The following is a 55551-nucleotide window of genomic DNA, read 5'->3' as shown; positions in this document are numbered from 1 at the left end:
GTGGCGGTGGCGGTTTATGAGGCTTGGCGGCAGAACGGTTTCCAATAGCCCCCAATAACAAATGTGGGAGCGGGCTTGCTCGCGAATAGGGCGTGCCAGTTGACATTAATGTCACTGACACACCGCTTTCGCGAGCAAGCCCGCTCCCACATGGGACTTGCGTCGACGCTCAGAACGGCTTACTGAACGGTCGCGCCGCCTTCTTGCTGCATGCGCTGCAGCTCTTGGGCGTACAGGGCGTCGAAGTTCACCGGGGCCAGCATCAGGGCCGGGAACGAACCACGGGTCACCAGGCTGTCCAGGGTTTCGCGAGCGTACGGGAACAGAATGTTCGGGCAGAACGCACCCAGGGTGTGGCTCATCGAAGCGGCATCCAGGTTCTTGATCAGGAAGATCCCGGCCTGCTGCACTTCGGCGATGAATGCCACTTCGTCACCGTTCTTCACGGTCACCGACAGGGTCAGCACCACTTCGTGGAAGTCATCTTCCAGGGCTTTCTGGCGGGTGTTCAGGTCCAGGCCTACGCTCGGCTCCCACTGCTGGCGAAAGATCGCCGGGCTTTTCGGGGCCTCGAAGGACAGGTCACGTACATAAATGCGCTGCAAGGAGAATTGCGGTGCGGTTTCTTCTTCGCTGGCAGCTGTGTTCTGTTGGTCAGTCATCGCAGATCCTTCTTACTTTCAGGTTCTTTAGTAGGGAATTCAGGCCTTGAGCATCGCGTCGAGCTTGCCGGCGCGATCCAGGGCGAACAGATCATCACAACCGCCCACGTGGGTGCTGCCGATCCAGATCTGCGGCACGGACGTACGTCCGGCCTTTTGGGTCATTTCGGCGCGCAGTTGCGGCTTGCCGTCGACCTTGATCTCTTCGAAAGCCACGCCTTTGTTCTGGAGCAGGAACTTGGCTCTGGAGCAATAGGGGCAGTAATCGCTGGAATAGACAACGACGTGGGTCATCTCACTTCACCAGCGGCAGATTGTCGGCTTTCCAGCTCGCAACGCCACCGGACAGCTTGGCAGCGGTGAAACCGGACTTCATCAGCTCGCGGGCGTGGGTGCCGGCGTGCTGGCCCTGGGCGTCCACCAGGATCAGCGTCTTGGCCTTGTGTTTTTCCAGTTCGCCGATACGCGCGATCAGTTTGTCCTGGGGAATGTTCACCGCCCCGACAATGTGACCTGCGGCGTAATCCTTGCTCGGGCGGATGTCCACCACCACGCCGGCGTCCTTGTTGACCAGCGCGGTCAGTTCGCCGGTGCTCAGGCTACGGCCGCCGCCCTGCATCGTATGGGCTACCAGCAACGCCAGCAGTACGACGAAGATACCGACGAGAATGTAGTGGTTAGTGGCAAATTCAATCAGGTGAGCAACCATCGAAGGAGGTTCCAGGGCGTTAAAATGTCGGCCAGTATACACAGCACACAAGGCCGGCCAAACCCCGCCCGGCGGTGACGCCGTCGGAACTTACCTTTAAACTGCCCGTCCCTTTTCCATCGTCTTCTTTTAACCAGCCACGAGTGGATTCCATGACTACCACGCCTAAACCTTTGGTCCTGATGATTCTCGACGGCTTCGGTCACAGTGACAGCCACGAATCCAACGCCGTGTATTCGGCCAACAAGCCTGTACTGGACCGCTTGTGGGCCAGTGTGCCGAACGGCCTGATCTCCGGCAGCGGCATGGACGTCGGCCTGCCGGACGGGCAAATGGGCAACTCCGAAGTCGGCCACATGAACCTCGGCGCAGGCCGGGTGGTGTACCAGGACTTCACCCGCGTGACCAAATCGATCCGCGACGGTGAATTCTTCGAAAACCCGACCATTTGCGCCGCCGTGGATAAAGCCGTGGCCGCCGGCAAGGCCGTGCATTTCATGGGGCTGCTGTCCGACGGTGGCGTGCACAGCCATCAGGATCACCTGATCGCCATGGCCGAACTGGCGTTCAAGCGCGGCGCCGAGAAGATCTACCTGCACGCGTTCCTCGATGGCCGCGACACGCCGCCGAAAAGCGCCACCTCGTCGATCGAACTGCTGGACGCCACCTTTCAGGCCCTCGGCAAGGGCCGCATCGCCAGCATCGTCGGCCGCTACTACGCCATGGACCGCGACAATCGTTGGGACCGCGTGTCCCAGGCCTACAACCTGATCGTCGACGGCAGCGCCGAATTCAACGCCGCCACCGCCCAGGAAGGCCTGCAAGCCGCCTATGAGCGCGGCGAAAGCGACGAATTCGTCAAGGCCACCACCATCGGCGAGCCGGTCAAAGTCGAAGACGGCGACGCCATGGTATTCATGAACTTCCGTGCCGACCGCGCCCGCGAGTTGACCCGGGTGTTTGTCGAAGACGACTTCAAGGAATTCGAACGCGCCCGCCAGCCGAAACTGGCCGGTTTCGTGATGCTGACCCAATACGCCGCCAGCATCCCCGCACCATCGGCCTTCGCCGCTGGCAGCCTGGAAAACGTGCTGGGCGACTACCTGGCGAAAAACGGCAAGACCCAGCTGCGCATCGCCGAAACCGAGAAGTACGCCCACGTGACGTTCTTTTTCTCCGGCGGCCGTGAAGAACCCTTCCCGGGCGAAGAACGCATCCTGATCCCATCGCCAAAAGTCGCCACCTACGACCTGCAGCCGGAGATGAGCGCACCGGAAGTGACCGACCGCATCGTCGACGCCATCGAGAACCAGCGTTACGACGTGATCGTGGTCAACTACGCCAACGGCGACATGGTCGGCCACAGCGGTGTGTTCGCGGCGGCGGTCAAGGCTGTGGAATGCCTGGACACCTGCGTTGGCCGCATCGTCGAGGCGCTGGAGAAAGTCGGCGGCGAAGCACTGATCACGGCCGACCACGGCAACGTCGAGCAGATGTCCGACGAATCCACCGGCCAGGCCCACACCGCCCACACCACCGAGCCGGTGCCGTTCATCTATGTCGGCAAGCGTAACTTCAAAGTCCGCGACGGCGGCGTGCTGGCTGACGTGGCACCGACCATGCTGATGTTGCTGGGCATGGAGAAGCCGGCGGAGATGACCGGGACGTCGATCCTGGTCTGATCCAACACAAATCCCCCTGTGGGAGCGGGCTTGCTCGCGAATGCGGTCTGCCAGTCGACATTTATGTGGCTGGTCTACCGCATTCGCGAGCAAGCCCGCTCCCACATTGGTTTTTGGTGTTTTTTGGGCCAGTTATCACACAGTCCCAAATGGGCGTTTTTTTTGCAGCGTGGGGCGGGCATACTAGGCCGTCCCTTTCCCTGGTGTCGCCCGCCTCTATGCTTCGCGTCCTGATAGCCCTTGTTCTGACCTGCTTGCTCCAACCAGCCTTTGCTGACGAGCGCGCGCAAACCCAACAGCAGTTGGACGCCACGCGTCAGGACATTGCCGAGCTGAAAAAACTGCTGGGCAAGTTGCAGGAAGAGAAATCCAGCGTCCAGAAAGACCTGCGCGGCACCGAGACCGAAATGGGGAATCTGGAGAAGCAGGTCGAGGCCCTGCAAAAAGAGCTGAAGAAAAGCGAATCCGAGTTGCAGCGGCTCGATGGAGAGAAAAAAAAACTCCAGAGCGCGCGCGCTGAACAGCAAAAGCTGATCGCCATCCAGGCCCGGGCCGCCTACCAGAACGGTCGACAGGAGTATCTCAAGCTGTTGCTCAACCAGCAGAATCCCGAGAAATTCGCCCGAACCCTCACTTATTACGACTATCTGAGCCAGGCACGCCTGGAACAACTCAAGAACTTCAACGAAACCCTGCGCCAACTGGCCAATGTCGAAAAAGACATCGAGCTGCAGCAAGCCCAGTTACTGGTGCAGAAAAGCACCCTCGACACCCAGCGCGACGAACTGGAAAAAGTTCGCAAGGAGCGCCAGGTGGCCCTGGCCAAGCTCAATGAGGACGTGAAAGCCCGCGACAGCAAGCTCAAAGCCCGCGAGCAGGACCAGGCCGAGCTGGCCAAGGTATTGAAAACCATCGAAGAAACCCTGGCCCGCCAGGCTCGGGAGGCAGAAGAAGCGCGTCAGAAAGCGCTGATCGCCCAGCAGGAAGCCGAAAAAAAGCGTTTGCGTGAAGCCCAGGCCGAAGCAGACGCCGGCGAGGCGCCGCGCAAGCCGGTGAAATCCAGCCCCGGCGCACTGGTTTCCAGCGATGGCGAAACCTTCGGCGGCGCTTTTGCTTCGACGCGAGGCAAACTTCCATGGCCGGTCAATGGTCGATTACTGGCGCGCTTCGGTGAAACCCGTGGCGACGACACCCGCACCAAGTGGGACGGCGTGATGATCAGCGCCTCCGCCGGCAGCCAGGTGCATGCCGTGCATGGCGGGCGTGTGGTGTTCGCCGACTGGCTGCGCGGTGCCGGCCTGCTGGTGATCCTCGATCACGGCAACGGTTATTTGAGTCTGTACGGCCACAACCAGACGCTGCTCAAGGCCGCGGGCGACGTGGTCAAGGCCGGCGAGTCCATCTCCACGGTCGGCAACAGTGGCGGGCAGGATACGCCAGCACTGTATTTCGCTATTCGTCAGCAGGGTCGCCCCAGTGACCCGGCCCAATGGTGTCGTGCGCAAGGATAAGCGTGCCCATCCAATTAAGGAGTTCGTTCGACATGCTGCATTTGTCCCGCCTCACCTCGCTGGCTCTGACGATCGCCCTTGTGATCGGTGCGCCCCTGGCTTTCGCCGCTGAACCGGCCCCGTTGGCACCCGCCGCCACGGCTGCGACCACCAAGGCCCCGCTGCCACTGGATGAACTGCGCACCTTTGCCGAAGTCATGGACCGGATCAAGGCCGCCTATGTCGAACCGGTGGACGACAAAGTGCTGCTGGAGAACGCCATCAAAGGCATGCTCAGCAACCTTGACCCACATTCGGCCTATCTGGGGCCAGAGGATTTTGCCGAGCTGCAGGAAAGCACCAGCGGCGAATTCGGCGGCCTGGGCATCGAGGTCGGCAGCGAAGATGGCTTCGTTAAAGTGGTCTCGCCGATCGACGACACACCTGCTTCCAAGGCCGGCATCCAGGCCGGCGACTTCATCGTCAAGATCAACGGCCAGCCGACTCGCGGCCAGAGCATGACCGAAGCCGTGGACAAGATGCGCGGCAAGATCGGCCAGAAGATCACCCTGACCCTGGTGCGCGATGGCGGCACGCCGTTCGACGTGACCCTGACCCGAGCGGTCATCCAGGTCAAAAGCGTGAAGAGCCAACTGCTGGAATCGGGCTACGGCTACATCCGCATCACCCAGTTCCAGGTCAAGACCGGCGAAGAAGTCGCCAAGGCCCTGGCCAAGATGCGCAAGGACAACGGCAAGAAACTCAACGGCCTGGTCCTGGACCTGCGCAACAACCCCGGCGGCGTGCTGCAATCGGCCGTGGAAGTGGTGGATCACTTCATCACCAAGGGCCTGATTGTCTACACCAAGGGCCGCATCGCCAATTCCGAGCTGCGTTTCTCAGCCACCGGCAACGACCTGAGCGAAGCCGTGCCACTGGTGGTGCTGATCAACGGCGGCAGCGCTTCGGCCTCGGAAATCGTCGCCGGCGCCCTGCAGGATCAAAAACGCGGCGTGGTCATGGGCACCACCAGCTTCGGCAAAGGCTCGGTGCAGACCGTATTGCCATTGAACAACGACCGCGCCCTGAAGATCACCACCGCGCTGTACTTCACGCCGAACGGCCGCTCCATCCAGGCCCAAGGCATCGTCCCGGACATCGAGGTGCGCAAGGCCAAGATCACCAACGAGCAGGACAGCGAATACTTCAAGGAAGCCGACCTGCAAGGTCACCTGGGCAATGGCAACGGCGGTGCCGACAAACCGACCGGTTCCGGCACCAAGGCCAAACCAATGCCGCAGGATGACGATTACCAGTTGGCCCAAGCCCTGAGCCTGCTCAAAGGACTGAACATCACGTCCGGCCGCTGAGATGGGCCTGCGTTTCACCTTCGTCCTGCTGTGCCTGCTGGCGGGAGCCGTTAACGCGGCCCCCGCCACCCCCTCCTTGCCGCACAAGGCCTACCTGAGCCTGATCATCGACGACCTGGGGCAAAACCTGCCTCGGGATCGCCGGGTACTGGCCCTCCCCGGTCCCGTCACCGCCGCGATCATGCCGGACACACCCCACGCCACCGAATTCGCCCGCGAAGCCCATCGCGCCGGCAAACTGGTCATGCTGCACATGCCCATGGACCCGGCCACCGGGCCGTTCGCCTGGCATCCGCAACTGCCCATTGAGGAATTGGCAAAGCGCCTCGACGCCGCATTCGCCGCCGTGCCCTACACCAGCGGCATCAACAACCACATGGGCAGCCGCATGACCGCCCAACCCCAGGCCATGGCGTGGTTGATGGCGAATTTGCAGCAGCGCCACAAGTTCTTCGTCGACAGCCGCACCAGCGCCCAGACCGTCGCCGCCGCCGAGGCCCAGAAGATTGGCCTCGCCAGTGTGTCGCGGGATGTGTTCCTCGACGACGAGCGCACCGAAGCCGCCATCGCCCGTCAGTTGCAGACCGCCATCGACCTGGCCCGCCGGCAGGGCTCGGCAGTGATGATCGGCCATCCCTACCCGCAGACCCTGGCGGTGCTCGAACGCGAATTGCCCAAGCTCAAGGCCCAGGGCATTGAATGGATCGATATCAAATCGATGATCAGCCTGCGCAGCAATCAGGCGATGGCTGGGCATGGGAAAGATGGGGTTTATCGGTAGCGGCTAAACCGAGTCACCGCCATCGCGAGCAAGCTCGCTCCCACAGATTTGCGCATCCGGAACCGAATCGGCGCTCAGAGATACCGCGCCATGATCGCGTCCACCGCACCTTCCTTGCGCAGCTCATCCAAGGCTGCCTGCAGCCGGGCGACCACCTCGTCAGGCACGTCTTTGTTCAACGCCAGGTACAACTCGGCACTGTTGAATCGCAACACGGTCTTGAGATCGTTCACCCCATCCTGACGCGCCAGGTAACGCCCGGCCGGGTCACCGGTGGCCCACAGGTCGATCTGGCCGCTGACCAGTTTTTTAGCGTTGTCCTGATCACGCAATACGACAATCGGGTTCAGCCCTTGCTTGGCCAGCGTCTCGGCAATCGCGTCGCCTTTGTAGGCACCAATCTTGTATTTGCGCGCCTGTTCCAGCGAGTCGAGGGCAATCGTGCTGTCGGCCTTGGCGAGCATGATCCAGTCGTCCGGACCGATGGGGCCGACCCACTTGAAGAGTTTTTCGCGCTCCGGCAACCGCGCCATGACAAACACCCCGTAGCCAGGATTTTCCAAGGCGAGTTTATAGATTCGCTCCCAAGGGAAACGCAGCGTCAGGCTGTAGGGGATATCGGCACGCTTGAATATCTCGCGGACGATGTCCACGGCGATGCCGTTGATGTTCTCGTCCTGGGCGAAGTTCTTGCCGTTCTTGGCCATGTTGTACGGCGGGAAGTTTTCCGTCAGCAACACCAGCGGAGCATCGGCGGCGCGGGTGGTGCCTGCGAGCAGCAACGTGGCGCCCGCAAAGGCAAGAACGAGACGTTTGAGCATGTCGGGCTACCGCAATCCATGGTGTGCCCAAGAGTGCCTTGGGCCCGCCATGGTGTCCAGCGATCAGCGAATGCAGATACCGCGATGCGCCATGTAGGCCTTGGCTTCCGGCACGGTGTATTCGCCGAAGTGGAAAATGCTCGCCGCCAGTACCGCACTGGCGTGGCCTTCAAGAATGCCATCGGCCAGGTGCTGCAGGTTGCCGACGCCGCCAGAGGCGATGACCGGAATGCCCAGGGCATCGCTGATGGCGCGGGTGACGCCCAGGTCGAAACCGTTTTTCATGCCGTCCTGGTCCATGCTGGTCAGCAGGATCTCACCGGCACCCAGGCCTTCCATCTTCTTCGCCCATTCAACGGCGTCGAGGCCCGTAGGCTTGCGGCCGCCGTGGGTGAAGATTTCCCAACGCGGGGTTTCGCCCGGGCCGGACACCTTCTTGGCATCGATGGCCACGACAATGCATTGCGAGCCGAAGTGCTGGGCCGCCTCGCCTACGAATTCCGGGTTGAACACCGCCGCCGTGTTGATGGACACCTTGTCCGCACCGGCGTTGAGCAGGTTACGGATGTCCTGCACGGTGCGCACGCCACCGCCCACGGTCAGCGGAATGAACACCTGGCTGGCCATGCGCTCGACGGTGTGCAAGGTGGTATCGCGGCCATCGACACTGGCCGTGATGTCGAGGAAGGTAATTTCGTCGGCACCCTGCTCGTCGTAGCGACGGGCGATTTCCACCGGGTCGCCGGCGTCACGGATGTTCTCGAACTTCACACCCTTGACCACCCGACCGTTGTCCACGTCCAGGCAAGGGATGATGCGTTTGGCCAGCGCCATGGTGAGTCCTCAGCCTTTGTAGGAGTCGCAGAAGGCCTGGGCCTCAGCGACGTCCAGGGTGCCTTCATAGATCGCGCGACCAGTGATCGCGCCGATGATGCCTGGCGCCTTGGCGTCGAGCAGCGCCTTGATGTCGCCCAGGTTGTGGATACCGCCGGAGGCGATGACCGGGATCTTCGTGGCGGCGGCCAGGGCGGCGGTGAACGGGACGTTGCAGCCCTGCATCATGCCGTCTTTGGCGATGTCGGTGTAGACGATGGCAGACACGCCGTCGGCTTCGAAGCGCTTGGCCAGGTCGATCACCTGCACGGTGCTGACTTCAGCCCAGCCGTCGGTGGCGACAAACCCGTCCTTGGCGTCCAGGCCAACGATGACCTTGCCCGGGAAGGCGCGGCAGGCTTCGGCGACGAACCCCGGTTCTTTGACAGCCTTGGTGCCGATGATCACGTAGCTCACGCCGGCCTTGACGTAGTGCTCGATGGTTTCCAGCGAGCGAATGCCGCCGCCGATCTGGATCGGCAGGTGCGGGTAGCGCTTGGCGATGGCCGTGACCACTTCACCGTTCACCGGCTGCCCTTCGAAGGCGCCGTTCAGGTCAACCAGATGCAGGCGACGGCAACCGCCTTCCACCCACTTGGCGGCCATGCTCACCGGGTCATCGGAGAACACCGTGGAATCTTCCATCCGGCCCTGACGCAGACGTACGCAAGCGCCGTCCTTGAGATCGATAGCGGGGATAATCAGCATCTGGCAAACCTTCAAAGACGAATATTCAGCTTGGCTCGAAAATCAGTTTTTCTCGAGCGCCCACAGGTCGCTTTCAATGCTTTCGAACCTTTCTTTAAGGTGCGTCTGCACATCGAAAATAGCCCTGTTGTAATAGTGCGGCGCAATTTCGCGGGTAAACAGGTCAAGAATTTCCGCCGCTTCGAACGAACCCAGGTCCAGTTCGAAACGCTCCTCCATGAACCGCTGGATCTTGCGGTTCGCTTCACTCTCCTGCTCAGGCGTGAGGGTGAGGATTGGCGGCTTCTTGCGGGCCATTACCAGCGCCCGTCCCACGCGGCGAAGTTCTGCAGCAACTGCAGGCCATGGGTATGGCTCTTCTCCGGGTGGAACTGCACGGCGAATCGGGAACCGTCGGCCAGGGCCGCGGCGAAATCAACGCCATAGTGACCGCCACCCACCACCTGCCGCGCATTGCCGGCCGCGATGTAGTAGCTGTGCACGAAGTAGAAGCGCGCCAGGTCCGGAATGTTGTGCCACAACGGGTGATCCACCGTCTGCTTCACTTCGTTCCAGCCCATGTGCGGGACTTTCAAGTGCTCGCCGTCTTCATGCAGGCCCTTGCCGAAAAACTTCACCTGGCCCGGGAACAGGGAGATGCAATCGACGCCGTCGTTCTCTTCGCTGCGTTCGAGCAAGGCTTGCATGCCCACGCAGATGCCGAGGAACGGACGGTCCTGGCTGACTTCGTGCACCAGCGTGTCGAAACCCAGGCGCCGAATCTCGGCCATGCAATCGCGAATCGCGCCAACGCCGGGGAATACCACCCGGTCGGCTTCGCGAATCACGGCGGCATCACTGGTGATCAGCACCTTGCCGGCACCCACGTGCTCGAGGGCCTTGGCCACCGAGTGCAGGTTGCCCATGCCGTAATCGATAACCGCGACCGTCTGCATTACAGGACGCCCTTGGTGGACGGCATTTGCCCGGCCATGCGGTCATCGAGCTCCACGGCCATGCGCAGCGCGCGGCCGAAAGCCTTGAACACGGTTTCGATCTGGTGGTGGGTGTTGTGCCCGCGCAGGTTGTCGATGTGCAGGGTCACGTTGGCGTGGTTGACGAAGCCCTGGAAGAATTCCTGGAACAGATCAACGTCGAAACCGCCGACAGTGGCACGGGTGTACGGCACATGCATCTGCAGGCCCGGGCGGCCAGAGAAGTCGATGACCACCCGCGACAGCGCCTCATCGAGCGGCACGTAGGCATGGCCGTAGCGACGGATGCCTTTTTTGTCGCCGATGGCTTTGGTAAAGGCTTGTCCCAAAGTGATACCGACGTCCTCCACCGTGTGGTGGTCATCGATATGCAGGTCGCCCTTGCTGACGATGTCCAGGTCGATCAGCCCGTGACGGGCGATCTGGTCCAGCATGTGCTCAAGAAAAGGCACGCCGATATCAAACCGGGCCTTTCCGGTGCCATCCAGGTTGATCGAGGCTTTGATCTGGGTTTCCAGAGTGTCGCGCTCGACAGACGCCTTACGTTCGGCCATCACCAGCTCCGCAAAATCATTGGGCGAAAAAGGCAGCCATTATAGGGGCGCGAGCGACAAACAGAAACACGGGAGGTGATATCCCTGACGGGCTGAATCCTGGGCTGTCGGTGATAGACATGTCCATACAAGCAATTCTTGCCATCACCCAGAATCAAATGTGGGAGCGGGCTTGCTCGCGAAGGCCGCGTATCCGTCGACATCATCGTCAACTGACACACCGCTTTCGCGAGCAAGCCCGCTCCCACACTAGAGTTGCCCTTACCTTGAGGGTTCGGGCAACAGTCTTAGCGGAACAACACCGCCGTCTTCTGCAGGGTCACCCACACACCCCACGCCAACGGAATGCCCACCACCAGCCAGGCGGCGATCGCCAAAGGCTTGGTGCCCGGCGCGGCTTTCCATTCCAGCGAAGTGCTGCTGTCGGCGCCCTTGTCATGGCCCAGCGCCTGTTCGGCGGCCAGTTCGGCGTCGGTCATGAAGTACTTGTCGGCGACCGGGCGGACCAGCAGGTTGCACAGGAAGCCCAGCACCAGCAGGCCGGCGAGGATGTACAAGGTGATGTCATAGGCCGCGGCGCGTTCAACGCCGATGCTCAACTGATATTCACGCAGGTAGTTCACCAGTACCGGACCCAGCACGCCTGCCGCAGCCCAGGCAGTCAGCAGGCGACCGTGGATCGCGCCAACCATTTGCGTACCGAACAGGTCCGCCAGGTAGGCCGGCACAGTGGCGAAACCGCCGCCGTACATCGACAGGATGATGCAGAACGCCGCCACGAACAGCGCGACGCTGCCCAGGTGACCGAGGTTCGGGATCAGCGCGTACAGGGCAAAGCCCAGGGCGAAGAACACGAAATAGGTGTTTTTGCGGCCCAGGTAATCCGAGAAGGATGCCCAGAAGAACCGCCCACCGATGTTGAACAGGCTCAACAGCCCGGTAAAGCCGGCCGCGATGGCAGCGATTTGACCGAGTTGCACAGCGTCCAGTTGACCGAAAGGCAGGTCGGTGCCAAGCAATTTACCGCCGAACACTTCCTGTAACAGTGGCGAAGCCATGCCCAGGATGCCAATACCGGCGGATACGTTCAGGCACAGCACCAGCCATACCAGACGGAACTGCGGGGTTTTCCAGGCAACGTTCACGTGAACGTGGCGATGAGTGATCATCGCGTTCGCGGCTTTCTTCGGTGCCGGGGTCCAGCCTTCAGGCTTCCAGCCAGTCGGCGGAACGCGGTACGACAAGGCGCCACCGATCATGAACACGAAGTAGATCGCGGCCATGACCAAAAAGCTTTGCCATACACCCACGCCAGTCGGCGAAGCGAAGTGGCTCATCAGCGCTGCCGCCAACGGAGCACCTACCATCGCGCCGCCGCCGAAGCCCATGATCGCCATACCGGTGGCCATGCCACGCTTGTCCGGGAACCACTTGATCAGCGTCGAAACCGGGGAGATGTAGCCCAGGCCCAGGCCGATACCGCCAATGACTCCGGAACCGACCCACATCAGCCAGATCTGGTGGGTATAAATACCCAACGCGGAAATCAGCAGGCCACCGCACCAGCACAATGCCGATACAACACCCGCCTTGCGCGGCCCGGCGTGTTCCAGCCAGCCACCCCAGATGGCTGCCGAGCAACCCAGGAAGATAAAGAACAAGGTGTAGATCCAGCCGAGCATCGAGATCGGCCAATCACATTGGGACGAGAAGACTTGCGAGATGAAGCTCATATCCGGCGCACAAGCCACAGGCTTAGTGACACCCAAGGCTTTGGACAGTGGCAACCAGAATACTGAGAAGCCGTAGGCCATGCCGATGCACAGGTGAATGGCCAGTGCGGCCGGTGGAACCAGCCACCGGTTGAAACCGGGCTTGGCGATGATGCGCTCCTTGGAGAGGAACGCAGGCTGGTCGGCAATGCCGTCCGCCGTGATGCTCGTGCTCATGGTGTATCCCCCAGTTGTTAGAATGGTTCGCCAGCCACGCCTCACCCTCAGCCTTCATTGCACGCAGGCATGGCTGTATTTTTTGGTGAAGCTCCATATTGGTGCGACATTACGCCGCAGAAGGACGGACGAACAGGCAAAGGTTACCATTTGATCGTGACAGAAGAGTCAAAGTGATATCACCTTTTTTGTGTCATTTGTCTTATCGCGCCATTACTCACTTTCTGTAGGGTGTGAACCGTTTTATTTTTCAGGAATCTGTATGCCCATCGTTGTCGAGCACCTGAATGAAGCCACCAGCCAGGACCAGCAGGACCTGCATAAAATCTACCGCGACGCCCCGACCTGGCTGTTCGAGCCTTTTGGTGGTGCCGCACAACTCATACAAGGCTGCCTGGAAGACAGCTCGCTGATCGCGGCACGTTTCAATGACCGGCTACTCGGCGCCGCACGCCTGCAACGGCAGCAGAACGTCTGGCACTTGTCCCAAATGTGCGTACGAAACATTACTCGTCGCCGTGGCGTGGCTGAACGACTGGTGAGCGAGGCGCGCAGAATCGCCGGGGAAAACGGCGCCGAGCTACGGTTGTTGGCGCCAGCCGGGCATCTGGAAGCCCAAGCACTGGCGGCCAAATTGAAGATCACGCTGGATGAACGCTAATTAAGGCCGAACACAATTCCCGTGGCGAGGGAGCGAGAAACGATCACCCAACGCGCCAGCAATTGAGGGCGTTATACTCCCAGGCTAAATTTTGAACTCAACCTACAAGGACTCGCCCATGAAAGCGTTCGGCAAAATCCTGGGTCTGGTACTTCTCGGGCTGTTGCTGATCATTGTGGCCCTGGGCTTTGCCCTGACCCACCTCTTCGATCCCAACGACTATAAAGAAGAGATCCGCCAGATAGCCCGCGACAAGGCCCACATTGAGCTGACGCTCAATGGCGACATCGGCTGGAGCCTGTTTCCATGGTTGGGTCTGGAGTTACATGACGCCAGCGTCGCCACACTGGCCAACCCGACACACCCTTTCGCCGACCTGCAGATGCTCGGCCTGTCGGTGCGAGTGATACCGTTGCTGCGTCGGGAAGTGCAGATGAGCGACGTCCGGGTCGAAGGCCTGAACCTGCGACTCAACCGTGACAAGAACGGCCACGGCAATTGGGAAGACATCGGCAAGGTACCCGCCTCTGCGACAACAGCGAGTGCGCCGGCACCGGCCGAGCAGCCAGCCCCGTCCACCAGCACCCCGGCAGAAAAACCGGCCCAGCCGACCCGCCTGGATATCGACAGCCTGACCGTGAACAACGCCCGGATCGAATACACCGACGAGCAGACCGGCAAGTTGTTCACTGCCGAAAGCATCCAGCTGAGCACCGGCGCGGTCCACGACTCCACCAACATCCCGGTCACCCTTACCGCATTCCTGTCCAGCAACCAGCCAGCCGTGCGTGTGCGTACCGAACTCACTGGCGAACTGCGCTTCGAACGCGCCTTGCAGCGCTACAAGTTCGAAGACCTGAAGCTGTCCGGCGAAGCCACAGGCGACCCATTGCAGGGCAAGACCCTGAACTTTGCCGCACAAGGCCAGCTATTCCTGGATAAGGCAGCAAACGTCGCCGAATGGACCGGCATCAAGCTGTCCCTCAACCAATTGCGTGCCTTGGGTGAACTGAAGGTCAACGACCTCGACAAAACGCCGCAATTGAGTGGCGGCATGTCGATCGCCCAGTTCGACCTGGCAAACTTTGTCGATAGCATCGGCCAGAAACTGCCGGCCATGGCCGAAGGCAGCCTGAGCAAGGTCGAGCTGGTCAGCCGCATTGCCGGTACGCCGACCAGCGCCGAATTCAATGACCTCAACCTGAAAGTCGACGACAGCAGCTTCAACGGTCGTATCGTCGTGGAAGACTTCGCCAAGCAATCCTTGCGTGTGCAGCTCAAGGCCGACACGTTCAACGTCGACCGCTACCTGCCCCCCAAATCCGCCGAAGCCGACAGCAGCAAGGCGGCTCGCGAGGCCGAGGTCAACAACACCGAAGCCAGCGCCATGGCCGGTGCCGGCAGCACGCCACTGCCGAGCGCTCCGACCCAGGGCGCCTGGAGCAACGATCGACTGTTTCCGGTGGAGCGCCTGAGCAAACTGGACCTGGAAGCCGACCTGACCTTCGGCCAACTGACCCTCGATAAACTGCCCATCCAGAACGCCGCGCTCAAGGCCACGGGCCTTGGCGGCCTGCTGACCCTGGAGAACCTGCGGGGCGATTTGTACAACGGCAACTTCGAAGCCAAAGGCACGCTGGACGTGCGCCAGCCCACGCCGCAGTTGAACCTGCAAACCCGCATCAACCGCGTGCCGGCCGAAAAAATCATCGAAAGCCAGGGTAAGAATCCACCGGTCAAAGGCCTGGTGACGCTCAACAGCGCCATAACCGCCAGTGGCAACAGCCAGAAAGCCCTGATCGACAGCCTCAATGGCAACGCCGGGTTCGTCATCAACGATGGCATGCTGCTCAATGCCAACCTCGAACAGCAATTGTGCAAAGGCATCGCCACCCTCAATCGCAAGACCCTCAGTGGTGAACCCCGGGGCAAGGACACGCCGTTCCAGCAACTCAACGGCAACCTCACGTTCCACAATGGCGTTGCCAGCAACCCGGACCTGAAAGTGCGCATCCCCGGCATGATCGTCAACGGCAACGGCGATATCGACCTGCGCGTGCTGGGCATGGACTACCGCGTCGGCATCATCGTCGAAGGTGACAAGAGCGACATGCCCGACCCGGCCTGCCAGGTCAACGAACGCTACGTCGACATCGAATGGCCGTTGCGCTGCCGCGGCCCGCTGGAGCTGGGCGCCAAGGCCTGCCGACTGGACAACGAGGGGATGGGCAAGGTCGCGGCGAAACTGGCCGGCGACCGCCTCGGTGACAAGATCGAAGAGAAGCTGGGCGACAAGGTCAGCCCCGAGCTGAAAGACGCGCTCAAGGGACTGTTCAAGCGATGAGAGCCGAGCAGTTTTCCACCGCCGTACTGGATTGGTTCGACCGCCACGGGCGCCACGATTTGCCTTGGCAACAAGGCATCACCCCGTATCGGGTGTGGGTCTCGGAAATCATGCTGCAGCAGACCCAGGTCAGCACCGTGCTCAATTACTTCGATCGGTTCATGGCCTCGCTGCCTACCGTCGAAGCGCTGGCCGCCGCGCCAGAGGACGAAGTGCTGCACCTGTGGACCGGGCTGGGCTACTACACCCGCGCCCGCAACCTGCAGAAAACCGCGAAGATCGTCGTCGACCTCTACGATGGGGAATTCCCTCGTGACGTGGAAAAACTCACCGAGTTGCCGGGGATCGGCCTGTCCACGGCCGGCGCAATCGCCAGCATTAGCATGGGCCTGCGGGCCCCGATTCTCGACGGCAACGTCAAGCGTGTGCTGGCGCGCTTCACGGCCCAGGAAGGCTACCCGGGCGAACCGAAGGTTGCCAAACAGCTGTGGGCCACCGCCGAGCGCTTCACGCCCCAGGACCGGGTCAACGCCTACACCCAGGCAATGATGGACCTGGGCGCCACACTCTGCACCCGCAGTAAACCCAGCTGCCTGCTTTGCCCGCTGAAAAGCGGCTGCGAGGCGCACATGCTTGGCCTGGAGACGCGCTATCCGATTCCCAAGCCCCGCAAGGAAGTGCCGAAAAAACGCACGCTGATGCCGATGCTGGCCAATCGCGAAGGCGCGATTCTGCTTTACCGTCGCCCCTCCACCGGCCTTTGGGGCGGTTTGTGGAGCCTGCCGGAACTCGACGACCTCGACGACCTGCAGCACCTGGCCCTGCAACACTCGCTGGAACTGGGCAAGCAACAGGAAATGCCGAGTCTGGTGCACACCTTCAGCCACTTCCAGTTGGCGATCGAACCCTGGCTGGTCCGGGTCCGGGAAACCGGCCATCACGTGGCCGAGGCCGACTGGCTCTGGTATAACCTCGCCACCCCGCCGCGCCTGGGCCTCGCCGCCCCGGTCAAAACCTTGCTCGAACGCGCGGCCGCCGTATTGAACGCAGGAGAGTCGTCATGACCCGCATCATCATGTGTCGCAAGTACAAAGAAGAACTCGAAGGCCTGGAGCGCGCTCCGTTTCCGGGCGCCAAAGGCCAGGATATCTTTGACCATGTCTCGGCCAAGGCCTGGGCCGACTGGCAGAAACACCAGACCCTGCTGATCAACGAAAAACGCCTGAACATGATGAACGCCGAAGACCGCAAATACCTTCAGGGCGAGATGGACAAGTTCTTTTCCGGCGAAGAATACGCCAAGGCCGAAGGCTACGTGCCGCCGTCCGAATAAGCTGCCCAGAACCGGGGCGGATCGTAAGCGACGGTAATAATTAAATATTTTTTGAAAACTTGCTTGACGACCCCCTGAAAAACCCGTTTAATGCGCCCCGTTGCCCAGATAGCTCAGTCGGTAGAGCAGGGGATTGAAAATCCCCGTGTCGGCGGTTCGATTCCGTCTCTGGGCACCAAATACCGAAAACCCCGATCAAGAAATTGATCGGGGTTTTTTATTGCGTGGGGTTTCTTCCTCTGCCCTACCGACTCAGCTACATTCGACTCGCTGCTTCCCCCCCAAATAGACGAGTCGACATGGACATCACCAACACCCCCTTTGGCATCACCGACTGGTCGGCCATCGAGCCCACCGAACACAAAGGCGTCACCGGAACCGCTTATTGGCGCACCCAGCAGTTCGGGAACATCCGGGTGCGAATGGTGGAGTACACGGCGGGGTATCTGGCCGACCATTGGTGCACCAAAGGCCATATCCTGTTTTGCCTGAAGGGTGAGTTGAACACCGAACTGGAGGACGGGCGGCAGTTTGTGCTCAAGCCCGGCATGAGCTACCAGGTGGCCGACCAGGCCGAGCCTCATCGCTCTTCAACCTCACAGGGTGCAACGTTGTTTGTGGTGGATTGAATTCGAAGCGTTCGCCCTGAAGCTGTAGGATAGATCGCCTTATTTTCATGTCAGGAATCTGACCCATGTCATCGGCAAACAAACAGCAGAAGCGCAACCAGCGCGCCAAAGCAAAAGCCAAGAAGAACCGGATTCAACGCACCGCCGCGCCGAACGACTTCCTGGACCCGAACGATGAGCGCATCGATCTGGAAACCGTGGATTTATCGGAGCTGTTCCAAGTCATGCGGGCGGCCGAAAAAATCAGCCAGCAGGCCATGTGCGCGGTCTTCCTGGGGCATCCACTACTGGCACTCGTGCTGGAACAGGAAGGCGAAGAAGAAGCCACTGACTTCATCATCACCGCCCTGATCGAATATCGGCGCATGACAACGGACGTCGACGAGCAGACCGCACTGGACTGGGTCGAAAGCGAGCAGTTCCAAGCCGATTACGTCGCTGCGTCCAACGCGCTGGCGCAAGACCCGAGCTGACCATCACACTGCCAAGCGCTTTTGTCATGAAGGCGCTCGCGGTAGATGACATCCTCCTGAGATAGCTCCTACAAACAGAGGGCAACCGACATAAGGCGGCGTCAAATCCGTCCTGCACGAATCAGTTGTTTTTCCTCCCGAGCAATCAGCCTCGTCCGGCATCATCGACACGTTGTCTGGAGCATCCTTTTGGTCCGCCCACCCTCACGGCTGACATTTCGATGACTTCCCTCCTTCCTCAAGATGACCCAAAGCTCGCACCGCTGATTAACGAGCTTGGCGAACTGATCCGCCAAGCACGCCAGAAGGTCTTGCGCGCGGTCGACACCCTTCAAGTGCAAACCTGCTGGCAGATCGGGCGGCATATCATCGAGTTCGAACAGGGAGGCGCCGAGCGGGCGGCCTATGGGGCGCGGCTGCTGTCGACGCTGGCCAAGGTACTTACGGCGCGGTTCGGAAAAGGGTTCGATGAACGCAATCTGCGGCACATGCGAGACTTTTATCAGACGTTTCCGATATGGAACGCAGTGCGTTCCGAATTGAGCTGGACCCATTACCGCACGCTTCTGCGAGTAAAGGACGATAACGCCCGCCGTTGGTACATGAACGAAGTGGCCACAGAAAACTGGTCCACCCGCGCCCTGGAGCGCCAGATCGGCACGTTCTACTACGAACGCCTCCTGGCCAGCCGCGACCGGCCTGCGGTGAAACAGGAGGCCACCGTCAATATCAAGGAACTTGACCTTGGCCCAAGGGATATCATCAGGGACCCGGTGGTTTTGGAGTTCCTCGGGCTGCCCAATGCCGGCACCGTTCTGGAGACGGAACTGGAGCAGGCCTTGATCGACCAGCTACAGGGCTTCCTCCTGGAGCTGGGCAAGGGCTTTGCCTTCATCGCTCGCCAACAAAGAATCAGCACCGAAAGCAAGGACTTCTACCTCGACCTGGTCTTTTACAACTACCTGCTCAAATGCTTTGTGATCGTCGACCTCAAACGTGGCGAGCTGAGCCATCAGGACATCGGGCAGATGGACATGTACGTTCGTCTTTACGACGACCTCAAACGCGGTCCCGACGACAAACCCACCGTCGGTATTATCCTCTGCGCCCAAAAGGATGAATCGGTGGTGCGTTATTCCGTGTTGCAAGGTAACGAGCAATTATTCGCCAGCCAATACCAGTTGGTGCTGCCTACGGAAGAAGAGCTGCGCCATGAGCTGGATCGCGAACGGGCGCGACTTGAAGACGTGACCGCCGGCCTCTGAAAACCGCATGTTCAGTAAACCCATGTAGGATTACGCGCTTTTTCAGCAACAGCGACCTCAAGAACGCTATCCTGCATATCACCGGCCGCAGCCGATCCTTCTCTAACCAGACCTTGCGGACCGCCCCTAACGAATTGGAAACCGAAGCCCAATGGCCTCACTGAACAAACAGCAAAAACGCGCCAAGCGCGCCAAAGAAAAAGCCAAGCAAATCCGCATGACCGGGCGCAAATCCATCCCGATGTATGGCGACCCGGCCCACGCCACCGCCCAGCCGCCGGTCTACGTACTGGAGCTGTTCGTCAAGCTGCGCGACGCCGAGGCCATCAGTCGCAGCGAAATGCTCGACACGTTGCTCGCGTCCCTGAGCGTGATGATCAGCGAACGCCCAAGCCTGCTGGACCTGAAAAACGCCGAAAACGAAAGCATGGCCGCCACCAACCTGGCCGCCGACATGCTGGTGGATTACCGCATGTGGGTCGACGAGATGGACCGCGAGACGGCGCAACGCTGGCTCAGCACCCCGGAGTTCATCAAGGACTTCAGCGAGGCGCTGGATCGGTATCGCCAATCGATGGAAGCGCCTGCCAGCGAATAAGCCCTTCGGTTATTCGTCACCGCTCCAATGGAACACCAGATTGCGTGCGGCGCCGCTGCCTACCTCGGCAGTGTCGCGGCGTGCCTCACCGTTGCGGGTCGCCACCACGGTGTACTTGCCCGGCGGCAATTGCACGTAAACCAGCGGCCCCGCGTCTTCCAGCGTCAGCAGAGTTTGCCCCGACGCGTTCTGCACGGTGACATCCACATCCGGGATGTATTTGTTTTCCACGCCAATCGCAAATGTCATGTGCAGGTTATAGCCCTGGGCCTGCCCGATGGCCCGGGCTTCATCCTCGCCGATACCGCCGGACAAGTAGGCGATACCGTTCTGTTGTGACGGCTGGACTTGCACGCCTGCGCTGTCTATTGGGGCGAGGTTGGTGGCGTTGAGCGTGACGGGGAAAAGCAGTGCGCCGATGGCGATAAGACAGTAGAGGGACTTCATGGCGGCAACTCCTGATTCTGGGAAAGCCATCTCTTTTGATGAATTCAGGAGCGTTCCGGTTTAGATCGATTGGAAGTTGGGCCGACTGCGGATTGGAATAGGCACGCTCATCCGATTAACCCTTCCAACCCCCGCCCAAAGCTGGCACCATCGCGCCTTTTTTCACGCGACTCCCCCGGGATCTTCACCGGCAGACAGGGTTTGCACGGCCGTTAGGTTGTTGATGGCGCGACAGTCTGCTGCGCCTATGCGACAACCTGCCGCGCATCACCGGTTTACCACCCGTAGCGCTGTTGGCGGCCATTCGGACGCATGCTAGCTTGGCCGCCTCGCCCTGGAAGGCCGCCAACAACAAGGGAGCACACACCATGAGGACCGCACATGGCCCAGGCCACGCCCGCGCTTGAAATCCGCAACCTGCACAAACGCTATGGAAAGCTGGAGGTGCTCAAAGGCGTCTCGCTGACCGCCCGCGACGGCGATGTGATCTCGATCCTGGGTTCCTCTGGGTCCGGCAAGTCCACGTTCCTGCGCTGCATCAACCTGCTGGAAAACCCCAACCAGGGGCAGATTCTGGTGGCCGGCGAAGAACTCAAGTTAAAGGCGGCAAAAAACGGTGAGCTGGTGGCCGCCGACGGCAAACAGATCAACCGCCTGCGCAGCGAGATCGGTTTTGTGTTTCAAAACTTTAACCTCTGGCCGCACATGAGCGTGCTCGACAACATCATCGAAGCACCGCGCCGCGTGCTTGGCCAGAGCAAGGCCGAAGCCGTCGAAGTGGCCGAAGCCCTGCTGGCCAAGGTCGGCATCGCCGACAAGCGTCACGCCTACCCCGCCGAGCTGTCCGGCGGCCAGCAACAGCGCGCCGCCATTGCCCGCACCTTGGCGATGAAGCCCAAGGTGATTCTGTTCGACGAGCCCACCTCCGCTCTTGACCCGGAAATGGTCCAGGAAGTACTTAGTGTGATCCGCGCCTTGGCCGAAGAAGGTCGCACCATGCTGCTGGTGACCCACGAAATGGGTTTCGCCCGCCAGGTTTCCAGCGAAGTGGTGTTCCTCCACCAGGGGCTGGTCGAGGAGCAAGGATCGCCACAGCAGGTCTTTGAGAACCCGCTTTCGGCGCGCTGCAAACAATTCATGTCTAGCAACCGCTAACGGAGCAGTACCCATGCAGATCTACAAGAAACTCCTCCTGGCGGCAGCCGCCAGCCTGGTGTTCTCGGCCAACGCCATGGCGGCCGACAAACTGAAGATGGGCATCGAAGCGGCCTACCCGCCGTTCAACAATAAAGACGCCAGCGGCCAGGTCGTGGGTTTTGACAAAGACATTGGCGATGCCCTGTGCGCCAAGATGAAAGTCGAATGCGAAGTGGTCACCTCCAACTGGGACGGCATCATCCCGGCCCTGCTCGCCAAGAAGTTCGACTTCCTGATTTCGTCGCTGTCGATCATCGAAGAGCGCAAGCAGGCTGTGGATTTCACCGACCCGTACTACTCCAACAAACTGCAATTCATCGCGCCGAAAAACGTCGAATTCAAAACCGACAAAGACTCGCTCCAAGGCAAGATCATCGGTGCACAACGCTCCACCTTGGCCGGCACTTACCTTGAAGACAATTATGAGGGCGTCACCACCAAGCTCTACGACACCCAGGAAAACGCCTACCTGGACCTGACCTCCGGCCGCGTCGACGCGATCCTGGCGGACAAGTACGCGAACTACGACTGGCTGAAAACCGATGCCGGCCGAGCTTACGAATTCAAGGGCGACCCACTGGTGGAAAGCGACAAGATCGGCATTGCTGTACGCAAGGGTGACCCGCTGCGCGAAAAACTGAACGCCGCACTGAAAGAAATCGTCGCCGACGGCACCTATAAAAAGATCAACGACAAGTACTTCCCGTTCAGCATCTACTGATGCTGACGTGCCTGGCCGGTGCTGCTTCCCCGCAGCACCGGTCCTTAGCAAAGCCTGCCGCGATATGAACACACACCCATGATGATCGATCTCTACGGATTCGGCCCGGCACTCGCCGCCGGCGCGCTGATGACCGTCAAACTGGCGCTCTCGGCCCTGTGCCTGGGGCTGCTGCTCGGCCTGCTCGGCGCCTTGGCCAAGACCTCCCCGTACAAGCCGCTGCAATGGCTTGGCGGGACTTATTCGACGCTGGTGCGCGGCGTCCCGGAATTGCTCTGGGTACTGCTGATCTACTTCGGCACCGTCAACCTGATGAGTGCCTTGGGCGAGTACTTCGGCAACCCCGACCTCACCCTGAACGCTTTCGCTGCCGGCGTCATCGCCCTGGGCCTGTGCTTTGGCGCCTACGCCACCGAAGTGTTTCGCGGCGCGATCCTGGCGATCCCCAAGGGCCATCGTGAAGCCGGCGTGGCCTTGGGCCTATCGAAGTCGCGGATCTTCACCCGGCTGATCCTGCCGCAAATGTGGCGCATCGCCCTGCCCGGCCTGGGCAACCTGTTCATGATCCTGATGAAGGACACCGCGCTGGTCTCGGTGATCGGCCTGGAAGAAATCATGCGCCATGCGGAAATCGGCGTGACCGTGTCCAAGCAACCGTTCACCTTCTATATGGTGGCAGCGCTCATGTACCTGGGCCTGACAGTGCTCGCCATGATCGGCATGCACCTGCTGGAACGACGCGCCGCCCGTGGATTTACCAGGAGCACCCAATGAACTGGGAAGTCATCATCAAGTGGCTGCCGAAGCTGGCCCAGGGCGCCACACTGACCCTGGAGCTGGTGACCATCGCCGTGATCGCCGGGCTGCTGCTGGCGATTCCACTGGGCATCGCCCGTTCTTCACGCCTGTGGTACGTGCGGGCTTTGCCCTACGCCTACATCTTCTTTTTCCGCGGTACGCCGTTATTGGTTCAGCTGTTCCTGGTCTACTACGGCCTGGCGCAATTCGATGCCGTACGCAGCAGCGCATTGTGGCCCTACCTGCGGGACCCGTTCTGGTGCGCCACGGTCACCATGACCCTGCACACCGCCGCCTACATCGCCGAAATCCTGCGCGGCGCGATCCAGGCCATCCCAAAGGGCGAGATCGAAGCCGCACGGGCCCTGGGCATGTCGCGGCCCAAGGCGCTGTTCTACATCATGCTGCCCCGCGCCGCGCGCATCGGCCTGCCGGCCTACAGCAACGAAGTGATCCTGATGCTCAAGGCCAGCGCCCTGGCGAGCACCGTGACCCTGCTGGAACTCACCGGCATGGCCCGCACCATCATTGCCCGGACTTACCTGCCGGTGGAGATCTTCTTCGCGGCCGGCATGTTCTACCTGTTGATGTCGGTCCTGCTGGTGCAAGGCTTCAAGCAACTGGAGCGCTGGTTGCGCGTCGATGCCTGCCAAGGGCGCTGACAGCGGCGTGCTGACGGGCGAGGCGCTGCTCGCTCGTTTCACCGCGTTGGACGCTTTTCTCACGGAGCACCAGGCCCTGTGGAAACCGCGTCCGTTCACCCATCTGCAGCTGCCCTGGGAAAAGTCCCACCCGGAACTGGCCCAATGGCTACGCCAGCGTTCATTGGATGAGGCGGAAAACGACCATCATCAGCCGTGGTTGATCGAGAATGCGCCAGCACCATTTCCAGAGCTGGCAGCGCTTTCCCGCGCATTGAGTGCTGTCGCGGAATTACCGACCCGAATGCTCGAACCGCCGGCCCACCGCCTCAACGTCGACGTGCCCGGCCGCAAGTGGCAGCAGATCGAAGCCTTCGCCAGCCGCCTGAACTTCGCCACAGAACCGACTCATTGGCTCGACTGGTGCGCCGGTAAAGGCCACCTCGGCCGACGCCTGGTGCACGGCGAACAACAACTGACCTGCCTGGAATACAACCCGGCCCTGGTCGCCAGCGGCCAGCAACTGAGCCAACGCCATTACTTGCCCGCCACACACCTGCGCCAAGACGTGTTGGCGGCAGACGCAGCCCAGGCGATCCGCCCCGCACACACGCCAGTGGCGCTGCATGCCTGCGGCGACTTGCATGTGCGATTGATACACCTGGCAAGCGCCACCGGCTGTGGACAACTGGCTATCGCACCGTGCTGCTACAACCGCATCAGCACTGAGCATTATCAACCGCTGTCCGACGCAGCCTTTGGCTCGGCCCTACACCTGTCGCTCGAGGATCTGGGCCTGCCGATGAGCGAAACCGTCACCGCTGGCGCACGCGTCCGACGGCAACGGGACCAGTCCATGGCCTGGCGCCTGGGCTTCGACCTGCTGCAACGGCAAATCCGCGGGTGCGAGGATTACCTGCCAACCCCTTCGTTACCCAGTGCCTGGCTGGAAAAGTCCTTCGCCCAGTACTGCATCGATCTGGCAGCCCTGAAAGATTTATCCACAGTCGGCTCCCCGGATTGGGCCGAATTGGAAACGGCGGGTTATCAACGCCTGGCCGAGGTGCGCAATCTGGAATTGGTGCGAGGGCTTTTCCGACGGCCGTTGGAGCTTTGGCTGGTACTGGATCGGGCACTTTTGCTCACCCAAAAAGGCTACGACGTTCGCCTGGGCACCTTCTGCGAAATGCCTCTGACGCCACGAAATCTGATGTTGCTGGCAGAGCGTTACTGAGGCGAAACAGCCTGTGGATAACTCTGTTGATGGAATCTGCCTGGATCCAAGAAACCCGCGATTTCCTGACCGATTCAAGACTGGTCATTTTTTGTTCACATGGATAAAAAACCATGAAAACAGGCATTTGCGAGCAAACGAGAAAGCTGTCACAAAATCGCAAGGTGCCGGTCGCTTCATCCTTCCCATTGTGCATAAGCGTCTGAGCGAAACGACATAACCGACGAATTTCGTACGGCCCGAGGCCAGTAGTTACGCCCAAAACAGCCGTGTCGTACAAACACCCCCGGTACTGCGCGGCAGAAGCTTCACCCGCCGACGCCCCTTGAATATCACCGCCCCCCTGCAACGCGTCGAACCCCATGCAAAAATAGTCAGAATTCAGGGGTTTACAGAACGCACCCAATCGCTATAATCGTCGCCCACACGCCGGTATAGCTCAGTTGGTAGAGCAACTGACTTGTAATCAGTAGGTCCCGGGTTCGACTCCTGGTGCCGGCACCATACAAGGTTCCAGAGAAGGCTTTCAAAATCTCTGGAACCCCCGAAAAACCCGCCTTCTGGCGGGTTTTTTCGTTTTGGCGTTCCATCGGTTTCCGTCAGAAACTGGTGGATTCCAACCGTTTTAAGGGTAGAGTTTGGGATACAGGTCACTTCGATAAAAGGGAGTACCCTTATGTCGCGCACCACAGCTCCGCTCTCCGACGCAGCTTGCCGCTTGGCAAAACCTACAGACCGCGCCTACAAGCTTTTCGACGGCGATGGCCTCTACCTCCTAGTCCAACCCAATGGCCGCAAAGGCTGGCGGCTCCGTTACGTCAAACCTGACGGACGGGAAGGACTGACCTCGTTCGGCAACTACCCCGTCATTGGCCTCGCCGATGCGCGCCGCAAGCGCTTGGAGGTCAAGCGAATGCTGGCGGATGGCATTGATCCCATAGAGACCAAGCACCAAGCCAAGGTGGAAGCCGTGATCAAAGGCAGAACCTTTGAAAGCGTTGCGCTGGACTGGCACACGGAAATGTCGGCCAAGTGGGCACCAGGCCACTCCAAGACTGTGATGAGCCGCCTCAAAACCCACGTATTCCCGCTGATTGGCGCCCGCGCCATTGTTGATCTCGACACCCATGACCTTATGCAGCCCTTGGAAGCGATCAAGAAGCGCGGAACGATCGACGTTGCTTTAAGGGTACAAAACTACCTGCAGAGCATCATGCGCGAGGCAAAGCGCCTCCGGCTTATCACCATAAACCCTGCTTACGATCTCGAAGGCTCGATCAAAGCCCCGCGGGTGGTACATCGCCCCGCTCTACCCTTATCGCGACTGCCGGAACTGCAGGAACGGATCGACACCTATAAAGGCCGGACACTTACCCGTCTGACGGTGATGCTGTCGCTGCATGTGTTTGTACGATCCAGCGAGCTGCGTTTCGCACGCTGGAGCGAGTTCGACCTCAAGCGCGGCACCTGGGAGATACCGGACACTCGACCTGCGCTGGAGGGAGTACCTTTTTCCACAAGGGGTACGAAGATGGCCGGGGATATCCATTTAGTACCCTTATCGCCGCAAGCAGTGGCCCTGCTTGAACAGATCCACGCACTCACCGGTAAATTCGACCTGGTGTTTGCAGGCGATGCCAAGCCCTGGAAACCCATGTCCGAAAATACCGTGAACAACGCGCTTCGGACGATGGGATACGACACCAAAACCGATATCTGCGGACATGGGTTTCGTTCGATGGCCTGCAGCGCACTGATCGAGTCAGGGCTGTGGTCGGAGACAGCTATTGAAAGGCAGATGAGCCACAAGGAACGCAACAACGTCCGCGCCGCTTACATCCACAAGGCCGAGTTCATCGAGGAGCGCAGGCTGATCATGAACTGGTGGAGCCGGTACTTGGAGGCCAACCGGCAGGAGCATGTCACTCCACACGAATTCGCCAACCAGATTGGAGATAACGTTACTCGGATAAAGGCGAAGCCTGGCATTGGCGCAGAGAGGAGGAGTTGATATGGATATCTCAACCGCACAAAGCATCAAGCTCGCCATTGTGTCGGCAACCGGACTGTCAAAAGACGCGCTGCATATCTATTTGGGCATGGCGGTCTATTTGACGTTGATCGTTGGCACTCGACGATTCAGGCCATACCTTGGCTGGCTGGTTGTTTTCATCATTGCGTGTGCAGGCGAGTGGGTAGATCGGCGAGACGATATTGGAAGCTTCGGATACTGGCGCTGGCAGGCAAGCGCTCACGACGTTCTCAACACGTTGTTTTGGCCGACGGTGCTAACACTGCTTTGGCTTTTAAAGTGCCGCAGTAAAGTAAGCGTACATCCGTAAGACTCTCGCAATCTGCTCTGCCACGCGGGTCCATCCAAACAGGGCTGCAAAGCCGCCCTGCTTGGATGGACCTCACTTAAAAAATCTAAAGCCCACGCAACTGTCTGTGGAAAACCACAGATTTCCACCGGTGGATAATTTCATCCACAGCCGCAGAATTCCCGAGAACTCGAGCCTTGACCCGAATTATCCACAGGCGTAGAAAAGATCGGGCAAAGCGCTGTCGTTGACAGCAACCCCAGGTAGCCAGAACCTTTAAGGCTACGCCACACCGTGGTGGTTCTCCCAAAGTGCGATTAGCGTCCGGCGGCTCGCACGGTCACAGCGATGTGATGGATGCCTACTTTTACCAGCGTGCCCACTGCGGCAACTCATTCCCTTTCATAGCTGCCCTGCAGCAACCTATCCGCTTGGCCATTTCATTGCGCCAACCTGCGCCCGTCTCTTTCTCCCGGAAAGAGACGGGCGCTCCTACCGCTGCTGCAGCCCAACTCGTACAAGGCTTTGCGGCATTTCCCCTCGCGACAATCGGCGTGACAAACACCGAAGTCACCAGCAACAGCGATGCAGATGATGGTGCCGCAGCCCAAGGAATGGACTGCACCTGACTGACAGTCAGGCATACCCCGGTCATCGCTTCACTGCCTTCACCTGACTCAGGATCTCGCGGCGCTGGTCTCGTCAGCCAGTGCAGCCTCCACCCGCCCACTTCCTCGGAAGTGTTCAGGAGGCCAGATCATGAGATGCCCAAGCTCCCGGTCGTAAGGAGCCGCCACTCCCGCGTTAGTGGACAACCCTCACAGGTCGCAGGGGCCTTGATCCCTGATAACACTCAACATTCTTGGCGGGATGACGTGGGGGAAGTTTCAACGGTTTGGCTTCAAGAGGAGTTTGATCATGGCACTGGTGGGCAAGCGAGATGGCCGCAATTTTGGTTATGGCCGGCAACTGAGCTATGCCGGACCGCAGGCATTGCGGGACATGTTTGGCGGCGGGCATTACGGCACGGTCAAAGCGCACAGTGATCGCTGGCAGGCATTTGTACACTGGTGTCGGTCGGAGGCTGGACCAGGGTTTAACGATGCGCGGCAGATTGATCGGCAGACCTTGCTGAACTACGCCGGGTATCTCCGGCAGCAAGTTGAACATGGTGAGATTGCCATCGCGACTGCGCAAAACCGGTTGTCCAGCGTGAACCGGACAATGACTGCACTTCGCGGTGATCAGTATGTGAAGGTCGTGAGTCCGAGCAAGGCGCTGGGAATGCAGCGCACCAGTGTTCGTCGCTCGGTGCCGCAAGGCCAAGACCGCGAACATGTGAAACGGATCGTCGACGTGCTCTGCGAACACCAAATGCCGCGCGCGGCGGCCATCGCTCGGATGGCGCGAGCCACTGGCATGCGCTTACGCGAGGCCATTTTGGCGGACCTACCGCGTTTAAAACGTGAGGCTGAATACTACGACAAGATCAACATCCAGGATGGCACCAAAGGTGGCCGCTCAGGTGCGTCGGCACCTCGCTGGATCATGATGAACGATCACATACGCGATGCCCTGACATTCGCCCATCAGGTCTCGCCCGACGGCAGCCGCAACCTGCTTGCACCGGATGAAAGCTACCTAGATTTCCAACAGAGGATCGTCCGCCTCGCACGGGACAACCTCCATAAGCACAACCTCAAAGGCTTCCACGAATTGCGAGCAGCCTATGCTTGCGAACGCTATGAGCAAATCACCCATCATCCCGCGCCCATCAACGGCGGTAATTGCTACCAACTCGATCGACACCTCGATCAAGTGGCCCGAGTGCAAATCAGCTATGAACTCGGACACGGTCGTATCGACGTGGTATCGGCTTACATCGGTGGTCGAACATGAGCAAATCATTTGACATGGAGTTGTTTCTAGCAAGCGTTCTAACCGGTTCGCAAAGCACACGCCAACGCCATCTGCGCCAAGCCAAATTTATTCAGAATGCGATTGCAAGACGGTGGCGGCGGGAAAATCCATGGACATGGCAGCGAAAGCACCTCGTCTGGTTTCTAGCGCAGCTCCAGAATCAGCAAGCCAAATCCACAAGGTATTACTACGAGCTAACCGTAAAATTGGTAGCTCAGCGTCTGGGAAAAGCTTGGGCGCTTGGTCATGATGCCTAGGAGAAAAATAGACCACACTCCTACTCAGGGACGATCTGGAAATAGTACACCTCGTGGCGTAAGATCAGATATCGCGGATCCCAGACATGAGGCCCATCACTGCTACCTACTCTGGTCAATGCCCCACCTTGCACATGAAGAGTCGTATCCATGCAACTCCATTCGACCTCCATCGACCGCGTAGCGATTTCAAATCCGAAGCTTTACAAGGATCCTAAAGCGTCAAAAGAATCAAGGATTTTCCCGTACTACGCGGGTTACTCCAGCGAGTTTTCACATAATCTGCTATCCACACTCGGCTTGAGCTCGAATTCCATAATTTTCGATCCTTGGAACGGAAGCGGTACGACTACACGCTCGGCACTCAACAATGGCTATGATGCTATTGGTTTTGATTTGAATCCCTCTATGGTTTTAGTGGCTAAAGCACGACTGCTTTCACCGCTTGAACACCCCAGCCTAATCGCCATAGCACAATCGTTAGTTGAACAAGCACGCAGTTCCAATAGTTACCACGACGGAAGCAAAGGTGATCCACTGTTAACATGGTTCCCCTCTTGCAGCGCAATACCGATTCGTATTTTAGAGTCAAAAATAAATCGCTTGCTTGTCTCAAACAACTCGTATGCAAAGCTCGACACCAATAAGGCAATGGATCTAGTCTCCCCATTAGCCGCCTTTTTTTATGTCTCACTATTCCGAACAGTTCGGAGACTCCTTTCTGACTTTATACCATCGAATCCAACATGGGTAAAAAATCCGAAAACAAAGTTCAACCGAAAACGACCATCACAAGAGACCATTTTCAATATTTTTGTAGAAGAAGTTAAGCTTTTAATATGCAGAGAAGGGTCTTCAGGAGCTAATTTCAGAGAAGCAGAATCGAACGTTAAACTTCAGATTGGTAATGCTGAAGAAATTACGCTACATGACAATTCTGTTGACGCCATCATATCGTCACCTCCATATTGCACGAGGATTGACTACGCCGTCTCTACTACTATTGAACTGGCGATTATCAGATATGAACAAAGAGAATTTGAGACCTTACGACGAAGCCTTACAGGCACCTCAACTGTCGAAAGAGTAGCCAACCAAGTCGAAAGCAAGTGGGGGAATACATGTTTGAACTTCCTAGATGCATTGTATAATCATCCATCCAAGGCATCAAAAGGTTATTATTTTAAAAATCACTTGCAGTATTTTTCTTCATTATCACGCTCACTCCACGAGATTTCTCGAGTTCTTAAACCAGGAAAATTTTGCTTCTTGGTTTCTCAGGACTCTTATTACAAAGAAATCCACAATGATGTTCCAACAATAACGTCTGAGATGGCTAGGGAATTCGGATTAAAAACTGTCCGTCGCGAAGACTTTAAAACGTCTAGATCCATGGTTGGAGTCAATCTTAAATCTAAAAAATACCTTAGCAATAGAAGCACCACTGAAAGTGTGCTCTGCTTTCAAAACGATTGATGATATTTTTGCTACTCTTGACTCAGTCATCCTATGTTTGCCGTGAGAGAAAAATTAGATGAACGATTCAGATATTCAAGATAAAGACGTTATTGAAATGGAGCCAGAAGGAGAAGGTCTTTCAGGCTTTGAAAAAAAATATAAAGCTCAGATGCGACAGATTGTTACCCAAAAGCTAGATATACCTATTTCTACTTTACCGGCAATGCTTGCAGACAATATAAAAATCAATCCTGAATTCCAGCGCCGCGATCGTTGGGATGAGGAACGTCAATCTCGTTTAATCGAATCACTTCTAATGAATGTGCCAATTCCACCTGTATTTTTGGGTGAGGATGACTATGGATTCTATGTTGTTTTAGATGGCAGGCAAAGGCTTACAGCAATACAAAATTTTCTAGACAACACACTAGCTCTGAAGGGGCTACTTGTTTGGGACGATTTAAATGGCCTTCGATTTAATGACTTAGTCAAAAGAGGATTGGACAAACATCTTACACGACGCTTTCTTTCAGCCATTGCTTTACTTAAAGAGTCCTCTCCCGCCATTAAATATGATGTATTTGATCGTCTAAATACAGGCGGAGTTAGGGCCAACGAAATGGAAGTCAGAAACGCCGTGTTTAGGGGCCCATTCACTGACGCCCTGCATAAACTTTCAAGGCATCCCGATTTTTGCAAAGCTTGGGAGATTCCAACAGACCCAATTGAGGCTCAGTCAAACCCTATCTACCAAAAGATGATTGATCTTTCTATTGTTTTGCGGTTTTTCGCGTTATCTGAACCAGAAAAGATGGATACAACGTTTAAAGACTACCTTGGCGAGTTTATGGAGGAACGAAATAAGCTATATATTGCAGACCCGAGCCTCGCATCATCAGACGCGAAACGATTTGAGCGCGCGGTATTAAACAGCATCAAAATCTTCGGAACAAACTCTTTCAGAAACCCATCAAAAATGATGAAAGGCCCTCCGTCTCTTCCTATTGCAGAAGCAATAATGATCGGCCTCTCGGATTATGAGCCTAACGCTATCACAGAAGAAATAGCCATAAAGGTAAAAGCCGACTTTGCCAACCTATGTAATGACGCAGAGTTTCTTAAGGCTATCTCTAGCGGCACAAATGGTAAAGGAGCCATTAAGACCAGAATCAACAAAGCCAAGTCCATGTTCAACTCACACATAAACAAAAAGAAAATATAATCCATGACAAACTGCTTTGTTGCTACAGATGAATATTTATCGTCTCTAGACATCATTGAGACAGTTGCCCAATCACTCTCCTCTCCCGAAGCACTTAAACCAAGCCAACTTCCAAGTACGAATGCGGTTAGTTGCTCAATTATAGTTTTGCTCTCAGGATATTTTGAAAGTTACTTGAAGGATGTGATTAGAGAGTATGTGGAATCCATTAACAGCCTTAACAAGCCTCTAGCCAACATACCATTAAGCATGCGACTAAAACATTATTCGGGAGGGGCCGAAGCTTTAGTTTTCGCGAGCAAAAGGGATAAAAAGCTCAAATCGACATCAATATCTCAGGATCTCACTAGAAGGCTAGGCTCCCTTGATCAACCGAAATATTATCTCGCTTGGGAATCTTTTGCCAACACAAAGTCCAATCCTGGCACCGAAACAATTTCAACACTACTATCAGGCTTAGAGATAGATAAAGGATGGAGCTCGATAAATGACTTAAACAAATCCCATGGGCAACTTGATATGTTTCTTACATCCTTTATAGAGATGCGAAACGTATGTGCGCATACAGGACGGCATCAAACTCCTCCGTCTGGCGCAGACCTGATCGACTATATAGATAAATTCAGAACACTTGGAGAATGTATAGACATGACGATAGGCATTCGCCTTGCAAACTTTTCCTAACCACAAAGACGCATCTTAGCTTTCAAATAAACACTTATAACCAAGCAACACATGCAATCCAATCATGAAAAGCCTTACATTTATTTACAACACCAACAATAAGGCAGTAGCGTAAATCTCATTCGGTATTTTTTAATTTCGACCATTTCAAAACCCTTTACGTACATATGACAAAAAGGGTATTTTTAGAGATATACTTTTAATACAACTATAAAACCTATTAATTAACAATAGGTTATTGGCTTTTTCGACTCCTGGTGCCGCACCATACAAAACGAAGCCCTCGCAGAAATGCGAGGGCTTTGTTGTTTCTGGAGCATCCACTTTTCATCCACACGCTAAAACCTGCTCGCAATGAGGCCGTAAAACCCACCGACAATCTACCAGCCAAGACAAAGGGCTGCTTGGAACACAACGAACGAAGCAATCTCAACCAAACAGCATCTTTTGCCAATGGTCCTCACCCACAATGGCAATCGAAGCGCCCGCCTCCCGCAGCTCTACCGCCTTCATGATCTTCGTTCCATAGGTGCTGTGGCGCCACTGCTCATTGCCCACGCTGCCGACCACCAAGTAATGCACCTTCTTACTCACACCGCCCCCAATCAAACCACCCCGCTCCTCGACCAACGCCTGACAGTCTTTGCGCGGCCCAAAGGCCATGACACCTGTAAACACAAACATCCGGCCATCCCACACCAAATCAGGGGCCGGCAAGTTGAATGGAAGATCCGTAGGCGCAACGGCAACAGCACCGCCGACCTTTGGTCTCTCGATGTCCATTCCAGAAAAGCCATGCAGGATATTAAGCAGCTCAAGAGACTCATCCTGGTCCAAGACATCGTCCTGAAGCATGCACGCCAAACGCGAATACAGCAGGTTGATCACCGGATCGTTCAGGTGCGCCAGATTGCTTTCCAACCATTGCTTCAGGAAAACCGCTTCGGTGGTATTCACCAAGCCATCTGCCGCAATCCCTGCCGCCAGCCCGACCAATGCGTCAGCAGCGCGTCGATCAATGCGGGCACGGTGGAAGAATTTACTGTTTTCGAATTCGTTGTGTAGATCCATTACGAGCTTTCCTTGGATGGTGTTGGCTCGGATGCGGCAATGTCATAAAGCTAGCACTCCGCCACACAGCTGCAAGCTCGCGCTATCCGACCTGACCTCGTACCGGTGATGCGTTAATCCCGGACACACAATTTCTAACCCCGCCAGCATCGCGCCACGATTGTCCCCTATCCGATCGACCGCTACCCTCCAACTGTCGCTGCCAATTCAGCGACCGGGCGTAGGAAACCCGAAGTAAATCAAGGCGCATCAGCTGCGCCTCGCTTACTATTGCAGGCGCTTTTTTTGTGTCTGCGATATGCGTTATGGCGGCTGTGCGCGGGACACCTTCGGGTGTGCCGGGTGCCTTGATTCCCGGTTTTCCTACCCCGTGCATGGCCGCCACCCAATCCCGTAGGAAAGGACGGTTGCGGCTCTCACAGTCAAGGAGCCAGACAATGCCAAATCCGCAAGACCTCAAAACCCCAGGCCTAACCCCCTTCTCCTACCACTCCGACCGCCCGCTATTCCGCGTCAACAGCGGCATCCCCATTAGCGAAGCCCTGTCCCACGCTTCCGACCTGCTCCACGTCGCCAAGGTCTTGGCCGAGGACGCGGCGATGATTCGCAGCACGGATCGGTACGCCTGGGCGTCGTGTTATTTGCAGGATATGAGTAAGGCCGTCATCGATGACGTGGTAAAGGTGCTGGAGGCGCCGGGGAGTAATCCTGCCTAAGAGCTGCTGGTGCAATGCTGCTCACTGAGCGGGGCAGCATTGGGCTTTAATCTGTAGTAGCGCCGCGAGAAAGGGTGCAAGTTAGAGAAGGGCTGCTTCGCAGCCCAGCGGGCGCAAGCTCCCCCGCAACGGGGAGCGGCGGAACCCTCATCTAATCATTTTCCCCGCCGATAGCTTCAGATATGCGCACGACCTGTCCCAAGGCTCCGCTCGCGCTCAACTACACTTTCCCAGAATTCCCCGCTCCAGGAGCAGCATGCGATGAAGATCCGCACCAAAGTCATAGGCTCGGGGTTGGTCAGCCTTTCTTTTGCGCTGTTGCTCGGCGGCATCGGGTTGTGGGGGTATCACTCCATGACCGAGGCCCTGGTGCAGAACGAGACCAGTATTTCGGCCATGCGCAAGCACATGGAGGCGGACATGATGCACGACGCCATTCGTGCCGATGTGCTGGCCGCTCTGCTGGTGAAGCCGGGGGATGCGCAGGGGGCCAAGGAGGTGCTGGAGGCTTTTGACGAGCATTCGCAACGCATGCGCAAGGTGATTGCCGAGAACGCCGAGGCGAGGTTGCCGGAGGCTGTCGCCAAGGCCATTGTCGAGTTGAAACCACAAATCGATACCTACATCGATAAGGCCAAGCAGGTGATCGGCAAGGCGTTGAGTGGTGCGCAGGATGGCCAGGCGTTGCGGACAGAGTTCGACGGGGCGTTTTCGGCGCTGGAGGAACGCAACGAGGTGGTGAGCGAGCTGATCGAAAACCAGGCCCAGTCGTCTCGCCAGCATCAGGACCAGAGTATTCACATGTCGGAGCGCTGGCTGATCGTGACGTTGCTGGCCACGTGCGTGGCGTTGGCGCTGTTGTCATGGAGCCTGCTCAAGGCGGTGCTCACGCCGCTGAATAAAATCATCCTCAATACCCAAGCGATTTCCCAAGGGGATTTGCAGCGGTCGATGGGGGCTCAAAGCAAAGATGAGCTGGGCCAGTTGCAAGGCGTGATCGAGCAGATGCAGACCAATTTGCGGCAGATGATCGCCACGATCCGCAGCCAGAGCGATGAGTTGCACGGCACGTCCCGGACCTTGGGCGATACGGCACGGCACATTGTGTCCAGCGCCGATCAGCAGGCCCATAGCGCGACCAGCATGGCAGCGAGCATGGAGCAGATGATAGCGAACATCAGCCAGATCCATCAGCACGCCGACAGTGCTCGGACGATTTCGGCGCAGTCCGAACAACTGGCGAGTAGTGGTGGCCAGGTGATTCTCGGGGTGGTGGAAGGCATGAACCGGATTGCCGAGGTGGTCAACCAGTCGTCCGGCAAGATCACGGCCCTGGACGCTTCTTCCGAAGACATTCATTCCATCATTCAGGTGATCAAGAGCATCGCCGAGCAAACCAATCTGCTGGCCCTCAACGCCGCCATTGAAGCGGCCCGCGCTGGCGAGGCAGGACGCGGTTTTGCGGTGGTGGCCGATGAAGTGCGTAACCTGGCGGCACGCACTACCCAGTCCACCCAGGAAATCACCGCGATGATCGAGCGCATCCAGACCAGCGCCCGGGATGCGGTGGCGAATATGCAGGCTTGCGTCAGCCGCGTGGACGAAGGCGTGAACCTGGCCCAGCAGGCTGGGGTGTCCATCAGCGAAATCCGCACCGGCGCCCGGCATGCCGCCGAAGTGGTGGAGGAAATTTCCCAGACCATTGCCGAACAATCGAAGGCCAGCGATGAGATGGCCAAGCGAGTGGAGTCGATCGCCGAACAGTCTCGGGAGAACACCCGTTCGATTCACAATTTGACGCAAACGGCGGATCAATTGAACGATGCGGCGGGGTCGATGCAGGCTTCGGTGCAGCAGTTCAAGATCTGATCAAGCAGGGCTGTATCGCACGTTTATGGCGAGGGGATTTAGCGAAACGTCGCACCGCCCCGCAGGGCTGCGCAGCAGCTCCTTTTTATGAGTGCTGCGCACTCAAGCGGGAGCAAGCTCCCTCGCCACGGATTGATTCACGCCTCTAGATAGGTCGCGTTGCCGATTCCGTCAGGTTTTTATATTCCGGCTCACACCTGGCTCACCTCAAACACAAACGAAATCTCCCGTTTCTGCGCACTCCAGACGTACCGAATATGCTTGCCCTGCACCGGAATCGACACCGCTGGCGGGCGGAACGCGGCGACGCATTCGTGGCCGGGCAGGCGGACGCTGTTGTAGAGCAGCCCCCAGGACAGGGTTTCGCGCAGTTGTCGGGCGAACACCTGGGACGGGCCATAGGCGGCGGGGTCCGGGTCGTGGAGATGGGGGTAGTCGTGGCGGATGTCGTGCAGGGGCTTGATGACCTTGTTGACGTAGGTGCGCATGGTCAATTCCAGGTCCGGCTCGTTGGTTGCCCCGAGAAATCGGGCCTGGTGGTAGCAGGTTTCGGCGATGGCCGCTTCCTGGCTGCTCGCGGCGTAGTAGACGCCGAAGGTGCCATCGCTGAAGCGGCTGCTTTTGCCGATGTGGGTAAACGCCGCCATCACGGGTGAGGAGCCGGGTCCGGAAACACGGTCTTCGGGACGCACCCGGGTCAATACGCCGGCCTCGGCCATCAGCCGGTCATTGGTCAACGCCTCCAGGGCATAAGCGATGGGCAGGTCTTCGGGGTCGAGCACGTCTTCAAACAGCGCAATGGGTGGGAAGCTGCTGTTGACGATCCGATAGGCCCGTTTCCATTGCGGGTCCGCCAGTGGTGGCGTCATCAACCGCGCACTCCATCGAGGTAGCGCCGCACGTCGGCAATGTCCACCACCCGTCCGGCCAACATGTAGGCCAACGCCGACTGGCCGTTGAACGGCGCTGCGGTGTTGGGGCTGCTGACCCATTGATGAACGCGGTCCCGGCTGTTGCTGAAGATGATACTCAGCGCCTTGTGAATGCCCATGAGGTAGGAAATACGCTCGAGGGTGTCACGGGGCAGCTTTACGTTTTCCGGTAGTTGTTTGTATTTGTAGAAAGTCGTGTTGCCTATCTTGCCCAGCAACGTGCGCTGCTGCTCGACGCTGCAGCCCCACAACGCCATGAGGTTGAAGAAAAACTTTAGCGCGACTCGACCCGCGTCCGGGGAATCCAACTGTTGCTGGGCGTTGAGGGTGATGGAGGAAGTAGCCATGGGTTTAGGCTCCTTTGCTACGGGTGATACTGAGAGAGTAGTACATATATGGATATAAATTAAGTTTTAATTCGCAAACGAACAAAGAAGATCAGATTGAAATTTCTGAGCCCTCTCCTGTTACATTTCAGGCCTGAAGGAAATCCAAGCACCGGTTGACATAAACCTCACCCATGCCAGAAATCGACCTCAAGAGCCGGCGCGACTGCTGACGCGACAGTGATATATCAAATATCCGGCAAACCAAGTTCTTTCCAACGGGTTTGACCAGTCGCCTCCTTCGTCCCAGGAAAACTCATGCAAGTGACCTTTAGCACCCACTTGCAGGTTGCGTAGACGCCGGCAATTGCCTTCATCTAACCGATCCAGACGTGGCGATGCCTATCTAATGGAAGCGCCACATTTCGGCTGTTCGAACAACTCGGGTATATCAGGCGGGGCCTTTTTCTCCCTGGGAAATACCTGACAAGGTTGCAGGCAAAGCCCATCACGACGCGAATTACACAGTCCCATACACGCCAAACCGGCAAAAACCCAAAATCCCAAATAAGCTCCAACCATCGCCTCCCGGAGCTTTTCGGCACAAAATCGCGACAAGCGGCGCAAGGTGCATGATGATAGCCCGCATGCACTGCCTGACCCGGGCCAGGTGCAAAACTATAGCGAGCCCACTTAAGCAGAGGGCATTACCTCATGGATAGCAGAACCCTACGCAACCTCATGCGTATCGTGCAGACCGGCTCGTTGTCGGCGGCAGCCGAACATTCGTGTCTCACGGTGCAAGCATTGGCAGCGCAGTTGAACAAGGTCGAAGAGCAGTTCGGTTTCCGGTTGTTCCGGCGCTCCAACAAAGGTCTGACGTTGACGAGCCAAGGCTCGGAACTGACCCCTTTCATGGATCAGGTGCTGGTTGCCACCCGGCAACTGGAGGAAAAGGTCGCGACGCTCAAAGCGCCCCGGCAGAGCACGCTTAAAGTGGCGCTCAATACCACCCTGCCAGCGGAGTTCAACCGACGAATGATCGATCGGTTGATCGCGGTGTTCCCCCAGTATCAGTTGGAGTTCAGTTACGCCGAGTCGATGGAGAACCTGAGCAAGCTCAAGAATGAAGCCTTTGATTTGGCGATCCTGATCGGGCACCAGCAGAGCGGTTTTTCCAGCATCACCATGCCAGATGTGCAGGTGCGGGTGGTGGGCGCCCATTGTGGCGACGAGGACGACTCCCTGGGTTTGCTCGGTGACAAGTTTCAGGTGCGTCCGGCAGAAGAATGTCCGTATTCCCACAGTTTTCTTCGATTTCTCGATGCAGGCCTGGGCGAATACGGGTCGAGCCAGCGGATGGTGTATTCCTGCAGTGAAACGCTGACGTTGTCGCTGATCACCCAGCTCGATGGCCTGGGGCTGGTATCTCGGGAGGCGGCACTGCGCAACGGCTTGGCCATTTTCCCGGACTTCGAGGACTTCCTTGAGGTCCGCCTGGCGGTAAACAATCCGGAGTTGTCCGGCCAGGCGCTGCACGATGTGGTGGACCTGACGCTACAGGAACGAACCGAGCGCGATGTACGACGCCGTGCCCAGCGCCACACTGAGAAACAGGTTGCGGCTGAAATACGCACATAACAGTGTCGGAATCGCGGCATAGAATTCCGGGCGATCCAACTGTATCTGCTGATCCTTGATCAACAACGGGGTCAGGCTGATGGCAGCGACGATCGCCACCGGCAGGTATTCCAGGGCGCGGGCGACGAAAGGCGGCCAGTGTTCAGTGTTGATCTGCAACGGCAAGGCACGCGGCAGGAAAGTCACGGCCATCATCAGCACGACGACCAGGATCAGGAACGTTTGGTCAGGCATACGCCCACCCCGCAGCCAACGAATGTGGCGATGAAGACATTGAACGGCGAACTGCCCAGCAGGCTCAGCCCGCCCATGCAGACGACAGCTGCCAGGGCTGCGATCAGCTTGTTACGGGTATCGCACAGCGAAACCAGCACGTAGAGCATCATTGCGGTCAGGGCGTAATCGAGCTGGTATTTGATCAGGTGCGCGGCGTATTGCGCGCATACGGCGCCCAACAGGCCGCCGAGTACCCAGGAGGTGTGGCAAAACAGGTTGAAGCCGATCAGGTAGCGCACGCTCACTGGCGCCCCGCTGCCCAGCTTGACGCTGTGGAAGGCGAACGACTCATCCGTGAGCCCCGCCGCGTAGCACCAGCGCTCGAAACGACTGAGCCCCAGCGCTCGCAAAGCCTTGGCCATATAGACCGACATCAGCATGTGCCGCGCATTGATCAAGAACGTGGTGAGCACGATGGTGGTCAGCGAGGCGCCGCTGGAAATCAACGCCAACGCCGCGAATTGCGAAGCGCCCGCGTAGACGAACAGGCACATCGCCACGGGCAACCACAGGGGCAGCCCCGCGTTGACCGCCATCAGACCGAACACAAACGAAACCGTGAAATAACCCGCCACCACCGGACTGGCTTCAGCAAAGGTACGCGAGGCTTGTGGTTCGACCGCCAGCGGCTGGCTGGAAGTCTTGTTCATAAATCCCTCTCGAAAGTGATCTCACCCCGGGGCTCACAGAACCCCTGGGCAGCCCAAAAGCGCTTGCCGGCCAGATTAGCATCGTCGACGAACAGGAACATGCGCAGCACGCCCACCCGTTTCATATCGGCCGAGGCCGCTTCCACCAGGCGCTGGCCCAGGCCTCGGGTGCGATGCTCCGGACTGACGGCCAGGTGATTGATCGTACCGCGGGTGCCCAGCATGCCCCCGATCACCGCACCGACCACCTCGCCACTGGCATCGACAGCCAGATAGGCGGTGGTGGTGTCCTGCAACAATACGCCCCGCAAAAATCGGGCATCCTGCCACTCGCAGAATGACACTTCGTCGAATCCGCGAAAAAAATGCTCCAACCGCTCCGCATCCCTGACCTGGGCCCGACGCAACAGAACCTGCTGCGCAGAGTCGTCCATGGGTTCGAGCCGTTCAGCGAACAATGTCGAAAGCGGTCCCGGGCCGCGAGAAGGAAATGGCCAGGATCTGCCGGTACGCCATTTCACGGCTGTGGGTGTTGCGGGCCGGGGTGACGTAATGGCGCATGTCGCGATCAAGGAAGAACGTGGTGTCGAGGATGTCTTCGTAGGTAACAGCCGCCAGTTGCTCTTCCTGGGCAGTGTACAAACGGCTTTCTGCACCCGTCACATTATGACGACCCCAGAAGTGCACGCCGCTGAACGGATACCCGTCGCAATGGATTCCTTCAGGGGTGATTTCCAGCTGCTTGCCCGGCTTGATCTCGATGCGGATCTGATGGATCTGGCACTGCCAGATTTCATCGTGCAGTTCCTGTGGCAGGACGTTCTTGTACACCTCGAAGTCCGTATCGATCAGGCTGCGCATCACCGGCGAGTTGATCACTTCGTTGGAAAAATCCTGGAAGTGCCGCTCCAATCCGCCAACATAGCTGTTGTTGGCCTTGGATTGCACATAGGCGCGGTGCTCAAGCTGCTTGAGCTCACGGGTCGTGGGGTTGTATTCGAAGTCGCTGTAGCGGCGAAAACGCATGCCTGACTCGGCCTGGCCGTAGTAGCTGTCGGGCTCCATGTTTTCCCAGCTTTTGGTCAGCCGGACAAAATCGCCGAAATGACCGTAGAGGTTGAAGTCTCCACCGCGAACGTTGACGTATTTGTCACGTCTTAGCGCTTCGCCCACTTCCCTGTTCAGAACGATCATTTTTCATAGGTCTCCGCTACGTTGAGCGGCCTAATCTAGTAGGTGCAGGATTTACGTCCATGAGAAAGATTTTGAAGCATTTCAAGCCCAGCTTGAAACGATGGGTGAAATGCAATTAGTACGACTTTTACTCGGGAAAACAGGCATTTTTTGCGATATTTATGGCGTCAAAAGGCAAAAAACCCCCGAGTTGGCGTCGGGGGTTTTCATCAGGCGCTTGTCACACCATCAGGCATCAGAAGACGTTGATCGGGTAATCCACGAACACCCGAAGCTCATTGCCACTGACGTTGTACTCGCTGGACTTTTGCGACACACGCAACACGGAGCTGCGCAACCGTACGCTCAGGTCCTTGGCCGGGCCGTTCTGGACCACGTACTTGAACTGGTTGAAGATCTCGCGCTCGGTGCCACCTTCGCTGGTGGACGTGGTGATGTTATCGCCACGCACGTAAGCGACGTTATAGGTCAGGCCCGGGACGCCGAAGGTAGTGAAATCCAGGCCATAACCCAACTGCCAGCTGCGTTCGTCTTCAGCGTTGAAGTCGGACCAGTAGGAGTTGGCCAGGTAGATCGTGTTACCGCCGTCGCCCACACGATTCTGCTCGCGTTGATAACCGCCGTAGGCGTAGCCCAGGTTGCTGTCGCCGGTGCTGCGCTGGTGGGCGAGGGTGAAGCTGTGCGGTCCTGTGGCGAAGGTCGCAGCCAGGCTCCAGATCTTGTTGTCGTCACCGGTGACGTTGTTTTCGCGAACGTAGCTGTTGTCCAGCTTGGTGCGATAACCGTTGAAGTCCAGGGTCAGGGACTGATCCTTGGCCAGCGGGAACACATAGTTGGCGTTCACGTATTGCTTCTTCAACACGTCTTCGACGTCCGAGGCGTAGAGCGAAGCCTTGAACTGCTCGGTGAACTGATAGCTGCCGCCCAATACGTTGATCGACTTCAGGCCACCGCTGTCACGGCCTTCGGCGCTCTTGCGCGATTCGGCGGTGAAACGGCCGGCATTCAGTTCCAGGCCCTTGATCTCTTTAGAGGTGATCAGCGTGCCGGTGTAGCTTTCCGGCAGCAGGCGCGAGTTGTCATAGCTCAGCACCGGCAGGGCCGGCATCTGGTCGCCGTAGGCCAGCACGGTATTGGAGACACGGAACTTGACCGCTGCGCCAAACCTGGACAGGTCATCGGCCGCACTGCCGCTGTCGCCTTGCTTGAAGAAGTCGATGCCGCCCGCACCGCTGCGCCCCTTGCCGCCATCCAGACGCAAGGCGTACAGGCCGAACGCATCCACACCCACACCCACGGTGCCTTGGGTGAAACCGGACGAGAACGTACCGATAGCCGCCTGGCCCCATTCGGCCTTGTCCTGGTTGCCGTCTTTGTAGTCGCGATTCATGTAAGCGTTGCGTAACAGCACTTTCAGGCTGCTGTCTTCAACGAACCCCTTGGACTCAGCCTGGTCGTTGGCCATGGCGTGTGTCGTGCTCAAAATCCCCAGTGCGATCAAACCAATGCGCTTGTTCAACATGTTTATTTTCCTTATACGGGTTGATACGCACTGCGACTGGCAGCCGAAATGGCGCTTTTGCGCTCTTTTTCGGACTCTTGCTCCTGAAATAATGAAAAGGCCCGCCCACGAGTGATCGTGTCGGGCCTTTTTATTATTTAAGAGTCATGGCTGTTAGCCACAGGCGTGGGACGAATCCTAGTCGCGCCCTCAACAGCGTGTCAATTTCGTGAATCGTCTGTAATTAGGCGAAAAACATCTAAGAATCACAGCCGTCCAGACCGCAGGCCATCGCCGGGGTAGAGGCCTGCACCGGCACGGCTTGCTTTAACCAATCGGCAAATGCCTCGGGCTTACCGAGCCAGGGACCGATGTCGATCAACGTGAACCGACCGTCCTGCGCCAAGGCAAACGTCGGGAAGCCCTGGCCACCAACCTGGGTCAGCAAGGCCCGACTGGCCTTGATATGCCCTTGCACATCAGCTGCATTGAACGCCGCCAGAAACGCCTGGGCTTGCAGACCGATGGATTGAGCCAGCTCCAGGAGCACGATTTCGTCAGCAATGCGTCGGCCTTCGACGTAGTGTGCGGTTTGCAGGCGCCCCAACAGTTCCAGGCCGCGGCCAGCGAGCTGCTCGGCAGCGAGGATGGCTGCGGTCGGCGGCGCCGAATCGAACACCGCGCTGTCGTCGCGCAACAAGCCTTCGAAATAGGCCTCGCCAAACGGCTGTCCGGTGTATTCGGCGATGCGTCGGTCGTGGGGCATCACGTAATTGCGCAACTGCGGCGAGACCTGCTGGCGATTGGCACCGGTCATCATGCCGCCGCCATGGGCGATCACCGGCAGCACCGCCCGGGCGGCCTGCACCAACGGTTTGGCGCCGTAGCACCAGCCGCATAGCGGGTCATAGATGTAATGAAGGGTGGTCATGGCAACTCTCCGCTGGCCGTGAGGATTCGATGGCAGGGTAGCCTCGGGAGCCCTGCGGAAAAACGCCGGAATGGCGTTCAGTTTGTTTCGTGGATCGGTCGAATGCCTCTCTTGGGTGGACACTGCCCGCTCTCACAGGGAATCGCATCAATCCACAGATCCTTCAGGCACAAAAAAAAAGCGCTGCCATCCCGGCCAGCGCTTTTTATCAATCCGTCGAATTCTATCCTTGCATCACATCCCACAACGCTTCCAGCTCCGCCTCGCTGAACAGGCCAGCGGGGTAGCGCTCCACGATCACCCGACGCGGATCAGGTTCTCTGATCTGACGCGTTCCGTTGGACTTCAACCACTGCGCCAAGGCTTGCAGCGACTCACCATTAACGGCCAAGGGATGGCATGTGCGCTCGCTTATCATATTCATTCCAGCGCCCTCTCCTGGTTGATGAGCGGCCAATTTATCCAAGGTTTATGACAAAACAACTCAGTTCCGCTCCCAAGAACTGTTCGGATGCAGATACAAGAGCTATGCCAATGTATCGGCACCGCCAAGAAACAGGCACAAAAAACCCGCGCGCCCAATCGGGCCGCGGGCTTACCAGGATGGATCCAAAAACGCCGACCTAGAGCCGGCGCAGTCGATATCAGCAAGCTGTTACATCGCCACTCATTTTGTCCGCGGCGCGGGTTGCTGTTGGGTAAGGCAATGGATATTCCCACCACCGAGTAACAGTTCGCGGCCCGGCACCATGACCACTTCGTGCTGCGGGAATAGCTGTTGCAGGATCTCCCTGGCCGGGACGTCCAGCGGGTCGTCAAAACTCGGTGCGATGATGCCGCCGTTGACGATCAGGAAGTTCACGTAAGAACCGGCCAGCCGCACGCTCGGATTGCGCTCCTGGGAACCTTCCACGGCATCCACCCCTGCACATTCCTCTTCGGTGGCATACAGCGGCCCCGGAATCGGCATCTTGTGCACTGTGAACGGGCGTCCCTTGGCGTCGGTGCTGTTTTTCAGCACGTTCATCGCGGCGTGGCAGCGGGCGTAGTTCGGATCCTGCGGGTCGTCGGTCCAGGCAAGCAATACTTCGCCAGGCCGCACGTAGCAGCAGAAGTTATCCACATGACCGTCGGTTTCGTCATTGAACAGGCCGTCCGGCAACCAGATGATCTTGTCCACCGCCAACTGCGCGCTGAGTACCGCCTCGATTTCTTCACGACTCAAATGCGGGTTGCGATTGCGGTTGAGCAGGCATTCTTCGGTGGTGATCAGGGTGCCTTCGCCATCGACATGGATCGAACCGCCCTCGAGCACAAAACCCTCGGTGCGATAACGCGGGCTGCGCTCGATTTCAAGGATCTTGCTGGCCACTTGCGAATCACGGTTCCACGGCGCATACAGGCCACCGTCGAAACCGCCCCAGGCGTTGAAGTCCCAGTCGACACCGCGTACCTCACCGTCGTCATTGATGACAAAGGTCGGGCCAGTATCGCGGACCCAGGCGTCGTCGCTGGACATCTCCACCAGGCGGATATTCGGCACGTCGAGGCGTGCCCGGGCGTTTTCGTACTGGGCCGCGGACACCGCCACGGTCACTGGCTCAAAACGGGCAATGGCCTTGGTCACCGCGACGTGGGCGGCCTGCGCGGGCTTGCCGCCCAGGCGCCAGTTATCCGGGCGCTCGGGCCAGATCATCCAGACTTGGGTCTGGGTCGCCCACTCGGCAGGCATGTGGAAACCGTCCGCACGGGGAGTGCTGCGCAACGTTGTCATGAATCAGGACTCCAGTGAGCGATACAAAAGGGTAACGGCACGCGAGGGAGGAGCGCGTCGTGCAATGTCGACTTTATAAGCGATAAAAATCGGCTTTTAAAGTATAAAAAACTCATCGCCATGAAAAAATAGCGAAAAATACCGACAAAAATCGAATTGTGTTTATTGAATCTGTGGGAGCGAGCTTGCTCGCTCCCACAGGGGCAAGACCCGCCTTAAAGCCCCTCGTCCAACACCTTCGCCAACATGTCCACAAAGAAATCCACACTCTGACGCGTGGTGACCATCGGCGGCTTGATCTTGAGGATGTTCAGGTAATCGCCAGTCGGTTGCATGAAGATACCCAGCTCCCGTAGGCGATTGCACAGCGCCGTGGTTTCTTCGGTGGCCGGCTCCAGGGTTTCGCGGTTACGGATCAATTCCACGCCCAGGTAGAACCCGGAACCATGCACCGCACCGACCAATGGATATTGGTCAATCAAGGCTTGCAGTCGTGCCTTGAAATGCGCACCCACCACTTGGGCGTTTTCCCAGAGCCGTTCTTCTTCCATGACATCCAGCACGGCCATGCCGATCCGGCAACTGACCGGGCTGCCACCGGCCGACGAGAAGAAATAACCCTCGGCTTCCAGCGCCTCGGCGATTTCCCGGCGGGTAATGACCACGCCCAGCGGCTGGCCGTTGCCCATGCCCTTGGCCATGGTGATGATGTCCGGCACCACGCCCTGTTCCTCAAAGCCCCAGAAGAACTCGCCCATGCGCCCATAACCGACCTGCACTTCGTCGGCGATGCAGACCCCACCGCGCTCGCGTACCAGCGCGTAGACCTGCTTCAAATACCCTGGCGGCAGCGCAATCCCGCCGGCATTGCCATACACCGGCTCGCAGATGAAGCCAGCGAGTTGGCGCTTGTTTTGCGCGATCTTCGCCAGGTTGTGTTCGACGCTGCGCACATAATCCGGCGCGCTATCGGGCCCGCGGAATTCACCACGATAGGTGTTTGGCGCGGTCACCGGATGCACCCAATCCGGGCGGCTGCTCAGGGCCTGGGGATTGTCGGCGATAGACGTCGATACCGCATCGGCCGCCACCGACCAGCCGTGATAGGCCTCCAGCACACTGAGCATGTCCCGGCCACCGCTGTAGGCCCAGGCCAGGCGGATCGCCAGGTCGTTGGCCTCGGTGCCGCTGTTGACCAGAAACACCCGATCCATGTTGGAGGGCGCCAGCGACAGCAGGCGTTCGGAGAACTCGGCGATCGCGGCATAGTGAAAACGTGAGTTGGTGTTGAGCAGTGACCACTGCCGGGCCGCCACTGCCGCCATGCGCGGATGGCCGTGCCCCAACACCGCGACATTGTTGAGCATGTCCAGATACGAACGGCCCTGCATGTCGATCAAGTGGTTGCGCCAGCCGCGCTCAATACGTGGTGGGTCGACGTAATAGTGCTTCTGCGAGCGGGCAAAGCTCGCATCGCGGCGGGCCAGCAACGCCTCGGGATCGATTTCCGGCTCGGCATCGCACGCCAGCCCCAGCAGCACCGCCGGCGAAGGGCAAAGTGCCTGCCAGGCCGTGGCCCGGGATGGCGTACAGAACAGCGGTGGATTCACCTGGGCGCCCCGGCACAACTGCACCCGCAACGGCCCCGTCACTTCACCCAGCACCTGTCCCTTGACCAGCGCTGCCCCTGAATGCAACGGCGACGTCACGCCCCACAACCGCACGCTCAACTGGGCGCTGTCCAGTTGCAGCATGCCGTCGGCGCTCTTATGCACGAGCCCGGCGAACGGCGACTCTAGCGGCGTGCCCTGAGGGACATGCAGCTCCACGTGCAATGGATAGGTATCGGGCTCAACGGCGCTGTCCGGTCGGGTGCGAGACAACCGGTACTGCCCGTAACGGCTGGCAGCCAGCCCATGAACGGCGGCGGCTTCGCTCAGCAAACGCTGGTCGATCCCCGGCTGCTCCCAGTTACCGGCCTCGAAATGCACGCTCAACACACCCAGGTCAATCAAGGCGAACTCACGCCCCACCAAGGTCGGCAACAATGGCACGAAGCCTTCGCTGGCAATGGTCGGCAGGCTATGGTCGACAGCGCAGAGAATCGCCGCTTCCATCAATTCCAGAGGCACCGAGTGAGCGACCCGGAAAATTTCCCACTCATGCTCCAGATTGTCGCGACTGTACTGGTTGTCCGGGTCGATAGAGACCTGCTGTTCGCCGCTGAGCACCAGGACGGCGGCACGCGCCACGATCAGCGGCCACAGCGCCAACAGTTCTTCGCGCTGCAACGGGTTGACCGCGTGATAGGCCTTGATCGCCGGCAAAATAAAGAACGGATCGCCGTCGGCGTGGTGCAGCAGGGCCGCGCAGGTCACCGACAGATCGGTGACGCGCCACGTACGGACCAGGTCGCCGAAATCGATGACGCCCTGCAACTGCCACTGGCGCAGGGCATCGCGCTGCCAGACCACGTTGTCATCGGTGATATCCATGTGAATCGCCTGCACCGGCAGGCTGGCCTTGAGCGGCTGCAAACGCCGCTCGGCCTGTTGCGCGACCTCAGCGATCAGATTGCGCCGTTGATCATCCTGGATCACCGGCAGCAGATGGCCGATCAGCGTATTGGCGTGGCGAGCGTCCCACTGCAGCGTGCGTTCCAGGCCTGGATGTTCGAACGTCGCCAGGGCCAGGTCGATTTCCGCGCACAAACGCCCCAGCCCAGTCACCAACTCAGGCCCCAGGTGTTTGAGTTGGGTGAGGGATTGGCCGTCGATGTACTCCAGCAACCGGACATGGACCGCTTGCCCATCGACCTCCAGGGTCAACAGGTCCTGGCCGTTATTGGCAGCCATCACCCGCGGCGCTCTCACTGTGCTGTGCTCGGCCAATTGCTTGAGGGCAGCGTGTTGGGCCTGGAGCTCATGGACGGCGTAGTCGCCATGGCAGATTTTCAGCACAAACCGTCCACGCTCGCTGTCGACGCGGTAGTTGAGGTCCTGCTGGCTGCCAAGGGGTCGCAGGTCACCGCTGAGTCCATAATTGGAGCGCAACAGCACCAACGCCTGCTCGGCGCTGACCTGTGGGCTTGGCAAACTGGCACGGTGAACCAACGTGGCGAACGGCATACAACGACCCCTAGGGTGGTTTTATCGGATGTCTATCTCGCCACTGACTTGAGGGATAAGCAACCCCTCTCTATTGAGACGTGGGCGGGGGCGCACTCTTTACAGGCTGACAGCGCGCTGTTGTGGCGAAGGCGTTTGCTCTCGCTCGGTTGTGCAGCAACCGCCAAGACCAGTCTGCTTTGCGGCCCAGCGGGAGCAGGCTCCCTCGCCACAGGGGGATGTCCATACTCATGGACGCCGCCCGAAATATCCTGCTTGCACCACCCCCGACATGCCGACAAGCTATGCTCCTATGCTTTGGCTCTCACGGAAAAAGGCTTAACCGGATGCGCATTCTTATCAGTGGTGGTGCTGGCTTCATTGGCTCAGCTCTCATACGCCACTTGATCCTGGACACCGAGCACCAGGTCCTGAACCTCGACAAGCTGACATACGCCGGCAATCTCGAATCGCTGAGCAGCATCGATCACGACAGCCGCTACGAGTTCGTGCAGGCCGATATCGTCGATCAACCGACCGTCAGCGCGGTGCTCGCACGATTCAAGCCCGACGCCATCATGCACTTGGCGGCAGAGTCCCACGTAGACCGTTCCATTGACGGACCGGCAGACTTTATCCAGACCAACATCGTCGGCACCTACAGCCTGCTGGAGGCCACCCGCGCCTATTGGCAGACCCTGCCCGAGGCGCAGAAACGCGCGTTTCGCTTCCACCACGTTTCCACCGACGAAGTGTATGGCGACCTGCACGGGGTGGACGACCTGTTCACCGAAACCACCGCTTATGCGCCAAGCTCTCCCTATTCGGCCAGCAAAGCGGCGTCCGACCACCTGGTCCGCGCCTGGCAGCGAACCTACGGCTTGCCCGTGCTGTTGACCAATTGCTCGAACAACTACGGGCCGTTCCACTTTCCCGAGAAACTGATTCCCCTGGTGATCCTCAACGCACTGGCTGGTAAACCGCTGCCGGTGTATGGCGATGGCCAGCAAGTGCGCGACTGGCTGTACGTCGAAGACCATGCCCGGGCGCTGCTCAAGGTCGTCACCGAAGGCGTGGTCGGCGAGACCTACAACATCGGCGGCCACAATGAGCAAAAAAACATCGAGGTGGTGCGCAGCATCTGCGCGTTGCTCGAAGAACTCGCCCCCCACAAACCCGAAGGGGTCGCGGGCTATGCGGACCTGATCACCTTCGTCAAGGATCGCCCCGGCCACGACCTGCGCTATGCCATCGACGCCGGCAAGATTGAACGCGAACTCGGCTGGACGCCGCAGGAAACCTTCGAGACCGGCCTGCGCAAAACCGTGCTGTGGTACCTCGAAAACCTGCTGTGGTGCCGACGTGTCCAGGACGGCAGCTATCAAGGCGAGCGCCTGGGCTCGCTCGACAACCAGGACGTGATTGCATGATGAAAGGAATTGTTCTGGCAGGCGGTTCCGGCACACGCCTGCATCCGATCACCCTAGGGGTGTCCAAGCAGTTATTACCGGTTTACGACAAACCGATGATCTATTACCCGATATCGGTACTGATGCTCGCCGGCATCAAGGACATCCTGGTGATTTCCACCCCGCAGGACCTGCCGCAGTACCGCAACCTGTTGGGTGACGGCAGCCAGTTCGGCGTGCAGTTCTGCTACGCCGAACAGCCATCACCCGATGGCCTGGCCCAGGCGTTCCTGATCGGCGAGCAATTTATTGGCAACGACTCGGTCTGCCTGATCCTGGGCGACAACATTTTCCACGGCCAACATTTCGGCGAGCAGTTACAGACCGCCGTCAACCGGCAGAGCGGTGCGACGGTGTTTGGTTACTGGGTCAAGGACCCCGAGCGCTTTGGCGTGATCGACTTCGACCCTGAGGGGCGGGCCATTTCAATCGAAGAGAAACCCAGCGCACCCAAATCCAGCTACGCGGTGACCGGCCTGTATTTCTACGATAACGACGTGATCCAGATCGCCCAGGCCATCAAGCCCTCCAAGCGCGGCGAGCTGGAAATCACCGACGTCAACAATGCCTACCTGCAACGCGGCGACCTGCACGTCGAGCGGTTCGGCCGTGGTTTCGCCTGGCTCGATACCGGCACCCACGACAGCCTGCTGGAAGCCTCGCAATACGTGCAGACCATCGAGCACCGCCAAGGCTTGAAAGTGGCATGCCTGGAAGAAATTGCCTATCAACAGGGCTGGGTCAGCCGCGAGCATGTCCTTGAGCGCGCCAAGTACTTCGGCAAGACCGGTTATGGTCAGTACCTGTTCAATATCGCTGGAGAAACCCATTGAATGTCGTTGCCACCCGTTTGCCAGAAGTCCTGATCATCGAGCCGAAGATCTTCGGTGACGATCGCGGTTTTTTCCAAGAAAGCTTCAATGCCCGGGCCTTTGCCGAGGCCACGGGATGCGCGCTGCAGTTCGTCCAGGACAACCATTCGCGCTCGACCAAAGGCGTCCTGCGCGGCCTGCACTATCAGATCGAGCAGGCCCAGGGGAAACTGGTACGCGTCACGGCAGGGGAAGTCCTGGACGTGGCGGTGGATATTCGCCGCAGTTCGGCCACATTCGGCCAATGGGTGAGCGTGCACCTGTCGGCGCAGAATCATCGGCAACTGTGGGTCCCGCCGGGGTTTGCCCACGGTTTCGTGGTGCTGAGCGAGTCAGCGGATTTTCTCTACAAAACCACGGATTACTACGCACCCTCGGCCGAGCGCTGCATTCGCTGGGACGACCCGCAGTTGGCCATCGATTGGGAACTGCAAGGCGCACCCATCCTGTCGCCCAAGGATCAAGCCGGCAAGGCCCTGGGCGAGGCCGACCTGTTTCCATGAATACTACCTTGCGCATCCTGATCATCGGCCAGAACGGCCAGGTATCCCGGGCACTCCAGTCGCGCCTGGCCGGCATGGGCGAGTTGATCGTGCGCGGCAGCAGCGAGCTCGACCTGGCGCACCCGGACCTCATTCACTCGCCCATCGACGCCCTGAAACCCGACCTGATCATCAACGCCGCCGCCCACACGGCCGTCGACCAGGCCGAAAGCGAACCGGCGCTGGCGTTCGCCATCAACGCCATCGCACCGGGCGTCCTGGCCCAGGTGGCGGTTGAGCTGGGCGTCCCGCTGATCCACTACTCCACCGACTACGTCTTCGATGGCCGCAAGCCCACGCCATACACCGAAGACGACATGCCCAACCCGCTGAGTGTCTATGGACGCAGCAAACTGGCAGGCGAGGACGCCATTCGCCAGGCCGCCGGCCAGCACCTGATTCTGCGCACCAGTTGGGTCTATTCCACCGAAGGCCGCAATTTCCTGCTGACCATGCAGCGTCTGCTCCAGGAAAAACCACAACTGCGCGTGGTGGCCGACCAGATCGGTGCACCAACCTGGGCCGGCACCATCGCCGACAGCACCGCCAAACTCATCGAGCGTTGGCGGGCCGGTCAAAGCGGCGCCTGGGGCACCTATCACCTGACTGCCCGGGGTGAGACGTCCTGGTTCGGTTTCGCCCAGGCCATCGGCGAACACCTGATCGAGCAACACAAGCCTTGTGCCGAGCTCGAGCCCATCCCGTCCAGCGCTTACCCGACCCCGGCCTCACGCCCACTGAACTCGCGCCTCGATTGCACGCGCCTGTTCCAGGAGTGGGGGGTGAGCCAGCCAGACTGGCGAAGCGCGTTGCACCAGTGTCTTGCCGAGCAAGCCTAGGCATAATGCGCCTGTTCCCACAGGCGCCTGATGCTTATGAACCCCACCCTTCCCCGCAGACCCCGCTGGCGCAGCCTGGCCTTGCTTGCACTGTGCCTGGCGCCGTTGCTGTGGCCGCTGGAACACCTCGCCGAGCGTTACTACCGTAGCGAACTGGCCGGGCAGAACCGCCAAACCCTTGATCTCTACGTCGCCAACCTGTTGGGTACCTTGCATCGCTATGAGGTATTACCGCAGATTCTCGGTGAACTGCCGGCCCTGCGCGCGGCGTTGTCGACCCCCGATGATGGCATCATCCAAGGCAACGCCAACCGGCTGCTGAAAAATATCAGCGCCCAGACCGGCGCCGAAGTCATGTACCTGATGGACGCCACAGGCAAGACGCTGGCCGCGTCGAACTGGGACAAGCACGACAGTTTCGTCGGGCGTAATTTCGCCTTCCGGCCGTACTACATCGAAGCCATGGCCGGGCGCCTGGGGCGCTTCTTCGGCTTGGGCACCACATCGGCCAAGCGCGGTTATTTCTTCGCCGCCGCCGTGCGCGACCGCGAGAAGGTCATCGGCGTGCTGGTGGTCAAGGTCGACCTGGACCACACCGAAAGCCTGTGGGGCAAAACCCCGGAGCAGTTGCTGGTGACCGATCACAACGGCGTGGTCATCCTCACGTCGCGACAGGAATGGCGATTCCGTTCGACTCGACCCTTGAGTGACGACGAACGCAAGGCCATCAGTGCTGTGCAACCCTATCCGACCCGCGACCCCAAGCCGCTGAACCTGGATGCCAACGCCTGGCTGACCCAGACCCAGTCCATTGAAGAGACCGGCTGGAGCGTAAGCATTCTCGCCCCGCGCACGCTGATCGACCGCCCAGTGCGCACTGTGGTCGCCATAGGCGGTGCGGCGTTGCTGGTCTTGATGCTGTTGCTCGGCTTGATGATGCAGCGCAGGCGCCATTACCTGGATCGGATCGCCTTCGAAGCCAAGGCCCGTCACGAGCTGGAAGGCCGCGTGGCCGAGCGCACCAGCGACCTGGAAGGCCTTAACCGGCGACTGCGCCAGGAAGTGCTGGAGCGCGAACAGGCCCAGCAGGAACTGGTCCGCGCCCAGGATGACCTGGTGCAGGCCGGAAAATTGTCGGCCCTGGGCACGATGTCGGCCAGCATCAGCCACGAACTCAACCAGCCGCTGGCGGCGATTCGAAGTTATGCGGAAAACGCCGAGATTTTGCTCGACCATCAACGTACCGAGGACGCCCGGGGCAACCTCAAGCTGATCAGCGAACTGACCGCACGCATGGCCTCGATCATCGCCCACTTGCGCGCCTTTGCCCGGCGCGACCGGCATGCCCCGGAAAGTGTTGCCCTGCAACCGGCCTTGGACGATGCCCTCGCGCTGCTTGCCAAGCGCCGGCGCGGCATGGAAGTGGAACTGATCCGCGACCTGCCGGCCGCCACGCTGTGGGTCGAGGCCGGGGAAACCCGTTTGCGCCAAGTGCTCGGCAACCTGCTGGCCAACGCCCTCGACGCCCTGACTGAGAAAGGCCCGCCGCGCAAACTCTGGCTCAGTGCCCAGGCCACCGAAACCGGCGTCAACCTGTGTATCCGCGATAACGGCCCGGGGTTTTGCATGGAAGCCCTTGGCCGCGCCGGCGAACCCTTCTATACCACCAAGACCCGCACCCAGGGCCTTGGCCTGGGGCTGGCGATCTGCGACACCCTGATGCGCGCCTTCGGCGGCGAACTGTCGTTCGCCAACCATAAGGAAGGCGGCGCCCTGATCACCCTGAAGCTGCGCGCCGGCGCCCCCGGAGTGAGCCTGCAACCGTCCGAGGACCGTAGCGTATGACCATCGATAACCGGATTGAGGTGGTGCTGATCGACGACGATCCGCATTTGCGTCAGGCCTTGAGCCAGACCCTCGACCTGGCCGGCTTGAAAATCCTGCCACTGGCCGAGGCCAAGGGCGTGGCCGAGCAACTGTCGCGTGACTGGCCGGGGGTGGTGGTCAGTGACATTCGCATGCCAGGCATCGACGGTCTCCAACTGCTGGGCGAACTCCACGCCCAGGACCCTGAGCTGCCGGTGCTACTGATCACCGGTCACGGCGACGTGCCACTGGCGGTGCAGGCGATGCGCGCCGGGGCCTATGACTTTCTGGAAAAACCATTTCCCAGCGATCACCTGCTCGACAGCGTACGCCGGGCCCTGGCCCTGCGCCGCCTGGTGCTGGACAACCGGAGCCTGCGCCTGGCCCTCAGCGATCGCCATGAACTCAGCGCGCGGCTGATCGGCCAGTCAGCCCAGATGCTGCGCCTGCGCGAACAGATCGGTGCACTGGCGGCGACCCGCGCCGACGTGCTGATCCTCGGTGAAACCGGTGCCGGCAAGGAAGTGGTCGCCCGAGCGCTGCACGATCTCTCGGGTCGGCGTAACGGGCCATTCGTGGCGATCAACGCCGGGGCCCTGGCCGAGTCGGTGGTGGAGAGCGAACTGTTCGGCCACGAGCCGGGGGCGTTCACCGGCGCGCAAAAACGCCGCATCGGCAAATTCGAATTCGCCAACGGCGGCACGCTGTTTCTCGACGAAATCGAAAGCATGAGCCTGGATGTCCAGGTCAAGTTGCTGCGTCTGCTGCAAGAGCGCATGGTGGAGCGACTGGGGGGCAATCAACAGATCCCGCTGGACATCCGCATCATCGCCGCCACCAAGGAAGACCTGCGCCAGGCCGCCGACCAAGGGCGCTTTCGCGCCGACCTGTATTACCGCCTGAACGTTGCGCCGCTGCGCATACCGCCACTACGTGAACGGGGGGAAGATGCGCTGATGTTGTTCCAGCACTTCGCCGACGAAGCCAGTGCTCGTCACGGCCTGCCGCCTCACCACCTGCAACCGGCGCAACGGGCGCTGCTTCTGCGCCATACCTGGCCGGGCAACGTGCGAGAGTTGCAAAATGCCGCCGAACGCTTCGCCTTGGGTCTGGAACTGGCACTGGACAACAGCGCACCGGACGGCAGCCCCGGGGCACTGGTCGAAGTGGTCACTGGCGGCTTGAGCGAGCAGGTGGAA

Annotated in this window: 56 protein-coding genes and 2 tRNA genes (2 of these 58 cut by a window edge); 35 read left to right on the top strand and 23 right to left on the bottom strand. The window is 58.9% G+C overall.

Annotation, left to right across the window (positions count from 1 at the left end):
• Positions 1 to 48, top strand: the 3' portion of a protein-coding gene (gene trmL, locus ACWNZ1_RS17905; RefSeq protein WP_135843241.1) for a tRNA (uridine(34)/cytosine(34)/5-carboxymethylaminomethyluridine(34)-2'-O)-methyltransferase TrmL. It extends 408 nt beyond the left edge of the window; only the last 48 of its 456 coding nucleotides appear in the window; its start codon lies beyond the left edge, outside the window; it ends in the stop codon at positions 46 to 48.
• Positions 49 to 179: 131 nt separating this feature from the next.
• Here the strand turns inward: trmL and secB are convergent, their stop codons facing one another.
• From secB to ACWNZ1_RS17890, 3 genes are read right to left on the bottom strand one after another with little or no spacing between them, the layout of a single operon-like run.
• Entirely contained in the window at positions 180 to 662 is a 483-nt protein-coding gene (gene secB / locus ACWNZ1_RS17900; protein ID WP_135843240.1) for a protein-export chaperone SecB, read from the bottom strand.
• A 39-nt stretch (positions 663 to 701) separates the two neighbouring features.
• Entirely contained in the window at positions 702 to 956 is a 255-nt protein-coding gene (gene grxC / locus ACWNZ1_RS17895; protein WP_135843239.1) for a glutaredoxin 3, read from the bottom strand.
• Position 957: 1 nt separating this feature from the next.
• Positions 958 to 1371, bottom strand: coding sequence for a rhodanese-like domain-containing protein (locus ACWNZ1_RS17890; RefSeq protein WP_135843238.1), 414 nt, complete (start codon positions 1369 to 1371; stop codon positions 958 to 960).
• 152 nt (positions 1372 to 1523) lie between these two features.
• Between ACWNZ1_RS17890 and gpmI the strand changes: the two genes are divergently transcribed.
• The 4 genes from gpmI to ACWNZ1_RS17870 all read left to right on the top strand — a co-directional run bounded on the left by gpmI (position 1524) and on the right by ACWNZ1_RS17870 (position 6694).
• Positions 1524 to 3053 (top strand): 2,3-bisphosphoglycerate-independent phosphoglycerate mutase, encoded by a 1530-nt coding sequence (gene gpmI / locus ACWNZ1_RS17885; protein ID WP_456027784.1) that lies wholly within the window; start codon positions 1524 to 1526, stop codon positions 3051 to 3053.
• Positions 3054 to 3271: 218 nt separating this feature from the next.
• Positions 3272 to 4564 (top strand): murein hydrolase activator EnvC family protein, encoded by a 1293-nt coding sequence (locus ACWNZ1_RS17880; RefSeq protein WP_256454083.1) that lies wholly within the window; start codon positions 3272 to 3274, stop codon positions 4562 to 4564.
• Between the two features lie 32 nt (positions 4565 to 4596).
• Positions 4597 to 5913, top strand: a complete 1317-nt coding sequence (locus ACWNZ1_RS17875) for a S41 family peptidase (RefSeq protein ID WP_135843235.1) — start codon at positions 4597 to 4599, stop codon at positions 5911 to 5913.
• A gap of 1 nt (position 5914) precedes the next feature.
• Positions 5915 to 6694, top strand: a complete 780-nt coding sequence (locus ACWNZ1_RS17870; protein ID WP_265072603.1) for a divergent polysaccharide deacetylase family protein — start codon at positions 5915 to 5917, stop codon at positions 6692 to 6694.
• Between the two features lie 74 nt (positions 6695 to 6768).
• Here ACWNZ1_RS17870 and ACWNZ1_RS17865 read toward each other — a convergent pair whose 3' ends face one another.
• From ACWNZ1_RS17865 to ACWNZ1_RS17835, 7 genes are all read right to left on the bottom strand, one after another.
• Complete coding sequence (locus tag ACWNZ1_RS17865) at positions 6769 to 7515, bottom strand: substrate-binding periplasmic protein (protein ID WP_135843233.1); 747 nt, start codon at positions 7513 to 7515, stop codon at positions 6769 to 6771.
• A gap of 63 nt (positions 7516 to 7578) precedes the next feature.
• Positions 7579 to 8349: an imidazole glycerol phosphate synthase subunit HisF gene (gene hisF / locus ACWNZ1_RS17860; RefSeq protein ID WP_003196830.1), complete on the bottom strand. Its 771-nt coding sequence runs from the start codon at positions 8347 to 8349 to the stop codon at positions 7579 to 7581.
• A gap of 9 nt (positions 8350 to 8358) precedes the next feature.
• Positions 8359 to 9096: a 1-(5-phosphoribosyl)-5-[(5-phosphoribosylamino)methylideneamino]imidazole-4-carboxamide isomerase gene (hisA, locus tag ACWNZ1_RS17855; protein ID WP_456027783.1), complete on the bottom strand. Its 738-nt coding sequence runs from the start codon at positions 9094 to 9096 to the stop codon at positions 8359 to 8361.
• A gap of 42 nt (positions 9097 to 9138) precedes the next feature.
• Positions 9139 to 9393 carry a DUF2164 domain-containing protein gene (locus tag ACWNZ1_RS17850; RefSeq protein WP_003186749.1) on the bottom strand — a complete coding sequence of 85 codons (255 nt, stop codon included), beginning with the start codon at positions 9391 to 9393 and terminating at the stop codon, positions 9139 to 9141.
• Positions 9393 to 10031: an imidazole glycerol phosphate synthase subunit HisH gene (hisH, locus tag ACWNZ1_RS17845; RefSeq protein WP_280944617.1), complete on the bottom strand. Its 639-nt coding sequence runs from the start codon at positions 10029 to 10031 to the stop codon at positions 9393 to 9395. The genes ACWNZ1_RS17850 and hisH overlap by 1 nt, the downstream gene beginning before the upstream one ends.
• Complete coding sequence (gene hisB, locus ACWNZ1_RS17840; protein WP_003186751.1) at positions 10031 to 10624, bottom strand: imidazoleglycerol-phosphate dehydratase HisB; 594 nt, start codon at positions 10622 to 10624, stop codon at positions 10031 to 10033. The genes hisH and hisB overlap by 1 nt, the downstream gene beginning before the upstream one ends.
• Positions 10625 to 10911: 287 nt before the next feature.
• A complete protein-coding gene (locus ACWNZ1_RS17835) occupies positions 10912 to 12573 on the bottom strand; it encodes an OFA family MFS transporter (RefSeq protein ID WP_135843230.1) in 1662 nt (553 codons plus the stop codon).
• A 262-nt stretch (positions 12574 to 12835) separates the two neighbouring features.
• On the opposite strand from ACWNZ1_RS17835, the gene panM reads away from it, so the two are divergent.
• The 9 genes from panM (at position 12836) to ACWNZ1_RS17790 (ending at position 19876) form a co-directional block, all read left to right on the top strand.
• On the top strand, positions 12836 to 13234 hold the full coding sequence (gene panM, locus ACWNZ1_RS17830) for an aspartate 1-decarboxylase autocleavage activator PanM (RefSeq protein WP_135843229.1): 399 nt from the start codon (positions 12836 to 12838) through the stop codon (positions 13232 to 13234).
• A gap of 118 nt (positions 13235 to 13352) precedes the next feature.
• On the top strand, positions 13353 to 15578 hold the full coding sequence (locus ACWNZ1_RS17825) for an AsmA family protein (RefSeq protein ID WP_135843228.1): 2226 nt from the start codon (positions 13353 to 13355) through the stop codon (positions 15576 to 15578).
• Positions 15575 to 16642 (top strand): A/G-specific adenine glycosylase, encoded by a 1068-nt coding sequence (gene mutY, locus ACWNZ1_RS17820; RefSeq protein ID WP_135843227.1) that lies wholly within the window; start codon positions 15575 to 15577, stop codon positions 16640 to 16642. Before ACWNZ1_RS17825 ends, mutY begins: the two co-directional genes overlap by 4 nt.
• The gene (locus ACWNZ1_RS17815) at positions 16639 to 16911 is read left to right on the top strand and encodes an oxidative damage protection protein (RefSeq protein WP_135843226.1); all 273 of its coding nucleotides are present in this window, start codon (positions 16639 to 16641) and stop codon (positions 16909 to 16911) included. Before mutY ends, ACWNZ1_RS17815 begins: the two co-directional genes overlap by 4 nt.
• A gap of 102 nt (positions 16912 to 17013) precedes the next feature.
• Positions 17014 to 17089 (top strand) — tRNA-Phe (locus tag ACWNZ1_RS17810).
• Between the two features lie 121 nt (positions 17090 to 17210).
• Entirely contained in the window at positions 17211 to 17540 is a 330-nt protein-coding gene (locus tag ACWNZ1_RS17805; RefSeq protein ID WP_456027782.1) for a DHCW motif cupin fold protein, read from the top strand.
• Positions 17541 to 17605: 65 nt separating this feature from the next.
• Complete coding sequence (locus tag ACWNZ1_RS17800; RefSeq protein ID WP_256454080.1) at positions 17606 to 18013, top strand: hypothetical protein; 408 nt, start codon at positions 17606 to 17608, stop codon at positions 18011 to 18013.
• Between the two features lie 221 nt (positions 18014 to 18234).
• Positions 18235 to 19278: a PDDEXK nuclease domain-containing protein gene (locus ACWNZ1_RS17795; RefSeq protein ID WP_456027802.1), complete on the top strand. Its 1044-nt coding sequence runs from the start codon at positions 18235 to 18237 to the stop codon at positions 19276 to 19278.
• A gap of 151 nt (positions 19279 to 19429) precedes the next feature.
• On the top strand, positions 19430 to 19876 hold the full coding sequence (locus ACWNZ1_RS17790; RefSeq protein ID WP_265072601.1) for a hypothetical protein: 447 nt from the start codon (positions 19430 to 19432) through the stop codon (positions 19874 to 19876).
• A gap of 9 nt (positions 19877 to 19885) precedes the next feature.
• Here the strand turns inward: ACWNZ1_RS17790 and ACWNZ1_RS17785 are convergent, their stop codons facing one another.
• Positions 19886 to 20323: a carboxypeptidase regulatory-like domain-containing protein gene (locus ACWNZ1_RS17785; protein ID WP_135843221.1), complete on the bottom strand. Its 438-nt coding sequence runs from the start codon at positions 20321 to 20323 to the stop codon at positions 19886 to 19888.
• Between the two features lie 381 nt (positions 20324 to 20704).
• On the opposite strand from ACWNZ1_RS17785, the gene ACWNZ1_RS17780 reads away from it, so the two are divergent.
• From ACWNZ1_RS17780 to ACWNZ1_RS17725, 12 genes are all read left to right on the top strand, one after another.
• Positions 20705 to 21478, top strand: a complete 774-nt coding sequence (locus tag ACWNZ1_RS17780; RefSeq protein ID WP_135843220.1) for an ABC transporter ATP-binding protein — start codon at positions 20705 to 20707, stop codon at positions 21476 to 21478.
• Positions 21479 to 21491: 13 nt separating this feature from the next.
• Positions 21492 to 22241 carry an ABC transporter substrate-binding protein gene (locus ACWNZ1_RS17775; RefSeq protein ID WP_135843219.1) on the top strand — a complete coding sequence of 250 codons (750 nt, stop codon included), beginning with the start codon at positions 21492 to 21494 and terminating at the stop codon, positions 22239 to 22241.
• Between the two features lie 78 nt (positions 22242 to 22319).
• Positions 22320 to 23015, top strand: a complete 696-nt coding sequence (locus ACWNZ1_RS17770) for an ABC transporter permease (RefSeq protein WP_135843218.1) — start codon at positions 22320 to 22322, stop codon at positions 23013 to 23015.
• Positions 23012 to 23701: an ABC transporter permease gene (locus ACWNZ1_RS17765; protein WP_456027781.1), complete on the top strand. Its 690-nt coding sequence runs from the start codon at positions 23012 to 23014 to the stop codon at positions 23699 to 23701. Before ACWNZ1_RS17770 ends, ACWNZ1_RS17765 begins: the two co-directional genes overlap by 4 nt.
• Positions 23682 to 24914, top strand: coding sequence for a methyltransferase (locus ACWNZ1_RS17760; protein ID WP_456027780.1), 1233 nt, complete (start codon positions 23682 to 23684; stop codon positions 24912 to 24914). The genes ACWNZ1_RS17765 and ACWNZ1_RS17760 overlap by 20 nt, the downstream gene beginning before the upstream one ends.
• A gap of 428 nt (positions 24915 to 25342) precedes the next feature.
• Positions 25343 to 25418 (top strand) — tRNA-Thr (locus ACWNZ1_RS17755).
• 172 nt (positions 25419 to 25590) lie between these two features.
• Positions 25591 to 26925 carry a tyrosine-type recombinase/integrase gene (locus tag ACWNZ1_RS17750; protein WP_456027779.1) on the top strand — a complete coding sequence of 445 codons (1335 nt, stop codon included), beginning with the start codon at positions 25591 to 25593 and terminating at the stop codon, positions 26923 to 26925.
• 1 nt (position 26926) lies between these two features.
• Complete coding sequence (locus ACWNZ1_RS17745; RefSeq protein WP_038445259.1) at positions 26927 to 27256, top strand: hypothetical protein; 330 nt, start codon at positions 26927 to 26929, stop codon at positions 27254 to 27256.
• A gap of 897 nt (positions 27257 to 28153) precedes the next feature.
• Positions 28154 to 29134, top strand: a complete 981-nt coding sequence (locus tag ACWNZ1_RS17740; protein ID WP_456027778.1) for an integrase domain-containing protein — start codon at positions 28154 to 28156, stop codon at positions 29132 to 29134.
• A 428-nt stretch (positions 29135 to 29562) separates the two neighbouring features.
• Positions 29563 to 30888 (top strand): DNA methylase, encoded by a 1326-nt coding sequence (locus tag ACWNZ1_RS17735; RefSeq protein ID WP_456027777.1) that lies wholly within the window; start codon positions 29563 to 29565, stop codon positions 30886 to 30888.
• Between the two features lie 58 nt (positions 30889 to 30946).
• Complete coding sequence (locus ACWNZ1_RS17730) at positions 30947 to 32092, top strand: DUF262 domain-containing protein (protein WP_456027776.1); 1146 nt, start codon at positions 30947 to 30949, stop codon at positions 32090 to 32092.
• Between the two features lie 3 nt (positions 32093 to 32095).
• The gene (locus tag ACWNZ1_RS17725) at positions 32096 to 32776 is read left to right on the top strand and encodes an MAE_28990/MAE_18760 family HEPN-like nuclease (protein WP_456027775.1); all 681 of its coding nucleotides are present in this window, start codon (positions 32096 to 32098) and stop codon (positions 32774 to 32776) included.
• A 429-nt stretch (positions 32777 to 33205) separates the two neighbouring features.
• Here ACWNZ1_RS17725 and ACWNZ1_RS17720 read toward each other — a convergent pair whose 3' ends face one another.
• Positions 33206 to 33847: a BRCT domain-containing protein gene (locus ACWNZ1_RS17720; protein WP_280944609.1), complete on the bottom strand. Its 642-nt coding sequence runs from the start codon at positions 33845 to 33847 to the stop codon at positions 33206 to 33208.
• A 437-nt stretch (positions 33848 to 34284) separates the two neighbouring features.
• Between ACWNZ1_RS17720 and ACWNZ1_RS17715 the strand changes: the two genes are divergently transcribed.
• A complete protein-coding gene (locus ACWNZ1_RS17715; RefSeq protein ID WP_256454070.1) occupies positions 34285 to 34563 on the top strand; it encodes a DUF3077 domain-containing protein in 279 nt (92 codons plus the stop codon).
• A 261-nt stretch (positions 34564 to 34824) separates the two neighbouring features.
• The gene (locus ACWNZ1_RS17710) at positions 34825 to 36432 is read left to right on the top strand and encodes a methyl-accepting chemotaxis protein (protein WP_280944608.1); all 1608 of its coding nucleotides are present in this window, start codon (positions 34825 to 34827) and stop codon (positions 36430 to 36432) included.
• A gap of 191 nt (positions 36433 to 36623) precedes the next feature.
• On the opposite strand, the gene ACWNZ1_RS17705 is transcribed toward ACWNZ1_RS17710, so the two are convergent.
• Complete coding sequence (locus ACWNZ1_RS17705; RefSeq protein ID WP_135843212.1) at positions 36624 to 37301, bottom strand: RES family NAD+ phosphorylase; 678 nt, start codon at positions 37299 to 37301, stop codon at positions 36624 to 36626.
• Positions 37301 to 37711 carry an MbcA/ParS/Xre antitoxin family protein gene (locus ACWNZ1_RS17700; RefSeq protein WP_135843211.1) on the bottom strand — a complete coding sequence of 137 codons (411 nt, stop codon included), beginning with the start codon at positions 37709 to 37711 and terminating at the stop codon, positions 37301 to 37303. Before ACWNZ1_RS17700 ends, ACWNZ1_RS17705 begins: the two co-directional genes overlap by 1 nt.
• 693 nt (positions 37712 to 38404) lie before the next feature.
• On the opposite strand from ACWNZ1_RS17700, the gene ACWNZ1_RS17695 reads away from it, so the two are divergent.
• Positions 38405 to 39331 carry a LysR family transcriptional regulator gene (locus ACWNZ1_RS17695; RefSeq protein ID WP_265072591.1) on the top strand — a complete coding sequence of 309 codons (927 nt, stop codon included), beginning with the start codon at positions 38405 to 38407 and terminating at the stop codon, positions 39329 to 39331.
• On the opposite strand, the gene ACWNZ1_RS17690 is transcribed toward ACWNZ1_RS17695, so the two are convergent.
• The 9 genes from ACWNZ1_RS17690 to ACWNZ1_RS17650 all read right to left on the bottom strand — a co-directional run bounded on the left by ACWNZ1_RS17690 (position 39248) and on the right by ACWNZ1_RS17650 (position 48785).
• The gene (locus tag ACWNZ1_RS17690; RefSeq protein WP_135843209.1) at positions 39248 to 39565 is read right to left on the bottom strand and encodes an AzlD domain-containing protein; all 318 of its coding nucleotides are present in this window, start codon (positions 39563 to 39565) and stop codon (positions 39248 to 39250) included. The two genes, ACWNZ1_RS17695 and ACWNZ1_RS17690, sit on opposite strands and share 84 nt — an antisense overlap.
• A complete protein-coding gene (locus tag ACWNZ1_RS17685) occupies positions 39544 to 40257 on the bottom strand; it encodes an AzlC family ABC transporter permease (protein WP_135843208.1) in 714 nt (237 codons plus the stop codon). Before ACWNZ1_RS17685 ends, ACWNZ1_RS17690 begins: the two co-directional genes overlap by 22 nt.
• Positions 40254 to 40691, bottom strand: coding sequence for a GNAT family N-acetyltransferase (locus ACWNZ1_RS17680; RefSeq protein WP_178084231.1), 438 nt, complete (start codon positions 40689 to 40691; stop codon positions 40254 to 40256). Before ACWNZ1_RS17680 ends, ACWNZ1_RS17685 begins: the two co-directional genes overlap by 4 nt.
• Positions 40692 to 40704: 13 nt before the next feature.
• Entirely contained in the window at positions 40705 to 41451 is a 747-nt protein-coding gene (locus ACWNZ1_RS17675; protein ID WP_256454068.1) for a 2OG-Fe dioxygenase family protein, read from the bottom strand.
• A 235-nt stretch (positions 41452 to 41686) separates the two neighbouring features.
• Positions 41687 to 42973 (bottom strand): OprD family porin, encoded by a 1287-nt coding sequence (locus tag ACWNZ1_RS17670; RefSeq protein WP_135843206.1) that lies wholly within the window; start codon positions 42971 to 42973, stop codon positions 41687 to 41689.
• Between the two features lie 238 nt (positions 42974 to 43211).
• Positions 43212 to 43883, bottom strand: coding sequence for a DsbA family protein (locus tag ACWNZ1_RS17665; RefSeq protein WP_256454067.1), 672 nt, complete (start codon positions 43881 to 43883; stop codon positions 43212 to 43214).
• A gap of 223 nt (positions 43884 to 44106) precedes the next feature.
• Positions 44107 to 44307, bottom strand: coding sequence for a hypothetical protein (locus ACWNZ1_RS17660; protein WP_109751950.1), 201 nt, complete (start codon positions 44305 to 44307; stop codon positions 44107 to 44109).
• Between the two features lie 243 nt (positions 44308 to 44550).
• Positions 44551 to 45657: an agmatine deiminase gene (gene aguA, locus ACWNZ1_RS17655; protein WP_256454066.1), complete on the bottom strand. Its 1107-nt coding sequence runs from the start codon at positions 45655 to 45657 to the stop codon at positions 44551 to 44553.
• A gap of 215 nt (positions 45658 to 45872) precedes the next feature.
• Complete coding sequence (locus ACWNZ1_RS17650) at positions 45873 to 48785, bottom strand: aminotransferase (protein WP_135843203.1); 2913 nt, start codon at positions 48783 to 48785, stop codon at positions 45873 to 45875.
• 326 nt (positions 48786 to 49111) lie between these two features.
• On the opposite strand from ACWNZ1_RS17650, the gene rfbB reads away from it, so the two are divergent.
• The 6 genes in view from rfbB to ACWNZ1_RS17620 are tightly spaced (at most 36 nt apart) and all read left to right on the top strand, a layout consistent with a single transcriptional unit that may run on beyond the window.
• Positions 49112 to 50194, top strand: coding sequence for a dTDP-glucose 4,6-dehydratase (gene rfbB, locus ACWNZ1_RS17645; protein ID WP_135843202.1), 1083 nt, complete (start codon positions 49112 to 49114; stop codon positions 50192 to 50194).
• Complete coding sequence (gene rfbA, locus ACWNZ1_RS17640) at positions 50191 to 51066, top strand: glucose-1-phosphate thymidylyltransferase RfbA (RefSeq protein WP_135843201.1); 876 nt, start codon at positions 50191 to 50193, stop codon at positions 51064 to 51066. Before rfbB ends, rfbA begins: the two co-directional genes overlap by 4 nt.
• Complete coding sequence (gene rfbC / locus ACWNZ1_RS17635; RefSeq protein ID WP_135843200.1) at positions 51063 to 51608, top strand: dTDP-4-dehydrorhamnose 3,5-epimerase; 546 nt, start codon at positions 51063 to 51065, stop codon at positions 51606 to 51608. The genes rfbA and rfbC overlap by 4 nt, the downstream gene beginning before the upstream one ends.
• Positions 51605 to 52486 carry a dTDP-4-dehydrorhamnose reductase gene (rfbD, locus tag ACWNZ1_RS17630; RefSeq protein ID WP_456027774.1) on the top strand — a complete coding sequence of 294 codons (882 nt, stop codon included), beginning with the start codon at positions 51605 to 51607 and terminating at the stop codon, positions 52484 to 52486. Before rfbC ends, rfbD begins: the two co-directional genes overlap by 4 nt.
• Positions 52487 to 52522: 36 nt before the next feature.
• Positions 52523 to 54331, top strand: coding sequence for a sensor histidine kinase (locus ACWNZ1_RS17625; RefSeq protein WP_256454063.1), 1809 nt, complete (start codon positions 52523 to 52525; stop codon positions 54329 to 54331).
• Positions 54328 to 55551 carry the 5' portion of a sigma-54-dependent transcriptional regulator gene (locus ACWNZ1_RS17620; RefSeq protein WP_265072587.1) on the top strand. Its footprint extends 168 nt past the window's final position, so only the first 1224 of its 1392 coding nucleotides appear in the window; its start codon is at positions 54328 to 54330; the stop codon falls past the right edge of the window. Before ACWNZ1_RS17625 ends, ACWNZ1_RS17620 begins: the two co-directional genes overlap by 4 nt.

It is taken from the genome of Pseudomonas sp. CFBP 5748, assembly GCF_053850495.1.
This window is presented reverse-complemented; position numbering and strand designations above follow the sequence as displayed.

Bases quoted from the DNA above. Each gene is read 5' to 3' on its own strand.
- ACWNZ1_RS17760 (WP_456027780.1), top strand. From the start codon at position 23,682: ATGCCTGCCAAGGGCGCTGACAGCGGCGTGCTGACGGGCGAGGCGCTG.
- ACWNZ1_RS17800 (WP_256454080.1), top strand. From the start codon at position 17,606: ATGTCATCGGCAAACAAACAGCAGAAGCGCAACCAGCGCGCCAAAGCA.
- ACWNZ1_RS17680 (WP_178084231.1), bottom strand. From the start codon at position 40,691: ATGGACGACTCTGCGCAGCAGGTTCTGTTGCGTCGGGCCCAGGTCAGG.
- ACWNZ1_RS17695 (WP_265072591.1), top strand. From the start codon at position 38,405: ATGGATAGCAGAACCCTACGCAACCTCATGCGTATCGTGCAGACCGGC.
- ACWNZ1_RS17670 (WP_135843206.1), bottom strand. From the start codon at position 42,973: ATGTTGAACAAGCGCATTGGTTTGATCGCACTGGGGATTTTGAGCACG.
- ACWNZ1_RS17790 (WP_265072601.1), top strand. From the start codon at position 19,430: ATGGCCTCACTGAACAAACAGCAAAAACGCGCCAAGCGCGCCAAAGAA.
- ACWNZ1_RS17875 (WP_135843235.1), top strand. From the start codon at position 4,597: ATGCTGCATTTGTCCCGCCTCACCTCGCTGGCTCTGACGATCGCCCTT.
- ACWNZ1_RS17750 (WP_456027779.1), top strand. From the start codon at position 25,591: ATGTCGCGCACCACAGCTCCGCTCTCCGACGCAGCTTGCCGCTTGGCA.
- ACWNZ1_RS17880 (WP_256454083.1), top strand. From the start codon at position 3,272: ATGCTTCGCGTCCTGATAGCCCTTGTTCTGACCTGCTTGCTCCAACCA.
- ACWNZ1_RS17870 (WP_265072603.1), top strand. From the start codon at position 5,915: ATGGGCCTGCGTTTCACCTTCGTCCTGCTGTGCCTGCTGGCGGGAGCC.
- ACWNZ1_RS17850 (WP_003186749.1), bottom strand. From the start codon at position 9,393: ATGGCCCGCAAGAAGCCGCCAATCCTCACCCTCACGCCTGAGCAGGAG.
- ACWNZ1_RS17745 (WP_038445259.1), top strand. From the start codon at position 26,927: ATGGATATCTCAACCGCACAAAGCATCAAGCTCGCCATTGTGTCGGCA.
- ACWNZ1_RS17795 (WP_456027802.1), top strand. From the start codon at position 18,235: ATGACTTCCCTCCTTCCTCAAGATGACCCAAAGCTCGCACCGCTGATT.
- ACWNZ1_RS17675 (WP_256454068.1), bottom strand. From the start codon at position 41,451: ATGATCGTTCTGAACAGGGAAGTGGGCGAAGCGCTAAGACGTGACAAA.
- ACWNZ1_RS17890 (WP_135843238.1), bottom strand. From the start codon at position 1,371: ATGGTTGCTCACCTGATTGAATTTGCCACTAACCACTACATTCTCGTC.
- hisA (WP_456027783.1), bottom strand. From the start codon at position 9,096: ATGCTGATTATCCCCGCTATCGATCTCAAGGACGGCGCTTGCGTACGT.
- aguA (WP_256454066.1), bottom strand. From the start codon at position 45,657: ATGACAACGTTGCGCAGCACTCCCCGTGCGGACGGTTTCCACATGCCT.
- ACWNZ1_RS17650 (WP_135843203.1), bottom strand. From the start codon at position 48,785: ATGCCGTTCGCCACGTTGGTTCACCGTGCCAGTTTGCCAAGCCCACAG.
- hisF (WP_003196830.1), bottom strand. From the start codon at position 8,349: ATGGCGCTGGCCAAACGCATCATCCCTTGCCTGGACGTGGACAACGGT.
- hisB (WP_003186751.1), bottom strand. From the start codon at position 10,624: ATGGCCGAACGTAAGGCGTCTGTCGAGCGCGACACTCTGGAAACCCAG.
- ACWNZ1_RS17690 (WP_135843209.1), bottom strand. From the start codon at position 39,565: ATGCCTGACCAAACGTTCCTGATCCTGGTCGTCGTGCTGATGATGGCC.
- ACWNZ1_RS17865 (WP_135843233.1), bottom strand. From the start codon at position 7,515: ATGCTCAAACGTCTCGTTCTTGCCTTTGCGGGCGCCACGTTGCTGCTC.
- ACWNZ1_RS17625 (WP_256454063.1), top strand. From the start codon at position 52,523: ATGAACCCCACCCTTCCCCGCAGACCCCGCTGGCGCAGCCTGGCCTTG.
- ACWNZ1_RS17720 (WP_280944609.1), bottom strand. From the start codon at position 33,847: ATGGATCTACACAACGAATTCGAAAACAGTAAATTCTTCCACCGTGCC.
- rfbD (WP_456027774.1), top strand. From the start codon at position 51,605: ATGAATACTACCTTGCGCATCCTGATCATCGGCCAGAACGGCCAGGTA.
- ACWNZ1_RS17735 (WP_456027777.1), top strand. From the start codon at position 29,563: ATGCAACTCCATTCGACCTCCATCGACCGCGTAGCGATTTCAAATCCG.
- ACWNZ1_RS17780 (WP_135843220.1), top strand. From the start codon at position 20,705: ATGGCCCAGGCCACGCCCGCGCTTGAAATCCGCAACCTGCACAAACGC.
- rfbA (WP_135843201.1), top strand. From the start codon at position 50,191: ATGATGAAAGGAATTGTTCTGGCAGGCGGTTCCGGCACACGCCTGCAT.
- ACWNZ1_RS17700 (WP_135843211.1), bottom strand. From the start codon at position 37,711: ATGGCTACTTCCTCCATCACCCTCAACGCCCAGCAACAGTTGGATTCC.
- ACWNZ1_RS17770 (WP_135843218.1), top strand. From the start codon at position 22,320: ATGATGATCGATCTCTACGGATTCGGCCCGGCACTCGCCGCCGGCGCG.
- ACWNZ1_RS17775 (WP_135843219.1), top strand. From the start codon at position 21,492: ATGCAGATCTACAAGAAACTCCTCCTGGCGGCAGCCGCCAGCCTGGTG.
- grxC (WP_135843239.1), bottom strand. From the start codon at position 956: ATGACCCACGTCGTTGTCTATTCCAGCGATTACTGCCCCTATTGCTCC.
- ACWNZ1_RS17765 (WP_456027781.1), top strand. From the start codon at position 23,012: ATGAACTGGGAAGTCATCATCAAGTGGCTGCCGAAGCTGGCCCAGGGC.
- ACWNZ1_RS17705 (WP_135843212.1), bottom strand. From the start codon at position 37,301: ATGACGCCACCACTGGCGGACCCGCAATGGAAACGGGCCTATCGGATC.
- mutY (WP_135843227.1), top strand. From the start codon at position 15,575: ATGAGAGCCGAGCAGTTTTCCACCGCCGTACTGGATTGGTTCGACCGC.
- ACWNZ1_RS17835 (WP_135843230.1), bottom strand. From the start codon at position 12,573: ATGAGCACGAGCATCACGGCGGACGGCATTGCCGACCAGCCTGCGTTC.
- ACWNZ1_RS17740 (WP_456027778.1), top strand. From the start codon at position 28,154: ATGGCACTGGTGGGCAAGCGAGATGGCCGCAATTTTGGTTATGGCCGG.
- ACWNZ1_RS17805 (WP_456027782.1), top strand. From the start codon at position 17,211: ATGGACATCACCAACACCCCCTTTGGCATCACCGACTGGTCGGCCATC.
- ACWNZ1_RS17815 (WP_135843226.1), top strand. From the start codon at position 16,639: ATGACCCGCATCATCATGTGTCGCAAGTACAAAGAAGAACTCGAAGGC.
- ACWNZ1_RS17785 (WP_135843221.1), bottom strand. From the start codon at position 20,323: ATGAAGTCCCTCTACTGTCTTATCGCCATCGGCGCACTGCTTTTCCCC.
- secB (WP_135843240.1), bottom strand. From the start codon at position 662: ATGACTGACCAACAGAACACAGCTGCCAGCGAAGAAGAAACCGCACCG.
- panM (WP_135843229.1), top strand. From the start codon at position 12,836: ATGCCCATCGTTGTCGAGCACCTGAATGAAGCCACCAGCCAGGACCAG.
- ACWNZ1_RS17730 (WP_456027776.1), top strand. From the start codon at position 30,947: ATGAACGATTCAGATATTCAAGATAAAGACGTTATTGAAATGGAGCCA.
- ACWNZ1_RS17715 (WP_256454070.1), top strand. From the start codon at position 34,285: ATGCCAAATCCGCAAGACCTCAAAACCCCAGGCCTAACCCCCTTCTCC.
- ACWNZ1_RS17685 (WP_135843208.1), bottom strand. From the start codon at position 40,257: ATGAACAAGACTTCCAGCCAGCCGCTGGCGGTCGAACCACAAGCCTCG.
- ACWNZ1_RS17710 (WP_280944608.1), top strand. From the start codon at position 34,825: ATGAAGATCCGCACCAAAGTCATAGGCTCGGGGTTGGTCAGCCTTTCT.
- rfbB (WP_135843202.1), top strand. From the start codon at position 49,112: ATGCGCATTCTTATCAGTGGTGGTGCTGGCTTCATTGGCTCAGCTCTC.
- ACWNZ1_RS17660 (WP_109751950.1), bottom strand. From the start codon at position 44,307: ATGAATATGATAAGCGAGCGCACATGCCATCCCTTGGCCGTTAATGGT.
- ACWNZ1_RS17825 (WP_135843228.1), top strand. From the start codon at position 13,353: ATGAAAGCGTTCGGCAAAATCCTGGGTCTGGTACTTCTCGGGCTGTTG.
- gpmI (WP_456027784.1), top strand. From the start codon at position 1,524: ATGACTACCACGCCTAAACCTTTGGTCCTGATGATTCTCGACGGCTTC.
- hisH (WP_280944617.1), bottom strand. From the start codon at position 10,031: ATGCAGACGGTCGCGGTTATCGATTACGGCATGGGCAACCTGCACTCG.
- ACWNZ1_RS17725 (WP_456027775.1), top strand. From the start codon at position 32,096: ATGACAAACTGCTTTGTTGCTACAGATGAATATTTATCGTCTCTAGAC.
- ACWNZ1_RS17665 (WP_256454067.1), bottom strand. From the start codon at position 43,883: ATGACCACCCTTCATTACATCTATGACCCGCTATGCGGCTGGTGCTAC.